This window comes from Candidatus Cloacimonadota bacterium (assembly GCA_019429305.1).
In the GTDB taxonomy this organism is placed as follows: Bacteria; Cloacimonadota; Cloacimonadia; order Cloacimonadales; family JAJBBL01; genus JAHYIR01.
On the sequence record JAHYIR010000011.1, the window covers coordinates 1 to 54,986 of the forward strand.

At 38.6% G+C, this 54,986-nt stretch carries 46 protein-coding genes, 5 tRNA genes and 1 riboswitch; of the genes, 21 read left to right on the forward strand and 30 right to left on the reverse strand.

From position 1 onward, the window contains the following. From atpD to K0B81_05870, 3 genes are all read left to right on the forward strand, one after another. On the forward strand, positions 1–1,213 hold a 1,213-nt coding region (gene atpD, locus K0B81_05860; GenBank protein ID MBW6516127.1), incomplete at its 5' end, for a F0F1 ATP synthase subunit beta. Next, complete coding sequence (atpC, locus tag K0B81_05865; GenBank protein MBW6516128.1) at positions 1,210–1,617, forward strand: ATP synthase F1 subunit epsilon; 408 nt, start codon at positions 1,210–1,212, stop codon at positions 1,615–1,617. The genes atpD and atpC, both read left to right, overlap by 4 nt. Before the next feature lie 127 nt (positions 1,618–1,744). Then, positions 1,745–2,209 carry a tetratricopeptide repeat protein gene (locus K0B81_05870; GenBank protein ID MBW6516129.1) on the forward strand — a complete coding sequence of 155 codons (465 nt, stop codon included), beginning with the start codon at positions 1,745–1,747 and terminating at the stop codon, positions 2,207–2,209. 9 nt (positions 2,210–2,218) lie between these two features. Here the strand turns inward: K0B81_05870 and arcC are convergent, their stop codons facing one another. Both arcC and K0B81_05880 read right to left on the reverse strand, forming a co-directional pair. Next, a complete protein-coding gene (gene arcC, locus K0B81_05875; protein ID MBW6516130.1) occupies positions 2,219–3,163 on the reverse strand; it encodes a carbamate kinase in 945 nt (314 codons plus the stop codon). A gap of 110 nt (positions 3,164–3,273) precedes the next feature. Then, the gene (locus K0B81_05880) at positions 3,274–4,587 is read right to left on the reverse strand and encodes a cyclic 2,3-diphosphoglycerate synthase (protein ID MBW6516131.1); all 1,314 of its coding nucleotides are present in this window, start codon (positions 4,585–4,587) and stop codon (positions 3,274–3,276) included. Positions 4,588–4,953: 366 nt separating this feature from the next. Here K0B81_05880 and aroF point away from each other — a divergent pair, with 366 nt between their 5' ends. Continuing rightward, a complete protein-coding gene (gene aroF / locus K0B81_05885; GenBank protein ID MBW6516132.1) occupies positions 4,954–5,955 on the forward strand; it encodes a 3-deoxy-7-phosphoheptulonate synthase in 1,002 nt (333 codons plus the stop codon). A 330-nt stretch (positions 5,956–6,285) separates the two neighbouring features. Here aroF and K0B81_05890 read toward each other — a convergent pair whose 3' ends face one another. The 4 genes from K0B81_05890 to K0B81_05905 all read right to left on the reverse strand — a co-directional run bounded on the left by K0B81_05890 (position 6,286) and on the right by K0B81_05905 (position 11,552). Continuing rightward, positions 6,286–7,716 (reverse strand): T9SS type A sorting domain-containing protein, encoded by a 1,431-nt coding sequence (locus K0B81_05890; protein ID MBW6516133.1) that lies wholly within the window; start codon positions 7,714–7,716, stop codon positions 6,286–6,288. 295 nt (positions 7,717–8,011) lie between these two features. Continuing rightward, positions 8,012–9,439 carry a T9SS type A sorting domain-containing protein gene (locus tag K0B81_05895; GenBank protein MBW6516134.1) on the reverse strand — a complete coding sequence of 476 codons (1,428 nt, stop codon included), beginning with the start codon at positions 9,437–9,439 and terminating at the stop codon, positions 8,012–8,014. Positions 9,440–9,685: 246 nt separating this feature from the next. Further along, a complete protein-coding gene (locus K0B81_05900; GenBank protein ID MBW6516135.1) occupies positions 9,686–11,128 on the reverse strand; it encodes a T9SS type A sorting domain-containing protein in 1,443 nt (480 codons plus the stop codon). Further along, a complete protein-coding gene (locus tag K0B81_05905) occupies positions 11,055–11,552 on the reverse strand; it encodes a hypothetical protein (GenBank protein ID MBW6516136.1) in 498 nt (165 codons plus the stop codon). Before K0B81_05905 ends, K0B81_05900 begins: the two co-directional genes overlap by 74 nt. 333 nt (positions 11,553–11,885) lie before the next feature. On the opposite strand from K0B81_05905, the gene K0B81_05910 reads away from it, so the two are divergent. From K0B81_05910 to K0B81_05930, 5 genes are all read left to right on the forward strand, one after another. After that, positions 11,886–11,961 (forward strand) — tRNA-Lys (locus K0B81_05910). Positions 11,962–12,176: 215 nt separating this feature from the next. Then, a complete protein-coding gene (locus tag K0B81_05915; GenBank protein ID MBW6516137.1) occupies positions 12,177–12,497 on the forward strand; it encodes a hypothetical protein in 321 nt (106 codons plus the stop codon). Further along, positions 12,494–14,740 (forward strand): glycosyltransferase family 4 protein, encoded by a 2,247-nt coding sequence (locus K0B81_05920; GenBank protein ID MBW6516138.1) that lies wholly within the window; start codon positions 12,494–12,496, stop codon positions 14,738–14,740. The genes K0B81_05915 and K0B81_05920 overlap by 4 nt, the downstream gene beginning before the upstream one ends. Before the next feature lie 2 nt (positions 14,741–14,742). Beyond that, the gene (locus tag K0B81_05925; GenBank protein ID MBW6516139.1) at positions 14,743–15,672 is read left to right on the forward strand and encodes a glycoside hydrolase family 130 protein; all 930 of its coding nucleotides are present in this window, start codon (positions 14,743–14,745) and stop codon (positions 15,670–15,672) included. Between the two features lie 9 nt (positions 15,673–15,681). Beyond that, a complete protein-coding gene (locus K0B81_05930) occupies positions 15,682–16,692 on the forward strand; it encodes a glycosyltransferase family 4 protein (GenBank protein ID MBW6516140.1) in 1,011 nt (336 codons plus the stop codon). A 192-nt stretch (positions 16,693–16,884) separates the two neighbouring features. Here the strand turns inward: K0B81_05930 and K0B81_05935 are convergent, their stop codons facing one another. After that, positions 16,885–18,345, reverse strand: a complete 1,461-nt coding sequence (locus K0B81_05935) for a glycoside hydrolase family 130 protein (GenBank protein MBW6516141.1) — start codon at positions 18,343–18,345, stop codon at positions 16,885–16,887. Between the two features lie 646 nt (positions 18,346–18,991). Between K0B81_05935 and K0B81_05940 the strand changes: the two genes are divergently transcribed. Further along, positions 18,992–20,242 carry an IS256 family transposase gene (locus K0B81_05940; protein MBW6516142.1) on the forward strand — a complete coding sequence of 417 codons (1,251 nt, stop codon included), beginning with the start codon at positions 18,992–18,994 and terminating at the stop codon, positions 20,240–20,242. Between the two features lie 242 nt (positions 20,243–20,484). Here the strand turns inward: K0B81_05940 and K0B81_05945 are convergent, their stop codons facing one another. The 13 genes from K0B81_05945 to K0B81_06005 all read right to left on the reverse strand — a co-directional run bounded on the left by K0B81_05945 (position 20,485) and on the right by K0B81_06005 (position 34,452). After that, positions 20,485–22,641 carry a heavy metal translocating P-type ATPase gene (locus tag K0B81_05945; protein ID MBW6516143.1) on the reverse strand — a complete coding sequence of 719 codons (2,157 nt, stop codon included), beginning with the start codon at positions 22,639–22,641 and terminating at the stop codon, positions 20,485–20,487. Positions 22,642–22,890: 249 nt separating this feature from the next. Further along, positions 22,891–24,237, reverse strand: a complete 1,347-nt coding sequence (radA, locus tag K0B81_05950; protein MBW6516144.1) for a DNA repair protein RadA — start codon at positions 24,235–24,237, stop codon at positions 22,891–22,893. A 12-nt stretch (positions 24,238–24,249) separates the two neighbouring features. Further along, complete coding sequence (locus tag K0B81_05955) at positions 24,250–25,176, reverse strand: hypothetical protein (GenBank protein ID MBW6516145.1); 927 nt, start codon at positions 25,174–25,176, stop codon at positions 24,250–24,252. After that, the gene (locus K0B81_05960; GenBank protein ID MBW6516146.1) at positions 25,173–26,132 is read right to left on the reverse strand and encodes a bifunctional riboflavin kinase/FAD synthetase; all 960 of its coding nucleotides are present in this window, start codon (positions 26,130–26,132) and stop codon (positions 25,173–25,175) included. Before K0B81_05960 ends, K0B81_05955 begins: the two co-directional genes overlap by 4 nt. Beyond that, positions 26,129–27,019, reverse strand: coding sequence for a tRNA pseudouridine(55) synthase TruB (gene truB / locus K0B81_05965; protein MBW6516147.1), 891 nt, complete (start codon positions 27,017–27,019; stop codon positions 26,129–26,131). The genes K0B81_05960 and truB overlap by 4 nt, the downstream gene beginning before the upstream one ends. Positions 27,020–27,140: 121 nt before the next feature. After that, positions 27,141–28,139 carry a DHH family phosphoesterase gene (locus K0B81_05970; GenBank protein MBW6516148.1) on the reverse strand — a complete coding sequence of 333 codons (999 nt, stop codon included), beginning with the start codon at positions 28,137–28,139 and terminating at the stop codon, positions 27,141–27,143. 93 nt (positions 28,140–28,232) lie between these two features. Further along, entirely contained in the window at positions 28,233–28,583 is a 351-nt protein-coding gene (gene rbfA, locus K0B81_05975) for a 30S ribosome-binding factor RbfA (GenBank protein ID MBW6516149.1), read from the reverse strand. Positions 28,584–28,586: 3 nt separating this feature from the next. Beyond that, positions 28,587–31,136 (reverse strand): translation initiation factor IF-2, encoded by a 2,550-nt coding sequence (infB, locus tag K0B81_05980; protein MBW6516150.1) that lies wholly within the window; start codon positions 31,134–31,136, stop codon positions 28,587–28,589. A gap of 17 nt (positions 31,137–31,153) precedes the next feature. Further along, on the reverse strand, positions 31,154–31,507 hold the full coding sequence (locus K0B81_05985; protein MBW6516151.1) for a ribosomal L7Ae/L30e/S12e/Gadd45 family protein: 354 nt from the start codon (positions 31,505–31,507) through the stop codon (positions 31,154–31,156). Then, positions 31,507–31,752 (reverse strand): DUF448 domain-containing protein, encoded by a 246-nt coding sequence (locus tag K0B81_05990; GenBank protein ID MBW6516152.1) that lies wholly within the window; start codon positions 31,750–31,752, stop codon positions 31,507–31,509. The genes K0B81_05985 and K0B81_05990 overlap by 1 nt, the downstream gene beginning before the upstream one ends. Beyond that, positions 31,752–32,984 carry a transcription termination factor NusA gene (nusA, locus tag K0B81_05995; GenBank protein ID MBW6516153.1) on the reverse strand — a complete coding sequence of 411 codons (1,233 nt, stop codon included), beginning with the start codon at positions 32,982–32,984 and terminating at the stop codon, positions 31,752–31,754. The genes K0B81_05990 and nusA overlap by 1 nt, the downstream gene beginning before the upstream one ends. Before the next feature lie 2 nt (positions 32,985–32,986). Further along, positions 32,987–33,469, reverse strand: a complete 483-nt coding sequence (locus K0B81_06000) for a ribosome maturation factor RimP (GenBank protein MBW6516154.1) — start codon at positions 33,467–33,469, stop codon at positions 32,987–32,989. 284 nt (positions 33,470–33,753) lie between these two features. Then, positions 33,754–34,452: a YjjG family noncanonical pyrimidine nucleotidase gene (locus K0B81_06005; protein MBW6516155.1), complete on the reverse strand. Its 699-nt coding sequence runs from the start codon at positions 34,450–34,452 to the stop codon at positions 33,754–33,756. 215 nt (positions 34,453–34,667) lie between these two features. Here K0B81_06005 and K0B81_06010 point away from each other — a divergent pair, with 215 nt between their 5' ends. The 4 genes from K0B81_06010 to K0B81_06025 are packed head-to-tail and all read left to right on the forward strand — an operon-like array spanning position 34,668 to position 37,451. Beyond that, on the forward strand, positions 34,668–35,006 hold the full coding sequence (locus tag K0B81_06010; protein ID MBW6516156.1) for a DUF3795 domain-containing protein: 339 nt from the start codon (positions 34,668–34,670) through the stop codon (positions 35,004–35,006). Next, positions 35,003–35,746, forward strand: a complete 744-nt coding sequence (mobB, locus tag K0B81_06015; GenBank protein ID MBW6516157.1) for a molybdopterin-guanine dinucleotide biosynthesis protein B — start codon at positions 35,003–35,005, stop codon at positions 35,744–35,746. Before K0B81_06010 ends, mobB begins: the two co-directional genes overlap by 4 nt. Continuing rightward, on the forward strand, positions 35,743–36,381 hold the full coding sequence (locus K0B81_06020) for a phosphotransferase (GenBank protein ID MBW6516158.1): 639 nt from the start codon (positions 35,743–35,745) through the stop codon (positions 36,379–36,381). Before mobB ends, K0B81_06020 begins: the two co-directional genes overlap by 4 nt. Positions 36,382–36,401: 20 nt before the next feature. Further along, positions 36,402–37,451, forward strand: a complete 1,050-nt coding sequence (locus K0B81_06025; GenBank protein ID MBW6516159.1) for a class I fructose-bisphosphate aldolase — start codon at positions 36,402–36,404, stop codon at positions 37,449–37,451. A gap of 120 nt (positions 37,452–37,571) precedes the next feature. Here the strand turns inward: K0B81_06025 and K0B81_06030 are convergent, their stop codons facing one another. The 4 genes from K0B81_06030 to K0B81_06045 form a co-directional block, all read right to left on the reverse strand. Then, positions 37,572–39,305: a phosphoenolpyruvate carboxykinase (ATP) gene (locus K0B81_06030; GenBank protein MBW6516160.1), complete on the reverse strand. Its 1,734-nt coding sequence runs from the start codon at positions 39,303–39,305 to the stop codon at positions 37,572–37,574. A 251-nt stretch (positions 39,306–39,556) separates the two neighbouring features. Beyond that, positions 39,557–39,811 (reverse strand): 50S ribosomal protein L27, encoded by a 255-nt coding sequence (gene rpmA, locus K0B81_06035; GenBank protein MBW6516161.1) that lies wholly within the window; start codon positions 39,809–39,811, stop codon positions 39,557–39,559. A gap of 15 nt (positions 39,812–39,826) precedes the next feature. Beyond that, complete coding sequence (gene rplU / locus K0B81_06040) at positions 39,827–40,141, reverse strand: 50S ribosomal protein L21 (protein MBW6516162.1); 315 nt, start codon at positions 40,139–40,141, stop codon at positions 39,827–39,829. Between the two features lie 69 nt (positions 40,142–40,210). After that, positions 40,211–41,713 carry an Rne/Rng family ribonuclease gene (locus tag K0B81_06045; GenBank protein MBW6516163.1) on the reverse strand — a complete coding sequence of 501 codons (1,503 nt, stop codon included), beginning with the start codon at positions 41,711–41,713 and terminating at the stop codon, positions 40,211–40,213. Positions 41,714–41,833: 120 nt separating this feature from the next. On the opposite strand from K0B81_06045, the gene K0B81_06050 reads away from it, so the two are divergent. The 7 genes from K0B81_06050 (at position 41,834) to K0B81_06080 (ending at position 46,132) form a co-directional block, all read left to right on the forward strand. Then, positions 41,834–41,910, forward strand: a tRNA-Met gene (locus tag K0B81_06050). Positions 41,911–41,912: 2 nt separating this feature from the next. Then, positions 41,913–41,989: transfer RNA gene (locus tag K0B81_06055), tRNA-Met, on the forward strand. 30 nt (positions 41,990–42,019) lie between these two features. Beyond that, positions 42,020–42,096: transfer RNA gene (locus K0B81_06060), tRNA-Arg, on the forward strand. Between the two features lie 11 nt (positions 42,097–42,107). After that, positions 42,108–42,184 (forward strand) — tRNA-His (locus K0B81_06065). Between the two features lie 119 nt (positions 42,185–42,303). After that, positions 42,304–42,423: riboswitch (molybdenum cofactor riboswitch) on the forward strand. 44 nt (positions 42,424–42,467) lie between these two features. Further along, positions 42,468–43,247 (forward strand): hypothetical protein, encoded by a 780-nt coding sequence (locus tag K0B81_06070; protein MBW6516164.1) that lies wholly within the window; start codon positions 42,468–42,470, stop codon positions 43,245–43,247. After that, on the forward strand, positions 43,237–45,177 hold the full coding sequence (locus K0B81_06075) for a TonB-dependent receptor (GenBank protein MBW6516165.1): 1,941 nt from the start codon (positions 43,237–43,239) through the stop codon (positions 45,175–45,177). Before K0B81_06070 ends, K0B81_06075 begins: the two co-directional genes overlap by 11 nt. Positions 45,178–45,400: 223 nt before the next feature. Beyond that, positions 45,401–46,132 (forward strand): hypothetical protein, encoded by a 732-nt coding sequence (locus tag K0B81_06080; GenBank protein ID MBW6516166.1) that lies wholly within the window; start codon positions 45,401–45,403, stop codon positions 46,130–46,132. Positions 46,133–46,162: 30 nt separating this feature from the next. Here the strand turns inward: K0B81_06080 and K0B81_06085 are convergent, their stop codons facing one another. The 6 genes from K0B81_06085 to K0B81_06110 all read right to left on the reverse strand — a co-directional run. After that, on the reverse strand, positions 46,163–47,368 hold the full coding sequence (locus K0B81_06085) for a trypsin-like peptidase domain-containing protein (GenBank protein ID MBW6516167.1): 1,206 nt from the start codon (positions 47,366–47,368) through the stop codon (positions 46,163–46,165). Positions 47,369–47,414: 46 nt separating this feature from the next. Further along, positions 47,415–48,443, reverse strand: a complete 1,029-nt coding sequence (gene ruvB, locus K0B81_06090) for a Holliday junction branch migration DNA helicase RuvB (protein MBW6516168.1) — start codon at positions 48,441–48,443, stop codon at positions 47,415–47,417. A gap of 16 nt (positions 48,444–48,459) precedes the next feature. Beyond that, positions 48,460–49,848 (reverse strand): tRNA uridine-5-carboxymethylaminomethyl(34) synthesis GTPase MnmE, encoded by a 1,389-nt coding sequence (gene mnmE / locus K0B81_06095; GenBank protein ID MBW6516169.1) that lies wholly within the window; start codon positions 49,846–49,848, stop codon positions 48,460–48,462. Between the two features lie 43 nt (positions 49,849–49,891). Next, on the reverse strand, positions 49,892–51,763 hold the full coding sequence (dxs, locus tag K0B81_06100) for a 1-deoxy-D-xylulose-5-phosphate synthase (GenBank protein MBW6516170.1): 1,872 nt from the start codon (positions 51,761–51,763) through the stop codon (positions 49,892–49,894). 515 nt (positions 51,764–52,278) lie between these two features. Next, positions 52,279–53,184 carry a GNAT family N-acetyltransferase gene (locus K0B81_06105; protein ID MBW6516171.1) on the reverse strand — a complete coding sequence of 302 codons (906 nt, stop codon included), beginning with the start codon at positions 53,182–53,184 and terminating at the stop codon, positions 52,279–52,281. A gap of 101 nt (positions 53,185–53,285) precedes the next feature. Next, a partial coding sequence (locus K0B81_06110; GenBank protein MBW6516172.1) for an ABC transporter ATP-binding protein/permease occupies positions 53,286–54,986 on the reverse strand: 1,701 nt, incomplete at its 5' end.

The window sequence follows — 54,986 nt, forward strand, 5'->3', positions numbered from 1 at the left end:
TGATGGGTTAGTTCGTGGTACAGCAGTCCAAGATACAGGAGAGCCAATAACTATTCCTGTTGGGGAAGAGGTATTAGGTCGAATTATCAATGTTACCGGTGACCCCATAGATGAACAGGGTCCGATCGAAAGTAAAGAACGTTTTCCAATTCATCGACCAACCCCGCTATTTGAAGATCTATCAACAGAAGAAGAGATTTTAGAAACAGGTATTAAGGTAATAGATCTTATCGAGCCCTATCTGAAAGGTGGTAAGACGGGTCTTTTTGGAGGCGCAGGTGTTGGTAAGACCGTCCTAATTCAAGAGCTTATTCGTAATGTAGCCACTGAACACGGTGGTTTCTCTGTCTTTTCCGGAGTCGGAGAAAGAACTAGAGAAGGAAACGATCTCTGGTTAGAAATGAAGGCATCCGGGGTTTTAAAAAACACTGCTCTCATCTTCGGACAGATGAATGAACCTCCGGGAGCACGTTTACGTGTCGGATTAACCGGTTTGACTGTTGCCGAGTACTTTCGTGACGTTTCCCGAAAAGATGTACTCCTCTTTATCGATAATATTTTCCGTTTCACACAGGCAGGTTCTGAAGTATCTGCACTACTCGGAAGAATGCCTTCTGCCGTTGGTTATCAACCGACTTTGGCTACTGAAATGGGAGCTCTGCAGGAGAGAATTACCTCCACTAATCACGGCTCTATTACCTCAGTTCAGGCAATTTATGTTCCGGCTGACGACTTCACAGACCCAGCTCCCGCCACTACTTTCAGCCACCTTGATGCCTCGACCTTCCTCTCCAGAAGAATTGTTGAGTTAGGTATTTACCCTGCCGTCGATCCCTTACAGTCAACCAGCCGTATCCTTGATCCTAAAGTAGTCGGTGAAGAACATTACCGAGTCACCAGAGAGACCCAAAGAGTGATTCAGAAATATAAGGACTTACAGGATATTATCTCTATTCTCGGTATGGATGAACTCTCTGATGAAGATAAATTAACTGTTAGCAGAGCACGAAAACTTGAACGCTTCTTCTCGCAACCCTTCTTCGTTGCTGAAGAGTTTACTAATGTGCCCGGGCAGTATGTACCTCTAAAGGATACCATAGCCGGGTTTAAAGCAATATTAGACGGTGATTGTGATGACTGGCCTGAACAGGCATTTCTCTATGTCGGAACCATCGAACAAGCAGAAGAAAAGGCGAGGAAGATCAAAAAATGAGTCTCCACTTGAAGATCATCCAACCGACAAGAACGATCATTGATACAGAGTGTGAACACGTCATCATTCCCGGAATTGCCGGTGACTTTGGAGTTTCTCCGGAGCATACACCCTTTATGACCAAAATCCGTCCGGGAACTTTAATAGTATATTATAAAGACAAAAAGATAAATAAAGATGTTTTCGCTATTCATGACGGCTTTGTGACCATTGAAAAGAATACTGTCCGTATAGTTTGTGAGGTGATAGAACTATACCAAGAGATAGATAAAAACAGAGCTGAAAAAGCCAGAAAAAGAGCTGAAGATAGAATGGCTGCTACAGATGCGGAAATTGACTATAGAAGAGCTGAATTGTCTCTCAAGAGAGCACTTGCCCGCATTCAAAGTATTTCCGATCATTAACAAATTTTTTTTCCTGTCTACTTTCTAATTACTACTTTATCTTGACATTTCTGAATTCATTGTGATTGTAATAATGTGAATGTTTAGAGGTTATCCCTAGAAGAGAAGATTAAGTCTAGTAAAGACAATGAGGTCATATATGGTAAGAATAGACAGGAAAATTACACCAATATTTGCAGTTGTACTTAGTATCGCAATCATGATGTTAAACGGCTGTGCTTTATTCAGATCAAAAAGTTCCCAACCTTCTGTATTTGATTATCTGGCTATTGGTGACACATATTTTGATGTAGGGGAATATAATCAGGCAATTGCTAATTATCTTTCTGCCTCAGAGTTAGAACCAGAAAATCCTGTAATCTACTATAAGATCGGTTTGGTTTATGGTGCTATGCATTCACTGGAGAATCCAGATCAGTCAGCAATAAGTGGCAGAGCAGATCGTCATGGTAGAGTCGAATACAGAGAGGGCAGTAATCACAATAATGCTCTCTATTACTTCCGAAAGGCAGCAGATATGGGTCATTTACCCTCGAGGGATATCCTGCGGGCAATGTATGATAATATTCAACACCGAGATGTTCAATATTGATAAATATCTTTAAGCTTTTATAATCGTTCCCGTCTCTCCATGCAGAGCATCTACTACTCTTTCTACTGATGTAATAACAACTTCTTTTCCACCTTTCTTAATGAAGTTGACAGCTGCTCTTATCTTTGGTCCCATACTACCGGGAGGGAACTGACCTTCAGCTAAATACTTTTCCGCTTCTGCCAAAGTTAAAACATCAAGATCTTGTTGATCCGCTTTACCAAAGTTGATAGATACTTTATCAACACCAGTCAAGATCACGAGCAGATCGGCTTCGATCTCTTCAGCGAGGAGTGCTGAAGCAAAATCCTTGTCAATTACTGCATCAATCCCTTCCAGCTTACCATCATCATTAATTATAAAAGGTATTCCGCCACCACCACAAGCAATGACAATAACACCCTCTTCAACAAGTTCTTTGATAGTGCTGGCTAATGGAATATCGATTGGGATGGGAGAAGGAACAACTTGACGGTATCCTCTGCCGGCATCTTCAACTATGTGCCAGCCATATTCGCTCTTTAATTTGTCTGCAGTTTCCTTGTTATAGAAAGGTCCTACAGGTTTCGAGGGATTCTGAAAATTCGGATCATTCTTATCCACCTGAACTCTTGTAACAACCGTTAGCACTTTAACATCCAGATTCTCCTTCGCTAAACCATTCTCCAGACATTCCTCTATCATATAACCCATTGTCCCTTCTGTAGCTGCGTTGAGAAACATCAAAGGAAGAGGGGCTATATTCATATTGATGCCAGCTTGTTGCTGAATGAGCATGTTACCGACTTGGGGACCATTACCATGAGTTATTGCCAGATGATAACCCTCTCTAATCAGCTTTACTATACCTTTCATACTCTCATATGTATTTATTTTCTGCTCTTCTACTGTTCCTTTCTGACCTGCTTTTAAGATCGCATTGCCACCTAAAGCCAAGACCGCCTTTTTTTGCATTGTCTCCTCCTCTGCTAATTTTCCTGCAAGATCTTTCTCAGAAAAACCAAGGAGACTGCATGATTATCAGCCTCCTTGTTGTTTATTATAACTTATTATTTGATATTAAGTTAGAAGTCCTTCAAAACATCCGATAAGTCCGGTTTACCTATCTCTTGTAATTCATACTGGATACGCACTACCGGTTTGTTGATAGTAATTATTCTCGTTAGATCTATTGGAGTAGCTATTATAACGACATCACAATCGGTAGCATTGATGGTATCTTCCAGATCTTTCATCTGTTTCTCGCCATATCCCATTGCCGGTAAGAGAATTCCAATATCCGGATATTTCTCATAAGTATCCTTAATCGTATCAACAGCGAAAGGACGAGGATCAACCAGTTCTCCGGCACCAAATTTCTGAGCTGCTACTACACCGGCACCAAATTCCATCTCACCGTGGGTAAGAGTCGGTCCATCTTCTACTACGAGTACTCTCTTACCTTTGATCATTTCCGGTTTATCAACAGTTAACGGTGATGCACCATCAATTACTATCGCATCAGGATTTACTGCCTGGATATTATCTCTCACTTCCATAATAGCATCAAAATCACTAGTATCGATTTTATTAATGACAATAACATCTGCCAGATGCATATTTGTTTCTCCAGGATAGTAAGCTAACTCATGCCCCGGACGATGCGGATCTACTACTACTATATGGATTTGTTTGTCGGAACAATAAAAAGAGATATCATTATTTCCGCCGTCCCAGATGATGACATCAGCTTCTTGCTCAGCTTCTCTCAAGATCGCTTCATAATCAACACCGGCATAAATAACACTACCCATGGCGATATGAGGTTCGTATTCTTCCATCTCTTCGATCGTACAATTATGTTTCTTTAGATCCTCTAAAGATGCAAAACGCTGAACTTTTTGGGCTAAAAGATCACCATAAGGCATTGGATGGCGGATAGAAACAACTTTTCTCCCTTTTGCCTGTAAAGCTTTAATGACCGCTCTGGTTGTCTGACTTTTTCCACAACCAGTTCTGACTGCACAGATTGAAATCAGAGGTTTGTTGGTCTTAATGGAAGTGTTCTTTGCCCCTAAAAGCATAAAATCGGCTCCTATTGCATTAACCAAAGATGCCTTATGCATAACGTATTCGTGAGGTACATCACTGTAGGCAAAAACTACCAGATCTACATTGTGCTTGATAATCAGGTCTTTTAACTCGTCTTCCGAATAAATGGGAATGCCTTCGGGGTATAATTTACCTGCCAAAGCTGCTGGATATAACTTATCATCGATATCAGGTATTTGAGTCGCTGTGAAAGCGATCACTTCATAATCTTCATTGTCTCTAAAATAGACATTAAAATTATGAAAGTCGCGACCTGCCGCTCCCATTATTAAAACTCTTCTCTTCATTCGTTTCCTCCTATATACTTTAATTTTGATATGCTATGCCAAATCCTTTTTAATAGCCCTAAAAGTCAAGCGTTTTCTTATCCTAAAATAACCCTGACCTATTCCTATCTCTTTAATAGAAGTTCGTCTGTTGCAAGTGAAGTATTACTCAAAAATATTTAATCCCTAAAGGATATCTATAGCTTGTCTAAACTATGGTCAACCTATAGGGAAGTATATAGTCGGATATATCCGACTATATACTTCCCTATAGGTATCTTAATGATAGATATTGGATTACCTGTTTTAATTCATCTGCCATTCTTTCATTGACATTTAAACTTGCTTTACAGATGATATTGCAATCGAAAATCATGAGGAGTATCTATGCTCATAGTAATAAAGAAGGGAACAACGACTGAAGATTTAGAGAAATTAACGCATTATCTGAATGGACTTAAAGCAGAATACACTGTTTGGAATGATCCGGAAAATAGCTATATTGCTCTACAATATTCTCTGGAAAGATCTATTCAAGATCAGCTTAAACAATATCATTTTGTTGAAAGAATTCTTGAAGAGAAACTTCTGCAAAAACAAACGAAACCGACGAAAGAAATCAAAATAAAGAGTCATATTATCAGTAGGAATAATTTTACCATTATTGCCGGTCCTTGCACAATCGATAATAGAGAAGACCTGCGACAAACCGCTCAAAAACTAAGATCACTTGGAGTATATTTTTTGCGGGGTGGTGCCTATAAACTACGTTCTTCACCCTATTCCTATCAGGGTTTGGGTAAAGAAGCTCTCCGTTATATGAAAGAGGTCTGTGATGAACTGGATATGGTCTCAGTTTCTGAGATCACTTCGATTGATGATCTGAAAATGATGAGTGAATACATTGATATATTGATCGTTGGTACGAGAAATATGCAAAATTACCGCCTGCTGACAGCTATAGGTGAAACAGACCAGCTGGTTATCTTAAAGAGAGGAATGGCAAACACGATAAAAGAATGGATTCTCGCTGCCGAATATATTTCAAAAGCAGGTAATGAAAATATCATCCTCTGTGAAAGAGGGATCAGAACCTTCGAAAATTATACTCGTAATACTCTTGATTTATCTGCTGTTCCGATAATACAATCTATGACCCCTTATCCCGTAATAGTCGATCCCTCTCACAGTTCAGGAATCAAAGAACTCGTTAAACCGTTAAGTTGGGCTACTGCTGCTGCCGGTGCTGATGGTCTTTTAGTTGAATGTCACTACTCACCGGAAAAAGCTCTTTGTGATGCTCAACAGACGATAAGCATAGAAAACCTGAAGGAAATTAAGGATAATTTGTCTCCTATTATTAATCTCTGGAACAAAGTGATTAATTGATCCTTACTTCATATTAATCAATAGGTTATATTTATTTTATGTCCACTAATGTCATCCTGAGTGTTCTGCACCAAAATATTAAGAAATTGACATAACTTTCATTTTTAAATTACCTTTCGATACAGCTCTTGGCAAGAAAAGCATGAGTTGTTCCCAAGTGCCACTCAGGTTGACAACAGCAATCTCTTAATGCTGATGAGAGTCAATGCTTGGTCCGCTTCAAAACTCTTGCAGAGTTTTCTTGAGATATTGCAAGCCGTTTTAGTATCAATAAAAAAAGGCAGATCCGAGGATCTGCCTTTTTCGTATATATAGAGATTAAGGCTGGTTCTATTTTAACAAGATCATCTTATCGTACTGTTCATATCCTATCGATGCTGAGAAGCGATAAAAGAAGATACCCGATTGAGAAGGATTGCCATTATCATCTTTGCCGTCCCAATACAGAGTATTATCTCCCGCCTCAAAACTCTCCGATAAAGCTCGGATCTGCTGTCCTAAGATGTTATAAATAATCACGGACACTGAAGCCGCTCTTTCCAACTCAAATCGGATATTCGTCCCCGGATTAAAAGGATTAGGATAGGAACCGATGAGTTTGGTAACATATTCTAACTCTGGCGGATTTCCCTGATCTTCTTCATAAAAAGTCATAATAGAGATCGGTCCATGAATGTTTGTTGTTATATCGAGATCTATTGCTTCTAACCAATAATAATAAAGGGTATTCATTGCTACACCTTCATCGATAAAGGTGTAGATCTGCTGCTGACTACTGTTACCGTTACCATCAATTATAAGAAGATTGACCTTTGTGGCAGTTGCCAGATCATTTTCTCTGCTGCGATGTACATTATAGCCGAGCAGATTTGTTTCTGTCTCCGTTGTCCAGCGTAATTGCACATAATTGTTAGCGATGATCGTCGCTGTGAAAGATGAGAGTTCAACTGGTTGAGATGGTTCATCTGGTTCTTCAAAGTACTTAGTATAAAGTTCACCTTCGATCAATGATCTTTCGCCATCACTTAAAGCTCTGTTATAAACTATTATCTCAGCTATATCACCACCCCAATAAGTATCAGAAGCCGACAGAGAATAAAGTCCTATATCGATAGACTCAGTTACCCTAAAGGTTCCATCCCCTATAGTACCGGATTTTGTTGTAGATACTTGTAATTCACCGTCTAGATGCAAATCCCAGAGAGAGGGATAGAAACGTGCTGTCGTTATGAAAAACTGATCATTATTGATATTTGTCGTTCCCTCTATTCCATGCGGCGTGTTATCCATACCGGTGAAGAGAAAAAATCTGATCGCTGATCCTACTGTCGACTGCATTGACCAATTAGGCCAATACTGGCTATTAGATGACTGCCATGCTCTGGCATTGATCCATCTGGCATCTAAAGATGTATTCGCTTGATTGACTACACTGATGATAGTAATTTCATGATTAGATGTTAATATATCACTGTTTATTCTAAGATAATCATCAAAACCATCGAATCTTAAAAACGCAAAATCATACACTTCGTCCACTAGATAAATGGGCATACTGTCCAGCTCAGTTTGCTCAGCATCATTGTTGTTACCGCTCTGATCAGACCAGTTATTAACAGGATCATTCTCATTATATTCCGTTATTTCAGAAGCATCAAGCCAGAGAACTAATCCATCAGTTATTCCTGCAGGTCCTGCAGATAAAGACAGAGTAAAGAAAAAAGCAGCAACAAGAGTAAGGAACAAAATTCTCCTTTTCATATAAACCTCCTTAAGATTCAATTTAACAGATTATTATAGAGCTTATTTAAAATTTGACATTATTTTACTAATCCTCTTAATACTATATGTTATAAGTAGATATATATGTCAAGCTATATCTGGTTTCTGTTGATAGGAATACAAAATCTAACATAGGGCAGTAGTTTAAAGAAGTTGTCTTTATTGATTGATAAACAAGAAGTTACAGCTACATGATTAAGATAATGTTGAGGATTAAAAAAAGGCAGACCTGATCAGGTCTGCCTTTAAATATTTTAAAAGAGTATCTAAGTTTTTATTTCAAGAGTATCATCTTATCATATTGTTGATAACCAATGGAAGCGATAAAACGGTAAAAAAAGACTCCTGATTGACAAGGATTACCATTATTGTCTTGCCCATCCCAGTATATAGTACTTTCTCCTGCTTCAAAACTTTCTGATATACTTCTTACTAGCTGTCCCAGGATGTTGTAGATCAGGACATTTATTGTTGCCGGTCTATCCAGTTCAAAACGGATATTTGTACCCGGATTGAAAGGATTTGGATAGGCACCGATCAATCTTGTTTGATAATCAGTGTCTGGGGGGGTTTCCGGATCTTCACCGTACCATGTCTGAATGGAGATCGGTCCGTGGAAACTCGTTGTTATATCGAGATCGATCGCTTCCAGCCAATAATAATAGAGGGTACTCATTTCAACATCTTCATCGATAAAGGTATATATCTGCTGTTGACTACTGTTACCGGCACCATCGATCAGAAGCAGATTGATCTTATAAGCAGTTGATAGATCATTTTCTCTGCTGCGATGTACATTATAACCAAGCAGATTAGTTTCGGTCTCCGTTGTCCAGCTTAATTGCACGTAATTGTTAGCAATGACCGTAGCTGTGAAAGCAGAGAGTTCTACAGGTTGTGCTGACTCAAAATACTTCATATATAAATAACCATAAAGTTCATCTCTATCTTGACCATCTAAAGCACTATCATAGATAAGAAACTCAGCAATGTCACCGTTTAGAAATCTTGCTATATTACCTTGAGAACCAATTCTAATTAAAGGTTGACCTGTGTCAGGGGTATTGACAGTGGTAGTGGTCATATCTGGATTATTATCGACGAAGAGTGTTGCTTCCACACCGGTATCAAAAGTTACCATCGCAATAAAGAATTGACTATCGGCCTTTGCTTCCTGAGAATATAAGTTCACTCCATTAGCTTGAGCTCCTCCGGAAGATGTTCTAAACCAAAGTCGATGTGCAGGTGCTCCTGATGTTGCAGGATTACCATTTACTGATAACCACCAATTACGATCATTCCAAGGATTTGCTCCGGTACCTTCTTTTGAAGTAATGACTTGTATGTTACTGCCAACATCATTAACCTTTAATACAGCTATAATTGAAAAAGCAGTCATGTCTAACGCGGAATCAGAATCAATATTCAAAAAATCATTAGTGCCGTCAAATCTGACGACAGGGAAACCTACATCAGTATAAAAAATTGGTCTATTAGCTTCTGTTCCTTGAACTGCATCATTAACATGCTCACCTTTATTATACCAAGTACCAACAGGATCACCATCATTTAGTGTACCTTCTAAATCATTAGCATCAAGCCAGATCTGCAAACCAAGGATTTCATCCGGTGAAAATGCAAACATAGATCCTGCAAACATCAAAGCAACAATTAGTCCGATTAGAAAATTCATCTTTTTCATCTTACCTCCATAAGAGTCTTAAATTATTAACCATTACCAGCCATTTTAAATTTTTACTCATCTTTAAACCTTCTATAATAATGAATCACGTTTATCTTTACTTCATTCCAAACTCTTTTTAATCCTTTAATCACATAGAGTTAGAGTACCTATCTAATGATCGTTGAAGATAAAAAATGTTGATGGTCAGAGTTAAGAATTAGCCCGAAATATCTGTTCTTAGCTCATGTTATTTATATATGATGATCACTTCATCATGATCATCTTGTTATAATCGATGAAATCGGATTCTGTACTAATACTATAGAGATAGATACCTGATAGACATGCCTTACCAGTGGCGTCATGGCCATCCCAATATATGCTATTCTTACCTTCATTAAATGTCTGGGTAATCTCTCTTACTCTCTGTCCCAGAAGATTGTAGATGGTTAATGTAACTGATGTTGGTTGACACAATTCAAAACGGATATTAGTTCCCGGATTAAAGGGATTGGGATAAGCACCGATCAATTTTGTGATCTTCTCCGGTTCAGGAGGGATCTCTGTATCCTCTAAAACTGTAACAACAGAAACTGGACCATGGTAATTAGTAGTAAGGTCTAGATCAATTGCCTCCAACCAATAGTAATAAGTTGTATTGAATTCTACGAAATCATCTATGAAAGTATATATTTGTGATTGGCTACTACCACCAGTACCGTTAATTATGAATAAATTTACTCTGGAAGCATTTTCTAGCTTATTGTCCATACTGCGCAAGACATTATAACCAAGGAAATTCGTCTCTGTCTCTGTAACCCAACGCAATTGAACATAATTTTCAGCCAGAAAAGCTGCTGTAAAGGAGGTCAATTCAACAGGTTGGGCTGGTTCTAATATGAAATATACAGTAGCAGTTATTTCATCGTTCATAATAAGATCTATTTCTTGATCTAAATAATATTCCATTCCATTAACTATCCATCTGGCAAAAATCCAACCATCTTCGGGAATAGCATTTAAGATGATCTGTGTGTTTTCAATAACTAACTCAGAATGAGGGAATTCATCAGGTATTATTCCATTTATACTGACGGTTCCCTGACCCTCTGCTATATCTACTGTTAGTAGGTACTCAGATAAAATCGGTATTTGTACATCATCTATAACAAAAACCTTTCTACCCCCAGTACTGGCACCGGTAGTGAGAAAACCTAAATAATAGTTGCCATTCAATCCGGCAAGAGATTGTGTGAAAGTTTGAGCAACATCTGATAATGGAAATGTTTCAAGATCAACCCACACAATATCATCTTCTGAGTACTGTATTGTTATTGCTTCTACATAGCCGATACTTCCATACATAGCATTGAAGTATAAAAAGGGTGTTAATGTATTACCGGATAAAGTTAACAGAGGTGTTCTGAGTCGACGTTCGTTCTGATCTTGAGATCCGCTGTTTGCTGCTGAGGCAGTTCCACTAATTACCCATGGTCTGCTGGTTGTTCTATCCCAGCTTGTGTGGGTCCTGTCCCATCCAAGTGGAGGAAATTGCGCTCCCTCAAAACCTTCATTGAGAAGGTATCCGCTTATATTGAAAGATATATCTGAACTAGAATAAATTTCTGCCTGATTACCCTGTAAAAAGGTAAGTATTCCTGAAAAAACTATAGTTAGGAATATTATCAGAATTAACTTTCGTCTCATGAGTCCTCTTCTTTTCTTGTAAAAAATAGGTTTTTGTGATTTTTCCTCTGATTGACATGTTCAACAATCTTTGATTGCAAGTTACATTGTAAGCTGGTTCAATCTCATTGAAAAACTCTGTTTTCTTTGAAACTGTGAATAGATAAAAACTTGCTGTAGTCTTGGGAAAATCGACCAAAATATAAAAAGGACTCAAGAAAAAAATCACTAATATACCTAAAAACTCAATAGAGAAACGAAAGTTACTTCCAAATATAAAACCGGCACCACCCAAAAATTCTTTTATCGGTGCAATATGAGAATTGTGTATTAATAAGATGGAAAAGATCAGAGATAGTAGGATGCAAAGAAGACCGATAAACCTTGCGTGTGTATCGAATCCTTTCAATTTACCTCCTAAAATAATCTCTCTTAAACTCTTCATCTTATCTCTAAATATGCTATCTATTTAAGTTAGATAGATATACGATTACTAAATGTTCAATACTAACCTAAATGTCAAGTAATAATTGTCTTTTTGTTTAGATATTTTTTATATTTATTACTAAATGATTGACAATTTTTTATCATAAAGCGTTGTCTTGCAATATATTACGAATCATTACTACGGTGGGGATAATTTGTGGATAAGCTCATTGGGTATCGGCTCTGAGCGATATTCAAAATTCGATTATTTTTATCGAAATTGAGATTTCTTCCTGAAAATCTTTTCAATTGACAGAATTAGGGTCACGAAGATGTTTGTGCACAATCAGGTGCATCCGTAGCTCAGTTGGTAGAGCAGCTGACTCTTAATCAGCGGGTCTAGGGTTCGAGTCCCTACGGGTGTACCATTTTTGTATGCAGGCTTTCAAGCTCTAAGATTGCTTTGTGAACTGTTTTTAAGTTATTGGAGAAACGTTATCGGATCTCTCTTTGGTTCTTAGCAAAGAATGACCTCCTTTGATTTGTTCTTGCTGTGATTTAACTAACCGATCCAAAGAAAAACTTCTTCATTGACATTACTAACATTCTCTGAAGAATTGAAAAAACAGATGCGAGTATAGATATGAAATATTCCTCCTTTAACAGAAAAGAAAAAGGAATCTCCTTTATGGAAGATAAGGAGAAATATCACGGTGCTGCAATCTTTGAAGAGCAGTTAACAGAAGCCGTACAGGAACCCGGCTATGAAAATGATCTAAACTATTATCGAGATTTACATCATGCTTTTCAGTCTTCTCCTTTATGTTCTTTAAGAGATACAGAAAAGTATGATCTTCAAGAGGGTAAACCAGTTGATAATCATTCTGACTGGGGCAAAGCTGTTGCAGATTTAGTAAAATTTAATAAAAGAAAGGCAAATACGCCAAGCAGAGTAGAATTATGAGAAAGATTGCATATATTGGGACTTATCCGCCGCGGCAATGTGGGATCGGAACCTTCACTAACAATTTGCTGATGGCAATCGGCAAGAATATTGACAGTGATAACCCAACCGATCATTCTTTAGTAGTCGCTATAAATGACTATGATAATGTTTATGATTACCCTCCCGAGGTTAAATATTCTGTGAGACAGGGTCATCAACGCGATTATGTCGAAGCAGCAGAGTTCATTAATTATAACAAAACCGAATTGTGTATACTACAACACGAATTTGGAATCTTCGGTGGTGAAATGGGTGTTTACATCTTGCCATTGATACGTAGACTGGAAGTACCGCTGATGGTGACTTTTCATACTATTCTTAAAGATCCCAGTACCACACAAAAATCAATTGTTCAGCAGATATCCGAAAAAGCATCAAAGGTTATTGTTATGAGCAATAAAGCCATAGAATTGTTGCAATCCGTATATGGCATAAAAGAAGAGAAATTGCTCTTAATACCACATGGCGTCCCGGTTTATGTAATACCGCCCACTGATATTATCAGAAAGAAATTAAAGTTTAAAGGTCGTAAAGTTCTCTTCACTTTCGGATTAATCAGCCGTAACAAAGGTATTGAAACAGTAATAAAAGCACTTCCTAAAGTAGTGGAAAAACATCCTGAACTACTATATTTAGTAGTCGGTAATACGCATCCTAATGTCTTAAAGGATCAGGGTGAAGAGTATCGCAATTATCTGATCCAATTGATCAGGGAACATGATCTCGGGAATAATGTCTCCCTACAGAGGCAATTTCTGGATGAGCAGACTCTCTTTGAATATCTTACTGCTGCAGATGCCTATGTAACACCTTATCATAATGAAGAACAAATTACCAGCGGTACTCTTTCTTATGCTGTCGGAGCCGGGACAGCTATTGTTTCCACTCCCTATTGGCATGCTCAGGAACTTTTAGCAGAAGGAAGGGGTATTCTGTTCGATTTCAAAAAATCAGATCAATTGGCGGATATCCTAATAGACCTTTTCAATAGTCCCGAACAACTTCAAAAACTGAGACAAAAAACTTATAATTACGGCAGAAAGTTAAGTTGGTCGCTTGTAGGTAATCAATATCTCAAATTAGTGAAAAAAATCCAACGTTCTTTTATAAAGAAAGAGATAGAAAAGTTTATCATAGAGCCCAACTTGCTACCCGAGTTCAGTTTACAACATATCAAACGTATGACAGACGATACTGGAATACTTCAACATTCTCTGTATGGTGTGCCAAATTTAAGAGAAGGTTATTGTCTTGATGATAATGCCCGTGCTTTGATTTTAGCGGTTATGGTACATCAAGTGAAGCTTAATCCTATCACACAGGAATTAATATTGATATATCTTAGTTTTATCCATTATATGCAAAACGATGATGGTACTTTCAGGAACTTCCTGTCTTTTAATCGTCAATATCTGGATGATAAAGGTTCCGAAGATTCATTCGGACGTGCTATGTGGGCTTTAGGTTATCTGATAGACTGTTCACCAAACAATTCCTACAGGCATTTCGCCCAGGATATTTTCAGGAAAGCCAAACCAAATTTTATCACTCTGAAATATCAGCGGGGAATAGCCAATACAATGATCGGAGTTTGTTACTATCTGAATCAATATCCGGATGATCAGGAAATGCTCAATATATTGGATCAATTAACCACGAAACTGTTGGAGTTTTATGAAAAAAAATCTACAGAAGATTGGAAATGGTTTGAGGATGTTATAACCTATGATAACGGAATTCTCCCACTTGCTTTATTCCATTCTGCCAGGATAACCGCTGACGAAAAAACGCTTAAGGTTGCTCAGGAATCTATGAAGTTTTTGGAATCTTACACCCTGCAACATGGTTATCTGACACCTGTCGGAAATGATGGCTGGTTCAGAAGAGGAGGTAAATATCCACTTTATGGTCAGCAATCAATAGATGTCATGGCTTTTGTTCTCCTTTATCATCAAGTATATCTCTCCACAAAAGATAAAGAGTATCTGGAAAAAATGTTTTTTGCTCACTTGTGGTATTTAGGAGAAAATTCTCTACGCTTGCCCATTTATGATTACGAAACAAATAGTTGTTTTGACGGACTTGAGTCTCACGGCTTGAATTTAAACCAAGGTGCCGAAAGCACAATTGCTTATCTTGTTTCGCATCTGACTGTCTTAAAAGCTATTGAATTTGAACATAGGCCCAAGGCAAACGAGTGATCATGAACATTATCAAGCGAAATAATGGAAACCCCATTCTTACAAAGAATGATATCCCTTATCCTGTGGCTACTGTTCATAATGCTGCCGTTGTCAAATACAACAATCAATATATCATGCTATTTAGAGCCCATAGACATAACGGACGCTCCGTTCTTGGTATAGCCCGCAGTGATGACGGCTTTAAGTTCAGAGCAGACCCTGAACATTTCATGGTACCTGCTTCTCAAGGGTATTTTGCCGAATACGAAGAATACGGTGTAGAAGATCCTCGTATTACATTCATAGATGATGAGTATCTCATTACCTATAGTGCCTATTCCCGCTATGGAGTGCGTATTGGTTTGGCTCAAACAAGTGATTTTGTTAAGATAAAACGTTTAGCATTGATTACCCAAGCTGATTGCCGCAATGTCGTAATATTTCCTGAGAAATTTAACGGTTTATATGCCCGATTGGACCGTCCGCATTCCGGTATATGCCCCTGGTCAATCTGGATATCTTATTCCCCCGATTTGATACATTGGGGAGAGAGCAGGCTGATTATGAAGCCTCTACCTTACCATTGGGACGAGATGAAAATTGGACCGGGAGCACCGCCTTTCAAGACTGAAAAAGGTTGGTTACATATTTATCATGGAGTTTTCTCTACTATGGACGGAGGAGTCTATCGGTTAGGGGTTGCTCTGCACAGTTTGGAAGATCCGGCAAAGGTAATTGGTGTGGCTGATGAATGGATCTTACAACCAGAAGAGATCTATGAGGTCACAGGATATGTCCATAATGTCGTCTTTTGCTGTGGTGCTGTTCCGGAAGAGGACGACTCGGTTAAGATATACTGGGGTGGTGCAGACAAAGTCATGTGTGTGGGAGAAGCTAAAATATCAGATCTGGTTGATCTCTGTTTAACCCGTTCCCGTCCTGCTTTGTAAATCAATATAATGAAGCTTGCCGTATTAGCACCGATTGCCTGGCGTACACCCCCCGTTCATTACGGTCCATGGGAACAGATTGCTTATAATATCGCCGAGGGCGCTTACTCTCTGGGGATTGATGTCACCCTCTTTGCTACTGCAGATTCTTTTTGCTCAGGTAAGCTGCAACATATCTGCCCTAAAGGTTATGAAGAAGATAGAAACATTGACCCCAAAGTTGCTGAGTGTATGCATATCAGTTTTCTGATGGAGCAGGCAGATAAATTTGACCTTATCCACAATAACTTCGATTTCCTACCCTTAACCTATAGCAGACTGATTAAAACTCCGATTTTGACGACTATTCACGGCTTCTCCTCACCTAAGATTATCCCTGTATATAAACGATATAACGGCATCGTCAAATATGCCTCTATCAGCAATGCAGACCGTTCCGGGGAGCTGGACTATATTGCTACTGTTTATAATGGTATAGATAAAAAACAATTCACTTACCATGATAAACCTGAAGATTATCTACTATTCTTTGGTCGTATTCATCACGATAAGGGAACTTACGAAGCGATTGAGATAGCAAAACAAGCCCAAAGGAAGCTGATCATTGCCGGAATAATTCAGGATAAAGAATACTTTAAGCAGAAGGTAGAACCCTATATAGATCAGGAGCAAATAGTCTTTGTCGGTAGTGCTGAGCCCGAAAAGCGGAATACTTTGTTGAGAAATGCCTATGCTCTTTTACATCCCATAAATTTCCAGGAACCTTTCGGCTTAAGTGTGGCAGAATCAATGTTCTGCGGTACTCCGGTAATAGCGTTCAATAAGGGTTCAATGCCGGAATTGATCATAGACGGTGTTAATGGATTTCTAGTAAGTAACATCTCTGAAGCAGTAGAAAAAATCAGAGATATTCCCCATATAGACAGAAGACAATGCCGTGCTTTCGCAGAAGAGAGATTTAGCCTGGAAAAGATGTCAGCCGATTATTATCAAGTCTATAAGCAAATCCTGAATAAATAACTAAAACTAATCAGCTCAACTTTCCAGGATCCCGGCTGTTGATAAGACTTGCGTCTATCCGGAAAAGTCCCCCTAAGTAGTTGCAAAGCCACGTAGCGAAGTGTTCAACGCTTTAGCTAGATCTTTATAATGCCGGAAAACCGTAAGTATGAAACCTCATTTCATTTGGTGGGTGGCAGGAAGAAAATGATTTTACTTCAATCTCTTTAGCAGCTCATTCAAATCCACATATGCCAGCGATGAATAGGTATCCGACATACCATAAGGTATGACAAGAGTATCACCATTAACAAAACTTCCACAAGAATATACCACATTGGGGACCAAACCTTCCCGTTCATTTTCATTTGAAATCAACAACGGTTCGGATAGACGACCGATCTCCTTTGTAGGATCTTCTAAATCAAGCAAGCTGGCACCTAAATCGTATTGCCGCATTGGGCCCACTCCATGAGTAATAATCAGCCATCCTTCCGGTGTTTCAATTGGCGAGCCGCAATTCCCTAATTGAATATATTCCCAATAGTATTCAGGGGATTGTATTTGAATAGGGTCATCCCATATATTTATTTTTGCTGAGAATCCAATGTAGCTGTTTATTCCGTCAATTCTCGACAACATAGCATACTTGCCTTTGATCTTACGGGGGAATATAGCCATATTCTTGTTCTGTGCTCCTCTACCATGCAACGGTCTGATCGTAAAATGATAAAAATCTTTGGTCTCGATCAATTTCGGTAGTATCGTATGACCGTCATAGGCAGTATATGTCGCATAATAGATCGTAGAACCATCTTCCTCCCTGAATTTAACAAACCTGGCATCTTCTATTCCTTTCCTTTCCGTGAAAGATATGGGAAATATTACTCGTTCGGATATATCTGTATCTTTGGAAAAGATAATCTCATAATGAGAATCAGCCAGCCAGACAATCTCGTTTATAGCCCGTTTCTTACTTGAGCTGAAACTGTTGTTTTTTTCGAAGATCTCGGCAACAGCACCTAAAAGCTCCCCGTAAATGAAACGATCATTTAATCTATCCATCACTAATGATATATACTCTTTTGATACCTTCATCTCTTCCAATTTCTCGATGAATTGCGTTTTGTTGTATTCATGACGCTTGATTATCTCCGCTTCATCAATATATCTATTGGCTATCAAGAAATGGAGATCACCGTTTTTATCTATTACTCCCGAACGAAAAACAATTGATGAAAGATGACCTTCTCCCATTGCCCGAAAACTCATAATTACTCTTTTACTGCCTTCTTCCAGACCGGTTTGATCAGGAGATTCCACTATAGACGGGTTAAAAAAAGCTGTTGATTCAATTGAATATTCCTTGGAAAAAAAAGAGCCGATTAAAAGCTTCTTGGCCAAAGATAGTTCATCTAAAGAAATATCCGCTCTTTCCGCAATTTTACTGGCTTTTTCAAAGTTAGTCATAAATTGTTTGGTTAAGTTCCGGTGTCTTCTTGCATATTCGCGCAGGGTGGCTTCATTAGCCTGTTTTGCTTCTTGCTCGCTCATTGAGATGATTTTCTTTATCAAGGCGATAGAACGATCAAATCCATTATCATAATAAAGAATTATTACTCTGCGAAAGTCGGGTTCAAACCTGACAGGTTTTCTGATGACAGGAATAAGCATTATCCTTCCTCCTTCAGTTCTATTCTATAACTGAAAAAAAGTTTATGCCCGTATCTCTCTCTATAAGTCAAGTTTTTTGTTATTCTCCACCCTTCCATGTTTATATAAACAATAATATTTAACTTCCTTCACTTAGGTCCATGATGCATCTTTTCGAAATGTCCATTTGTCTGTAATTCATCTCTTGATCTAAACTATCGAGTATAGGGTTCGAGTCCCTGTGGATGTACCATTTTTATTTACAGCGATTCGAATTCCTTATTTGAGTTAAAAAGAATTGTCTTATATAAAAAAAGTGAGTTATAATCAATAGTTTACTATAAAATTGAGTTTAAATACCAGGTATTTAAACGAAGAGCTTTCTTAGTTTCAATTACTCTTTCTTTGGTTTCAAAACCAGCCTACTCAATTATAGTAATTTTTCTGCCTTCATCAAGCGGCATGTTAAAGTAGATCAATAATTTTGATTAGTTTAATCCAAAAGATGTTGTATATTATATTTATACTTAACAAAAAGAACCTACTCCAAAAGAGGTAGTGTCTCAAAGGTTGGTGTAAATTAGGGAGACTTAGATGGAAAAAAAGATTGAGCCCGAACTAACTCATTGTTTTGATAGTTTTGAACAACATCAAAAAGGAGTAGATCATGGCTCAATCAAAAAAGAGAAGAACAGGGATTGAAGAAACCGTCAAGTTAATTCAACAGACGGATTCCGGAGAGTTATTGAGAGTATTGGAATTTGGTATTAAAGAGATAATCGAGGCTGAATTGAGTGCACTATTAGGGGCAGGACCTTATGAACGATCAGAGAATCGGGTTACTCATCGTGATGGAGTGCGTAGTAGGCGTAATGTCCTTTCCACCGGATTAGGACCTGTAGAGATCGGCATACCTAAATTACGCCGGGGAAGTTTTTATCCTTCCATATTAGATCAATACAAGCGTATTGATCGAGCACTTATCAGTATCATTACAGAAGCCTATATCAATGGGGTATCAACCCGTAAGATGAACAAGATATTTTCAGAATTGGGACTTAGCGGTATTGATCGTAGTTTGGTTAGTCGTTGTGCTTCCAGAATGGATAGTGAAATAGAAGCCTGGAAAAATAGGGTTCTGGAGAAGCATTATGCCTATATCTGGCTTGATGCAATTTACACTAAGATCAGACTTGAGAACAGAGTAGTCTCGACAGCAGTACTAATAGCACTCGGGGTTAGATCTGACGGTTATCGAGATGTGCTGGGTTTACATCTGGGAAATCGAGAGAGCAGGACAAACTGGAAAGAGTTTTTGCAGTCATTGAAGAGTCGGGGTCTGGAGCGTTGTGAACTATGGATCGGTGATGAGCACGACGGTCTGGTGAAATCAATAGAAGAGTGTTTCCCTGGCCAGCTTAGACAGAGATGTATGGTTCACTGGATGCGTAATGCCGGGAATAAGGTAGCAAAAAGCGATTTGGTTTGGCTTTTACCCTTATTGAAAGATGTAGTAGGCTCCAAGACCAGGGGAGCTTTTGATATAGCGTGGCAAAATCTGATAGGGAGTGTTGAGAGTAAGGAGAAAGAGAGATTACTTGATTGGCTGGATAGTACATTTCATGAGATCACAGCTTATCTTTCTTTTCCACCAGAACATTGGAGCAGAATCAAGAGTACTAATATCCTTGAAAGGTTGAATGGAGAGATCAGGCGCAGGGAACGTTGTATCCGGATCTTTCCCGATGAGAATAGTTGTATAAGATTGTTGGGAGCAATATTAGAGGATTATTCGGAAGAGTGGACGAGTAACAGAGTCTATTTCACCAGGCCACTGGATAAGATAGAAGAGCATAGATTAGAGATGATAACGGTCAAACCAGAGACCGGGGTAATGTTAAAGACCTGCTCTGCTTAGCTCCGCAGGTCTTCAAGTGAGAGATAGAACAATGAGTTGGAATTTACACCAACATTTAGGACTTGACTAGATTATATACACTCATTTCATACCTCTTTGTTAATATCTCATAAAATAGCCATAGCACAAGAGGTCAAGTGAATACTGCTTACCAAGAGAGAAACAATTATATTGAATACATTATCTAAAGGATAGGAATAATCAAGAATCTGACTAATTAAAACAATCGTTTAATTTGACTATTACGATCTATAGTTCCTTCTATATTTTAAGAGCCGCAGTGAGTTCATAACGGCGAGGATTGTAACACCAACATCAGCGAAAACGGCACCCCAGATAGTTATCAAGCCCAAGCTGCCGAGTAAGAGAAAGATCCCTTTGATGCCTAAAGCAATAACAATATTTTGCCGGGCATTGTTAAGCGTTTTATGGGCAATTTCTAAAATATTAGGCAATCGCTCAATTTCATCTGTTTGTAAAACAACATCAGAAGACTCTATGGCAACAGATGAACCGATACCCCCCATAGCAATGCCCGTATCAGCTAAAGCCATAGCTGGAGCGTCATTTATTCCGTCTCCAATAAAGAGCACTTTCCCCTTTTCTTCATTTTTGAGCGTATCCATAAATCTTAACTTATCTTCCGGCAATAAGTTAGCATAATACTCCCTGATGCCTAAACTGGTTGCTAATGCAGTTGCAATATCTTCTCTGTCACCAGTCAGCATAATTATTCTCTTAATACCCCATCTTTTAAGTTTATCGATCATTTCCGGGATCTTGTTCCTAAGAGAATCAGCAAAATGAATAGTGCCAAGAAACATATTGTTTTTTGCAACACCTATCATAGTCTTGTTATCATCATTGTCAGTAATTTCATTTGGTATAAGAATCCCTTCACTTTTCAGAAATCCCAATCTTCCCACCAGAATAGAAAGATCATTGCTACTGACCTTCACCCCTAGACCAGGTACTTCTGAAAAGTTATAATCGTTTACCTGGTTAATATCAACTTGATCATGGTTGGAAAATAAGCGATGAAATTCAGCAAAAACAGCCAAGGCAATTGGATGGTTGGAATGAGATTCTGCCAGATATGCATTGTAAAGAAGCTCTCTTTGTTCTGTGCCGGGTACAGGATTAATTTTTGTTACAGCAATCTTTCCTAAGGTCAATGTTCCTGTTTTATCGAGAACGATGGTTTTCGTTTTAGCCAGATTCTCTATGTAAATTCCCCCTTTAACAAGCACACCATTTTTAACCAGCACAGCCAAACCGCCAAAAAAACTTAAAGGTACAGAAATCACCAGAGCACAGGGGCAAGATATAACTAAGAAAATTAAGGCACGATAGAACCAGTCTGTAAAGGATCCGCTTGATAGAACAAAGGGAGGGATCAGAGCAATCAACATAGCCAAAGCAAGGACTACCGGAGTATAGACCTGCGCAAAGCGTGAAATAAACCTTTCTGTTTTGGCTTTTCTGCTTTTTGCAGAACGGATGAGGTCAACAATGTGAGATATCGTAGAAGAGTCATATTTACTGGTTACCTTAATGGTTAAAGAGCTATCCAGATTAATGGCTCCGGCTTTGATCATAGTACCTTTTTTTACAGTCTCAGGAAATGATTCTCCTGTTAAAAGAGCATTGTTGATATTGGAAAACCCTTCCATAATAATACCATCAAGGGGAACTCTTTCACCCGGTTTGACAATGATCAATTCATTCACTTCCACCTGTTCGGGAAGAACTCTAACAGTCTGATTATCCTTAATGAGATTGGCATATTCTGGCTTTAGCTTCTGCAGTTGTTCTATTGAATGTTGGGAATATTCCACAATCTTACTCTCGAAATACCTGCCTATCTGATAAAAGAGCATGACAGCTACTGCTTCCATATATTCGCCGATAAAAATAGCACCTAATGTAGCAATAGTCATCAAGAGATGTTCATTAAAGAGATAGCGACTCCAGAGTTTTCTTATGGCACCTTTGATAACTTCCCGACCGATGATCAGATAACTAACTAAATAACCGGTGATCTTCAATGCCGGTATCTGAACAAGAATTGCACTGACAAAGATCAACAAACCAAGGAGACTAAATAGTATTTCACCAGTTTTTAATGAGGCAATCAGACTATCACGAAAACGATACTCTTTCTCTTTATGAGAAATAATAACTGTCTCTACTTCCGGTTCTATTTTTTTGATGATTTGATCAATTAAGGTCAATAATTCTTGTTCTTCGAACTTGCGATTTACAAAAAGAGTTAATTCTCTGCCTAAAAAATCAAGAGTAAGACCTGTTACCCAGTCCTTTGATCGTAACGCTCGTTCTATTTCTGAAGCACAACCGGCGCATGTAAGATTATTCATCAAAAAGATGTATTTCTGCATCTAATCCTCAACTTCTTTATCATTTAATACCATAGAGACATTATAATTCTAATCTTAGGTTTAAGTATTTATTTTTTCATCTTTCCTAAGATAGAGCATCTTTATAGGTTAATATGCCGCATAGTTTCTTTCCACGGTCCATTCCGTAAGAAACATGGCGACCACCAGTCGCCCTTACACCTATATATTAACAATTTGTCTGCTTTCTGGTTTTCTTCTATGCTCATCTAAGGGTTTTAATTTAGTATCTTATGGAAACAGGATAGGAAAGATTTCTTCCAGAAAGGAGATCTTAGTAATCTTTTTCTTTTTACTCTCTATTTTGCTTTTGCCAGGCACAACAATACTTTCATAGCCGAGTTTTATGGCTTCCTTGATCCGTTTATCAATTTGGGAGACAGTTCTTACTTCTCCATTAAGACCAACCTCCCCGATAAAAATTGTTTGTGCAGGTAGCTGTTTATTTTCATAACTCGATATGATAGCAGCAATAAAGGGAAGATCCAGAGCAGGATCGTTAACTTTCAATCCACCAACGAGATTAACAAAAATATCTCTTTCCCGAACTTTGAGAGCGATTTTTTTTTCGATAATAGCCAACAATAGAGCTAGTTTCCGATGATCAATTCCCATTGCGATTCTTTGAGCATTTCCATAGATCGCAGGGGTTACCAATGCCTGTACTTCTATCAGAAATGATCTTGTTCCTTCCAGAACACATCCAATTGCTGAACCTGCAGAGAGATGATCCTCCTGTATGAAGAGGCGTGATGGATTGACAATCTCTATCAGTCCATTTTCCCGCATCTCAAAAACACCTATTTCATTTGTAGAACCAAAACGGTTTTTGGTTGCTTTAAGAATTTTCAGTTGGTTATTACTATCTCCTTCGAAATAGAGAACCGTATCGACAATGTGTTCGATCATTTTTGGTCCTGCAACCAAACCCTCTTTAGTAATATGTCCGATGATAAAGATAGGAATATTGTTCTTTTTGGCGAATTGGGTTAAGAGCATTGTCACTTCTTTAACCTGAGCTAGGCTACCCGGAATTCCCGATTGCTCATAACTGCCGATAGACTGTATGGAATCAATAATAGCTATTTGAGGTTTTTCTCGTTGCAGTACTTCCAGAATATGTTCAGCAGTATTTGAACAATAGAGTTGCAACATATCGTTATCTATCCCAAGCCGATCGGCTCGATATTTTATCTGTTGTTTACTCTCCTCACCAGTGACATAAAGGGCTTTTTGACCTAAATGCCCTATCCTGTCAGCAATTTGCAGCATCAAAGTAGATTTTCCAATACCCGGTTCGCCACCAATTAAACAGACCATCCCATTGATAACTCCACCACCAAGTACACAATCAAACTCAGAAATTCCTGTCAAAACCCTCTCTTCCTGACTTAAGATAATGTCTTTCAGTAATTCGCTCTGATTATTGTTGGTATCAAGAGGTTTTTTCTTTTTACTACTTGTGCCTGTTACACTTTCAGATTCTTTGAAGCTATCCCAAGTATCGCAAATCGGGCATTTACCGCTCCATTTAGTGGTCTCATAACCACATTCCCGGCAGAAATAAGTTATCATCACATTAATCCTGTCTTAGTGTTTAAACGTTCTAAACAAAATGAATCTTTGAAATAGGTATAGAGGAACGATGATCGGTGTATAGACAATGAGTGTAGAAAAGAGAACCAAGGATAAAATTCTCAGATTTATGAGAAGGTTCGATAATACTAAATTTCTGGATGAGAGTAATAAGATACTCCAAGCATATCTGGACTCCAGCATGACAAAGAAAGGCAGTAGAAGATGACGAAGTACGAGCTGGAACACATATATCGAAAAGAAAATCAGGATGATTTTCATGAGGTAGAATAATATGATCTTAACCGACTGCTGATTAAGAAGGCGCAGTCCTCTGATCAGTGAAGATTTGAATGAATATCCCAATGCCATTCTGGGAAGAACAAAGTCTGCCAGCCATATATTTACAATGATAGAAAGATATAGTGCCAGATTCAGGGTTTGAAAGACCAGTTGTTCCAGATTAGCTACTTCAGTCATTCTAAAGCCGGAGAGTGCTATTTGCAAAAAAATGATCAGCATCAATATTGCTATGTTAAAGAAGAAGATAGAGATAACAATGATCAGATTAGGCACAAAGAAGTTTACTCCCGTGGCATAGATCTTTTTCAGGTTCATTTGTTTTTTATGGATATTGAGAGTAAATCCTATCTCAAAGAAACAATGAATTAGCCAGTGGATAGTAACAAAGGTTATAAGAATGAACAGGTAGATGGGGACAGAGCGAAGATGATATTCAATGGTATTGTAAACCAGATAAGTAACAGACCGGGTATTAACAAACGAAAGGATCAAATTTATAGAAAACAGTATTTGAATCCCGTTCCAGCCCAGAAAGATAAATGCGAGATAGAAGGGGAGCCAGAGGACAATTTTAAGGTTATTGAGATAGTTATTCGTATCAGAGAGTGCTTGTTTCATAACCGGCAATAGATATTTCATCTGACCTCAATATCTAAATCGGACTCACTTCTGAGCTCTCTGATCAATGATTCTGCAGTTTGTTGGTCTCGACGGATTGCCTTTACCAATGAATCTTTATCGGGAAATTTTACTTCGTCCCGCAAACGAGTAATAAAACTCACATTTATCCTCTCGATTTTCGTTTGTACATCAAAATCGAGTAAGAAAGTTTCCACCGTTTTCTCGTCAAGCTCTTTCAGAGTCGGACAATAACCTATGTTAGTAAGACAAAAAAACTTTTTTCCATTAACAAGAGCTCTCCCTAAATATACTCCGTTGGCAGGTAATAGCTTATAGGGATCTGTTGGAAGTAGATTCAGAGTAGGATAACCGATTTTTCTACCTATGCCGGAGCCGGTTGTAACGGTTGCCTTAAGATCATAGAATCTTCCGAGATATTTTTTTGCTTCCCCAACTTCACCGACTCTGATAAGATTTCTTATTAAACTGCTGCTGACTATTTTTCCCTTGATCTTTACAGGTTTGATTAGAAAAGCTCGATATCCGTATTTTTTCTCATTATTTTTCAGAAAATGATAATCACCCTCTCTTTTATAGCCAAAATGACAATCATAGCCAAACACGATCTCCTTCATCTTTATCTTTTCTAACAAAATTTTCCTGAGAAACTCTTCAGCTTTCATTTGAGCCATTTCTTGATCAAAATTCAGATAAACTACATGATCTATGCCTAAATCCTTAAGAATACTGGTCTTTCTCTCTTTTTCAGTTAACAGATAGGTGCTCAAAGAATCGGTTAAAATCTCCTTCGGGTGGTGATAATATGTGATTACAACCGACTCACCCTTCATTCTTTTTGCTTGAGAAATCACCTTTTTTAGTAGTCGCTGATGCCCAAGATGTACTCCGTCAAAAGTGCCCATCGTTACAATCGGATATTGAAGATTAATGTGAGAATCTAAAAGTGAAATCATACCAGAACCTTTTGAGGATGTAACACACAATCTTTTATAATGCCTATCCCGAGACAATTTTCAAGATCATTCTCTGATAAACCGTAGACCAATACTTCGCCTGTCATACCAGACTCTTGAAGGGTAATTGTTTGCCCGTGTAAAAAGTGAATAATTTGCTTACTATCCAACCTTATCGACTGATAGGATGGTAAAACCTGAGGTACAGATTTCAAATAGTCCTGCCAATTGGTTTCACTTATATTTAGCGGAGATATTGCATCTTCTACCGTTAGATGTCCGATCTTTGTTCGTTGCAGCGATCTTGTATAGGCAATTGTACCGAGCATTTCAGCAAAGGTCTCTGTTAAAGCTCTTATATATGTTCCTTTACTGACTTTAGTCTTATAGGTTATGATTCCTTCTTTAACTGAACAGATCTCAAAAGTATGGATCTGAATAGTTTTTTCTGTCAGGGTAAAATCCTTACCCTCTCTCGCCAGCTTATAAGCTCGTTTACCATTAACTTTAACAGCTGAATAATTTGGTGGTATTTGAGAAGTTGTCTCTAAGATAAGTTTAGATATCTCTCTGATTTTTTGCTCAGTCAGATCAGGTATCTCTCCGGTCTCTATTGTATTACCTGTAATATCTCCCGTATCCTTTCTTAACCCGAGCTCTATCTCAACCAGATAATCTTTGTCGAGACCAAGAAGTAATGAACTAAGACGGGTTATCTTACCGATAGTTAGGATGACAAGCCCGGTAGCAAAAGGATCTAATGTACCCGTATGCCCGATTTTTTTGATTCCGCTCTTTTTTCGTAAATCCCTTATCAGATCGAAAGTTGTCCATTCCTCCGGTTTATCGAGTAACATAAATCCAGATAAAGTTTTCATTCCGTTCATTTACCCACTAATTATCATAGACCACATAACAACAAGTCATTATTATCATTAGTGTAAAAACATAGTAGTTTTTGTTGATTGATGATAGTCAGCACTTACAATAATATCTCTTATTGATTTGCTAATCAAATACTAACTGATTTTCAATATCATGAAGAATCGTAGCTTTAATGTCTTCTAAATTATTAGTTATTTCACAACCAGCTGCATTCATATGTCCACCACCATTATACTTGTGAGCAATGAGGTTAACATCGATAGTTTCGGATCTTAAGCTAAGACGGTATTTGTTTTCTCCGATCTCCCTGAAATAAACAACAACTTCTACCCCGATCGGTTTTTTAACCCAATTAGTTACCTTGCTTGTTGCATCAGAGTGTAGTCCGTTGTCATCTAACATCTTTAGTGTCGAATGAAAAAATAGTACTTTCCCTGCAATATGTGTCTCTATTGTTGATAATGCCTGACCAATAAAGCGATAATAATTAGCCGGTTTGGACAGCATGAATATCCTGGTGATCTCATAAGGTTTTATCCCAAGTCGGGTCAACTCAGCAGCTAATTCAAAAACCTTAGCATTCGTATTGCTATTAGTGAAGTTATTAGTATCGTTGAGTATTGTCACATAGATAGCTTGTGCAGACTCTTCTCTTATGTTATTGGACAGGGCTATGATCTCTTCCTTTAATGCCTGATAGATTATAGCTCCTGCAGAAACAATGTATGGGTTATTATAGAGATAGTCAACATCGTTAGCTCCATTATCTTCATGATGGTCAATAGCAATAATCATCTCCGCCTTATCAAGCAAAGGAGCACAGATCCCCAGACGACGACGACTATGGCAATCAACTATTATAACTAGTGGATACGCTAATTGTTCATTATAGATGATAGTTTTCTCTTTAGCTTTGAGAAAATCTAAGCTGTCAAGTGCCTCTTCTTCCAGTATTATCTTGACCTGTTTATCCATGTCTTTGAGTATTTCTTGCAGTACAAGACAGGTACTTAACCCGTCTCCGTCAGGATTTTTATGGGTTAGGAGTCCGATAGAATCATATTTATTGAAAACAGATAGAAGAACCGATCTCAACTCCTCTACATTACTGATAATCTTCATCATATTCTCCAAAAAAGAAATCCACAGATAAACAGAGAAAAAATCTTGTTAGTAAAATTGTTCTTTGTTTATCTGTGGATTTCTTTATTCAAGCTATTTCTTATCTTCATCTGAAAGTTTATCTAATAGAGATTCAATTTTTCTGGCTCTGTTTCCTGTATCGTCATAGAAGAACCTAATTTCCGGTATTCGTCTTAGTATATGAGCAGCAGCAATCTCTTTTTTGAGAAATCCTGATGCTTTAGTCAAGATTGGCAAATATTCAGTGTCATCCTTTTCGTCATTGAGCTTAGAGAAATAGATCTTGGCAAGTTGCAGATCTGGGGTAAGTTCAACTTCCGTTATTGTCACCCATTGCAACCTTTGATCATTGATCTTGTTTACTAATGCGTTATTGAGTATTCTTAAAATCTCTTTTTCCAGACGAGCCATTCGGTAACTCATAAGCTATTTTACCTTTGATTTTTTCTCAGCAGCAGTTCCCTTTTTTACTTCTTCACTTTGATATGCTTCGATTACATCGCCCTCTTTAATATCATTGTAATTCTGGATACCAATACCACACTCACTGCCGGCACGAACTTCTTCTACATCATTAGCAAAATGTTTAAGAGAACTAATTTTCCCTTCATGGATCAAGCCATTGTTTCTATACAATCTAATAATACTATCATTCTTTATATATCCTTTATCAACGGCACAGCCAGCAATACTGCCAACCCCTTTTATTCTGAAGACCTCTTTAACAATAGCAGAACCAATAAATTTCTCTTCAAACTCCGGTTCAGTTAATCCTTCAAGAGCTAATTGAATATCGTTAATGCCATCATAGATGATCTGATAGGTTCTGATCTCAATTCCCATATCTTCTGACATCTTTTTAGCTTTTGTCTCAGTACGAACCTGAAAACCGAGAATAATTGCATTTGAGGCAGCAGCAAGATTGATATCGGCTTCTACTATACTACCGACTCCTTTGTGTATAATATTAACCAAAACCTCTTCATTAGAGAGTTTTTGCAAGGAATCACAAAAAGCTTCTAATGAACCATCGGTATCTGCCTTAACGATAATTTTTAGATCGTTCATCTCTTTCAGTTTGATCTTCTCATATAGATTATCAAGATTGGTTCTTCCGATATATCTCTCGCGTTCATGTCGGATTTGCTTTCTCTCCAAACTGATCTGTCTGGCAATTTTCTCGCTGGCTACTTTATTGATAATATCGCCGGCTTTGGGTACATTGCTCAATCCATAGATCAATGCTACGTCAGAGGGTCCGATCTCTTTCATCTCCTGACCCCTCTCATTCTCCATTTTCCTGATCTTACCATATGTAGCACCGCAGACTACAGCATCACCCTTTCTTATTTTCCCTTCCTTCAAGAGAATCGTTACGAGCGAACCGATTCGACTATCTTTTTCAGCTTCGATAACAATACCACTTCCGGGAATATCGTATTTGGCTTTTAATTCTTTCATCTCAGCTGCGAGCAAAATAGCTTCCAAGAGGTTATCTATTCCTTCTCCGGTTAAAGCAGAACAGGTAGTCCAGAGAGTATTCCCTCCATAACCCTCTAAAAACACATTCTGTTTAGATAGTCCCGTTATGGTTTTATCTACATTGGCAGTTTTCAGATCTACTTTATTGATTGCTACAACTATATCAACTCCGGATGCCTTGGCATGATCGATAGCTTCTACTGTCTGGGGTTTAACTCCGTCATTTGCCGCAACGACTATCACAGCGATATCAGTCAAATGAGCTCCGCGAGCACGCATTGCTGTAAATGCCTCATGACCCGGTGTATCAATGAAGGTGATCTTATGATCTTTATAATCAACCTGATAAGCTCCAATGTGTTGGGTTATACCACCCGCTTCACCGGCAATAACATTAGTAGAACGGATATAGTCTAGTATTGAAGTCTTACCATGATCTACATGCCCCATTATAGTAACTATTGGTGGTCGTGGATTCTCTTTGGCATCTTTATGTTTTACCGTCGCCTCTTCAATGATATCTGTTCCATATTCTTCAGCAAAGGTAACATTGAAATCAAATTCATCACATATCATCTCCAAAGATTCTTTATCGAGCCGTTGATTAATAGTTACTATCTTCCCCATATTAAAGAAGTTAGCTATTATTTCTGTCGGCGCTATATCCATCATCTTAGCCAGCTCATTCACTGATGTGTATTCATTGACCACGAGATTCTGATTATTGGATAGCTCTTCTTCTGTCCCTTTCTTATCATCTTTCTTATATTTTTTCTTCTTTTGCTTAGCTAAAGTCTGTTTTATAGAGCGACTGATTTCTGCTTCTTCGATCTCTGTTGGTTCAAGTTTAGCTTTTCCTTTTCCTTTTTTACTATATTTAATCTTTGCTTGCAGATGTTTAGCTTTCTCTTCCAGCTCTTTCTTTTCTGTCTTTTTGGCTTTAGCTAATTTTTTGGCTTCTACATCATCTAAAGGAGTCGGAATATCCGGTAGCTTTTTCTCTCCGACTTGTGGTTTTCCCTTGGTAATGGGCTTTCTTGTTGTTGGTTTAACCCCTGGTTTCTCTTTGTCTGAGCTTCTTTCTCTTGGAGTTTTTTCTCTTGGGGTTCTTGCTTTCGTTCTTTTATCATCTTTGACTGGAGTTTCTTCGCCTTCTTTCTGTTTGCTAATCGGCATTTCAACAAAAACAGGGGTTTTTTTCTTGCTTTCTTCGAGTTTTCTTACAGCTTCTAACTCTTCTTTCCTTTTCTCTTCTGCTTCTTGTTCTTGTTGTCTCTGCTTCTTTTTAAGATCATGAATACGGCGCTTCTCTTCTTCCATGCGCTTCATATTGTCATGTTCTGTTTTGAAAATACCTCTGATTTTTTCTACTACATCATCTTCCAATTGTGTAAAGGGCGACTTAGCATCAATATTAAGATGTTTAAGATGTGTCTTTAGCGCTGATGTTGAAATTTTCAACTCTTTCGCTAATTCATGAACTCTGATACCCAATTTTCCTCCAATCTGCTTTAGGCAAAAATCTTTTCAATACCGGATGCAAAATCTGGATCTTCTACAGAGATCAAACCGATATCGCTTCTATTAAATAATAACCCAAACTGTTCTTTAGTGCCGTAAGTTATAGTCTTTATTCTGTTCTGATCGATGATCGACTTCAGTTTTCTTATTGTGTGATCGCTGAGATCATGGGTAATTAGAACTAATTTGGCTTTTTTCTTTACACATGACTGATAACAAGCAGAGAAGCCAAATTTTAACTTTCCGGCTTTATTGGCAAATCCAAGCAAAGTTGCTATTGATGACCAATAATTATTTCCAGCATTTTGGTCTTTATTTCTTGATTTTCGTTCTTTTATCAGCATTATTTACCTTCACCTAAACGAGTATTTTTCCGCAAAAACTTTCTAAACCATTTATCTAATAGGATGATACAATCATTCACGTCACAGACATAAAAGCCCCTCATCTCAAGCCGTTGTCGACAATCGAAAATAAGATCATTTTCTAAATTAGCAAATCGTATCATCTCTTTTTTCTCTTTCTTTTTACGGCAGACAACACAAGTCCTGTAAGGTATATGACCTGCTCTGGATGCTCTGTTTGGCATTAGAAATATTCTGCAGATTCTTTGATCTTCTGAGCTGTTTTCTCACCGATGTTTTCCATACTACATAACTCCTCAATCGATGCTTTAAAGATATCTTGTACTGAAGTGTAACCATGTTTCTTGAGAATATCGGCTATTTTAGGAGTTACCCCGTCCAGTTCGGAAATATGACTGGTAATACGTCTCTCTTCTGCAATTTTCTCCTCAAACTCCTCCTCTGTATATATATCTAAACTATATTCAGTCAATTTAGCGGCAAGGCGAACATTCTTCCCCTGCTTTCCAATTGCCAGATTCTTGTTTTTCTCGGAAACTACTATTCTCCCGAATCTGCCTCTATCAGAAAGATAAACCTTATCAACGAGGTCGTTGCCGATAGCATTGGCAATGAGTTGCTCTGGTGATTCATCCCACGAGATCACATCAATGATCTCGCCATGTAACTCCCTGCGTATCATATCAATACGGGTACTGTTTTTCCCAAAGCAGGCACCTACAGGATCAATAGCCTTCTTCTGTGCTGAAACAGCTACCTTTGTTCTTATTCCGGGTTCGCGAACTATCTTCTTAATTATTACATCGCCCTCATGGATTTCCGGTATTTCCAATTCAAATAATCTCTGCACAAATTCCGGTCTGTTTCGCGACAAGATAACCATTACTTCATTTCTTCTCTTGCGGATATTGACGACATATGATCTTATGATATCATTAACCTTGTAATATTCACTTTCTACCTGTTCTTCAACAGGCAGAAGAGCATCTGTATATCCAATATCAATTTTATAACCATTATAATCTACTGACCTAATTTTACCAGAGACGATCTGTCCCTTCTGCTTCTCATAATCGAAAATTATCCGATCTTCTTCAATCTTGCGAATCCTTTCCTGTATTGTCTTTCTGGCAATATTGATAATCTTTGGTTCGAAATCTACAATGGGAACTTCGACTTCGATATAATCACCCAGCTTCGCTTTTTTATTGATTTTCAAGGCATCCTGGAGAGAGATATCTCCAAGTTTCATATCCTCTTCAACTACCAATTTCTTAATCCGCGCGGCTAATTTGTCATTCTCAAAGTCAGCGATAATTTCCAATTCGTTCTCCGGAAGCAACTTTTTCGAAATTGCTGTATAAAGACTAATCTTGATCTCCTCTTCTATCTTGGATTTATCGATCTGCTTTGTTGTTGCCAATTCCATTATCACTGATGTAATATTAGCTGCCATATCTATTCTCCTTTTTTATTTTTAAATTCATAGACGGTCCGTGCCTTTTTGATCTTTTCAAAAGGAATGTTAACTATTTGCGTTTCTTCTTTCTTGGTCTGTTTCTGTTCAAGAACTATACCTGTAGAAGAGACCTTCGTCAGCAAACCGGTGACCACAATATTCTTATCATCCTGCCGATAAGTTATCTTAACCTGTTCGTTAACCGCCTGTTCAAATTGTTTTGGGGTTTTCAAAGAACGTTCCAGTCCGGGTGAGGATACTTCAAGAAAGTAATGGTTAGCAATTAGATCTACTATATCAAGCTCGTTACCCATTAACCGGCTAACTCTGGAACAATCAGAGAGAGTTATCCCTCCTTGACGAGTAATAAAGACTCGTAATACTTTCCCTTTATTGGTGTTCTTCATCTCCAGGTCATAGAGATCAACACCACACTCTTGGGTTATTTTTTCTACTAACTCTCTGATCTTCTCTAATATCATCTTTCGTCCCAAATTATTAAACCACTGAAATCAGTGGTTTAACAAGTATGTTATTACCTTTGCAGTATAACTGTAATTTGTCAGCTAATCTGCAAGTTACTCATTAATATTATGCAGGTTTTTTTTGTCAAGATGATAATAATTTATGATAGAACTGTCTAAAATATTATGCTTTATGATACAAAGACAATTAGAGGGGCAATTATAGGTCGTCCCTACTACTAAATTTATACCCTTAGTCACGCTACGAGTCAGCTTAGGCCGGCTCGTATACTTCTCATAGGTTAATCATAAGAAAAGAGGGTTACAAGTTCTGTGAGCTTTTTGATCTCATAAGTTGGGATATACTGGGTGTCATTTTTCTTGCTTTCGGGATTAAACCAGCAAGTATCAATACCGGATAGATTCCCCCCTGCAATATCACTGGTTAAACTGTCCCCGATAATCAATAGATTCTCTTTAGGGAGATTATCTAATTTCTGCAGAGCAATCTTGAAGAACATAGGATCAGGTTTCGGAAAACCAATCTCTTCTGATATCACAACCACAGGAAAGAATTTTATAAGTCCTGAAGCTTTTAGTCGACGATGCTGCACTTCAGCGATGCCATTGGTGATCAAAGCCAGATCAAAGCTGGCAGAAAGTTTTTCTACTATTTCCCATGCATCCGGTAATAATTTCTTACCTTCTCCAAGATATTGCACATATATTTCTCCAAATTCATGAGGATCAAATTGCAGTTCCAGCGAATCAAAGAGTCTGGAGAATCTTTCAGTTCGCAATGCGGGTAGTGATATTATTCCTGATTCGAATTTCTTCCAGAGCTCATGATTGATCAGACGGTAACCGGTGATGACATCTTCTTCATCCCGAATAATAGAGAAATGTTCAAAGGTTTTTAATAATGCCTGTCGTTCTGAATCTTCATAATTAAAAAGTGTACCATCGGCATCAAATAATAGGGTCGAATAATTTTGTTTCATACGACAAATTTCTCGATTAGGGGCTAATCGTCAATAATTTATCATTCTGCAATACTCCGATGCAAATCATCGTGATTTCTTATCTTGAAGATAATATAGTGTTTGGAGAGAATTAGCGATAAATAGTTTAAGAGCTCACTTGACAAAAATTCGGATCATATTTAGTAATTCAGAGGAAAATTTTTACTACTTTTTTTTAAGTTAAGGAGTTTATTATGAAGAAATTTACCTCTGCTTGTGGCTTAGATTGCCATTCTTGTGAATGTTATGAAGCAACTCAATCGAGAGATTTAGAAAAAAAGAGAATTGTTGCCAGAAAATGGTCGAAAGAGTATGAAGCTGCTTTGACGACTGATGATATTAACTGTGGTGGTTGCATGTCAAATGGAAGTCATTTCAGTTGGTGTAATAAATGTCCGATCCGTAACTGTGTAATCAAAAAGAAATATCAAAGCTGTGCCGAATGCAATGATTTCCCTTGTCAGACGACAGAATTTCTTTATCAGGCAGTTCCTGAAGCACAGAAAAACATCGAAAGATTGAGGTCTCTATGAAAGCTTTTTCCGTTGCCGGTTTTAGTAAGAGCGGAAAAACAACTACTGTTGCTGCCTTGATAGATATTTTGAAAACTCGAGGTTACAGTGTTGCAGCAATAAAGGATATTCACTTCGAAGATTTTACAATGGAAAGAGAAGGATCGGATAGCTGGATATTTCAACAAGCTGGTGCGAAAGCAGTTTTTGCCCGTGGTTTGAAAGAAACATACCTTATTCAACCTCTAAGAACTCCATTGCCAGATATGCTGGAGATGCTCGATGCTGATTGGACGATCGTGGAGGGGATGAAGCGAGATCCTTTACCCAAGATCATCTGTGCCGAGTCAGAAGAACAACTTTCCGAATTAGTCGATGATAATGTTTTCGCTATTAGCGGAAAGATCAGTGACAATTTGCATGAATACAGAGGTCTTCCTGTTATCAACAGTAAAGATAATCCGCGAGCATTAGCAGATCTTGTTGAACAAAAAGTATTCGAAGTTTTACCACTGGCAAAAGATGAGTGTTGTCAAAAATGTGGTCTGACCTGCTACCAGATGGTGGGAGAAATCCTTTGTGGAAGAAGAAAAAGAGAAGATTGTCAGACCGATCATAATCAGATGATCCATTTAAGGATCGGAGAAAAAACAATCGAAATGGTGCCCTTTGTGCAAAATATATTTCGGGATCTGATCTTGGCATTCGTCAAAAATCTGCGGGGTTATAAGAAAGGAAAGATCGAGGTGACTTTAGAGTGAAGTCTCAGATTACATATTCTTCTGATGGTAAATCATTAATTAAGATCTGCCGATCGGAAACAGAATGTGCTAATGAATTGCACGTTTATAACTTAGGACTGGATTTTACCCCCAAATTACTCAATAAGATAGATGAGAAAACTATCGAGATAAGTTATATCAAGGGGAATTCTCTGAAAGACGAGATAGACTTTGATTTCTCAAAGCCAGCTGAGCAACTGGCAAAGCTGCATAAATCAACGATAAAAGAGGGTATAGTACTCTGTCATCTCGATAATAATCCACGCAATTACTTAATAGAAAAAGAAACAGGTAAGTTCTATCTGATTGATTTTTCGGAGAGCGGATATAGCTTGCCGGAAAATGATCTGGTCAACTTTTTACTCTTCTGGGCTGCAATTTTACCACCTAATCGTTTTCAGAATGCTATGCAGAGGTTTTTAGAGGGGTACAAGTCACCAGAACTTCTTGATAACAAGCGACAGAGATCACATTTTTCTCAGTGGATAAACGTTTTCGATGTGAGACGAAGAAAATATTGTAAAAATCCGGGTACAAAATTCGCTTGGCAGATAGATAATCGTAAATATCTTCTAACTAATTTTTACACTTTAGTAAGGTCAGACAAGAAATAATAAGTTCTTAAGGAGGCATTATGATTACCAAGATCAGAGAATTATTGGGGCAAGAAGCCGAATATTTATTAGAACACAAGTGTAAAACCGTAAATAAAGAAAATCTCTATCTGCCGGGACCTTGTTTTATTGATGAAGTTTTGAGATTATCGGATCGTCCGGTAAATGTACTGCGCAATATGCAACTACTTTTTAATACAGGAAGATTAGCCGGGTCTGGTTATCTCTCCTTTTTACCTGTAGATCAGGGTATCGAGCACACTGCCGGAGCTTCTTTTGCTCCTAATCCAATATATTTTGATCCCGACAATATAGTGAAACTCGCTATTGAAGGAGGCTGCAACGGAGTAGCTTCTTCTGTTGGAATTTTAGGAGCAGTAGCCCGCAAATATGCTCATAAGATACCTTTCATCGTTAAATTGAATCATAATGAGCTGCTGACCTATCCCAATAAATACGATCAGATTCTTTTTGCTGATGTGGATCAGGCATTCGATATGGGTGCTGTAGCCGTAGGTGCAACCATTTATTTCGGATCGGAAGAGAGCAACCGACAGATTCAGGAGATATCAGAAGCTTTCTCTTATGCGCATTCTTTAGGGTTAGTCACTATTCTATGGGCTTATCTTCGTAATAACGAGTTTAAGAAAGATCAGGATTATCATTTGGCAGCAGATCTGACGGGTCAGGCAAATTACCTCTCTGCTACTATTCAGGCAGATATAGTCAAACAGAAGCTGCCGGAAAACAACGGGGGATTCAGGGCAATTAAATTTGCTAAAACCCATAAGAAAGTATATGAAGAGCTGACCTCAGATCATCCTATAGATCTAACAAGATATCAGGTTGTGAACTGCTTTATGGGTAGAGCCGGATTGATTAACTCTGGTGGTGCTTCTGGTGAAAATGATCTGGCACAGGCAGTAAGAACAGCCGTTATTAACAAACGTGCCGGTGGAATGGGTTTGATATCCGGCAGGAAAGCTTTTCAACGTCCTATGCAACAAGGTATTGAGCTGTTAAATGCTATTCAGGATATCTATCTTTGTCAGGAAATTACAATAGCATAATAATAATCATATTTCTCTTAAAAAGCAAGGGCGACTTAAAGTCGCCCTAATATTCTAAAGTTTCTTTTTCTTTTAAATGCCTGTCTTGAACCTTTTCAGTATCAAATCATCAACAAGAGATCAAGCCAATTCCGGTTCTAATGCAGAAATTAGCTTCTCCAACAACTCCGGTTTTTGTTTGATATCGGAATTCATAATAAATTCTTTTCTTTGGTTCATTCTATCTTTGATGATGGTCTGATAATCGTGCATATTCTCACGAGTTGCAGGATTATAGAGATCGTAGTACCCTGGAATGATCTTATCTATAGATTCTTTCGTCGGGATCATAGCCCCGGGTAAGATCTCCCAATCTTCCCATTTTAACTGACTCATCAGAATTGCAGTCTGCAAAGTTAAGGATGTTTGCAACTTTATAGGTATTGAATCCGTATCGCTCGATTTCCAGTAACCGGCGGAATTGAAAGTATAGCAGGTTGCACCAAGCTCCAGGACATTGTAAAATGCGGTTACATCTCTATACAATTCATACACCCTGAAAGGGTTAGCAAAAGGTTCAAAGACGAGTTTTTTCAACTCATCTTCGGTGACATTTTCTGCCCTGTTTCTTCTGGTCATCAAAGTAGCACCCATAGCCACAGCAAGATCGTTATTACTATATCTTATTATTGGGGGCAGAGAATTATCTTTCATCAACCAAGCGATAGCTTTAGGAAAGCTACATTTATTAACCCAAGCTCCAAGCAGATCACGGTCAAAGATTGCTCTTCCGTTATCTTGTCTGATATCCATTCCCAATGGTAGCACTTGTCCATTATAATTTATTAATGCGTGGTTCATGACTGTAATACAGTACTTCCAATCGGGATGATTGATATTTCTATTATCAGTTTTATCGAATAATGATGGTTCCCAGACCCGGCAAACTTTTTCTTCCAGATCAATCTGGAAAGCATCATCGTGCAGTACGACTTTCTTAAATCCCCTAGGTAGTGTTCCCCCATTATCGGCAGAATTGGTATGTGAAGACTTCCCTGTGCCGGACAGTCCGTAGAAAGCTATAGAGCGTTTCCCAAGCTTGTGATTATTTTCGTCTTCACAAGTAGTAAAATCTATCTCTTTTATGCCGCCATGACAAGCCGCCATTCCAAGCCGCATTCCAGAAGTCCAGGCAAGCGTGAGTGTGCCTTTCTTCCTCTCACCGAAATAACGCATTCCCATATTGAATATAACATTATGTTTCTCATCAACGAGTGCTAACTGTGGTCCTCCAACACTATGATAAAAAGGATCATTGCATGTCCATTCATTGAAGCCAACAATAATAATATCCTGTATGTCAATCAGTTTGCTCTGAGAATAATCTTCAGCCATAACTTCAAAAGGGGTGAAATTGCAGAGCCAACTAAAGACATTAGAGGCATCAGAAATAGTAGTGATAAAAGTTGCTTTGATCATCAAGTCGGGATCAAGTCCAAGCACTGCTTCTGCTTTTATAAGATCATGCTGCTCTAACTGAAATACCGCTTCTCGTAAATCTCCTTCTACTTTTCTTTGCTCGTCAACAGAGATCCGGTTATAGAATATTCGTGCTTTAGCAGTTCTACCAACAATTTTGCCATGACAGTCATTAAGTACTTTCGCATTTTTAGGAAGTTTGTATTTTTCTACTAATGGTGGATAGATATCCAGACTTGTTTGGGAAACTCCTGGTTGTGTCATAGCTAATTCATAAGCTTCTGCAACTGAAACTTTACGTACCTTGGGATTGAGCATGAGTGTCTCTGCTATTGCCCTGATCTTCGACATATCCTTTAACTGAGGATAGAAATTATAGCTGTTCATACTTGCCATTCTATATGACCTCCGCCTTAATTAATTGACCTTTTCTCAGTAATTCTATTATCCTTTTTACTACTATTTATTGGTAGATTCAATTCTTTTATTACTCAACTAAACCGTAAATTAATATAAAAATCCTGATCTTCTGCTTTCCAATATCACAGAAGAAGTCTATCAATATAACTTTCCTATTTTAAAAATGAAAAATAAAAAGCAGCCTGTATAGAGCTGCTCAATATATAACTTAGAATCATTATTATATTCTACTCGGAAACAACACTAACGAATTTTCTACCTGATCGTTTAGTTTCAAATTTAACATAACCTTCAGATAGACTGAAAATCGTAAAGTCCTTGCCTAAACCGACGTTCTTGCCGGGATGAAACTTCGTTCCTCTTTGACGAATTATTATATTACCAGGAACTACATATTGTCCGCCAAATATCTTAACTCCGAGATATTGCGGATTGCTATCTCTTCCGTTTCGACTGCTACCTACACCTTTTTTATGTGCCATAATAACTATCCTTGTTTATTTTACGATATCTTTGATCATTATTTCGGTAAAATCCTGACGATGACCGTTCTTCTTGGCGTATCCCTTTCGACGCTTTTTCTTGAAAACGATTATCTTTTTATCACGTTTATGGGCAACTACCTCAGCAATAACTTTAACATTATCTACCAGAGGAGTTCCTACCTGTATATCCTCATCGTTTCGCAGCATAAAAATCTCATTTATCTCCAGTTCACTACCAATCTCTTTATCAGATAGATAGGGAACCCTGAGAATTTTATCTTTCTCGGCTTTGTATTGATTGCCTTTAAAATTAACTATGGCGTACATCAATTTCTCCTTTTATTCAATCTGCTTTCTGCAGAAGTGAGAATCAATTTTTTCTTTAGGTTTTTTTTGTCAAGCACTATATACAATTGTCAGCTCTTTTTTCTTATCATCGTAAAAGATACGATAAGTTTCAGCACTGATCTTTTCATCCTCCTCCACAATAACTCTGGGTTTTATTCCCTTGAAGAACTGGGGATAACCTTCCAGATATTTCTTGATAACCGGATGTATAACCAGTGTTATGGGTTTATTGTGCACATAATACTCTGCCCGTTCCAAGCTGCGGTGAATCTTCATCGCAACTGCTTCCCTTGACAGTACCCTACCAGTACCATTACAGCACTGACAATGCTCTGAATAAGTGTTTAACAAGCCAGGTCCTGTTCGTTTTCTCGTTAGCTCAACCAATCCCAAAGGTCCGAAATAAAAGGCCTTAGTTTTTGCCCGATCTTTTTTGAGGTTCTTTTTTAAAATGTCAAAAACTTCCGCTTTGTGAGCATCTGAACCCATATCAATAAAATCTACTATCACCATGCCACTCAGATCACGCAATCTGAGTTGTCTGGCAAGCTCTATAGCTGCTTCGATGTTGGTCTTTCTTATAGTTGTATTATAGTCTTTACTGCCGGTATAACTCCCTGTATTGACATCGACTGCAACGAACGCTTCGGTCTGCTCGATGGCAATATTCCCTCCACTCGGTAGGGGAATATGAGAGTGAAATATCTTCTGAATCTCTCGTTCAATGCCAAAGGCATCAAATATTGGCGAGTCTTCTTCATATAATTCTATCCTGCTCACTAAATCCGGAGCCACATCTTTTAATTCACTTATCAAGTCCTTCATAAAGACTTTGTCATCAACGACCAATCTATCAACTTCAGAGCTAAAATAATCTCGAATAAGTTTACTCGCCATGTCATTTTCATCATAAATACAAGAAGGTGTTGGTGCGATATTTATCTTCTGTTCAACTAGTTTCCAGGACTTATATAATCCTTGATATTCAATCAGAAAATCCTCTTCTGAAATTCCTTCTGCTTCAGTTCTAACTATCAAACCTACATTTTTATCCTTTATCTGATTTAAAATACCTTTGATCCTTTGTTTCTCAGCTGAGGAACTAATCTTTCTGGATAGAGCAATCTTTGCCTTATTAGGAAAGAGCACCAAATACTTACCCGGAATGGAAATCTGACCATTGAGCCGTGCTCCCTTACGGTTTATCGGACCTTTCTGAACCTGTACGATTATCTCCTGACCCTTTGTTAACAGTTCATTGATCTTTGATGATTCCTGAGCAGATACCTCTTTAACTTTTGTTTCGGTTTCAGTTAAATCAAAAAAGTCAGTCACAATATCAGAATAGTGAAGAAAAGCGGTTCTATCCAGCCCTATATCTATAAAAGCTGCTCCCATACCGGGAAGAATATCTTTAACAGTACCTTTATAGATATTGCCTACTATGTTCTCTTTGTCCTGCGTTTCGACAAATAACTCCATCAAACGACTATCTTCCAGAATAGCTAATCGCTTCTCCAAGGGATGTATATTGAGTATAATTTCATTCATTTTTTATGTTTTCTCCCAAAAAAGCAAAACATCTCAGTAGTTAATTACGTCAAGATTTTTCGTTTTTACTTGACATCAAGTACTCGTTAGAAACTTTGACAAAAGCTAAAAATTAATTGTTGCGAGGTGGAGCAGTCTGGTAGCTCGTCGGGCTCATAACCCGAAGGTCAAAGGTTCAAATCCTTTCCTCGCTACCAATGGCGGCGTAGCTCAGTCGGTTAGAGCATCGGAATCATAATCCGAGTGTCCGGGGTTCGAGTCCCTGCGCCGCTACCATTTTTCTTGAAAATCAAGTGTTGTTTCAGAGCGCCAGTAGCTCAGTTGGACAGAGCAACGGCCTTCTAAGCCGTGGGTCAGAGGTTCGAATCCTCTCTGGCGTGCCATTTCTATCATGGTGGCTGTAGTTCAACCGGTTAGAGCACTGGATTGTGGTTCCAGATGTTGTGGGTTCAAGTCCCATCAGCCACCCCATTTCTTTCCTTTATTCATTCCTGTAGAAGCTAATGCTGGCTCTATCCCTGTGAACCTTAATCCTTACTAAACAATAAAAGATTCTTTTGAGATTGACAAAAAAACCGTTCAGAATAGAAGGGTATAAAAATCGCCGAGTAAACTGCTCTAAACCTTTCGGGGCATGACAGTTTACCGTATGGTATATCCGGAAACAGATATGCCACCCGTATTTGGAAAGGCGAAAGATAAGAACTAGTATCATCAACTCCCTTTCCTCTAAATTAAGAAATTGGAGGTTATAATGCGATTATCACTATTTAGCTTATTATTACTGCTTGGTTTTCTGATAATTTCCTGCTCAAGCAGTAGTCCTACAGAAAACGAGTTTGAAGAGCCACAACCACCAGAATTTGCATCTATTCCCGATTTTGTTTTTACTTTCCCGGGTGAATATCCTGAAGATATCTATACTTCAGAAGAAGTTGAATATCAGGAAGAGATGGTTATAGGTTACTCCCTTGATCAATTTGTTCCTATCGATGTAGGTGATGAGGAAAATATTGACCTGCGTCCTCTTTATGCCTATGAAATAGTCGGTGAGGATGATTTCACCCCTAGAATGCGCTTGGATCAAGATCTCCATTGGTCTCTCTTTTCCAATGGCTACTTATTGCCTGAAAAAGAGCACCGCACATTCATTAGCAGCTCATCTGAACTCAGACCATATAATGTTAAGTTTGCTGAGACCATTAACTTATACCGTAAGATCGATGTCATTAAGAGCGATAATGATCCGGTAATGTTTGAAGTCAGGGGTATGGTTACTATTGAACTGGATAATGATGTAGTTATCCCATTATCTTCATTTATTACGGACTATATAACAGGCAATCCGGAAAACTTCGATTACAAACTGATCGATATCAATAACGGTGAATATGATTTTAGCTGGTCAGAATTATCTAATGGTTTTTGGCATATCAATAATGAGACTGCAGTGATACTTTTAATGGATGATGAAACAGAGCCGGACTATCAGATTATTAACTTTTTGATGTCTATAGAGTTACATGAAATATAAAGTACTGGGCATTGTAATAATTTTTGTTGCGGGATTATCTATTCTGTGGACGGCAGAACCCGATACTCTCCTTGTAACCGAAACCCAACATCGTAAAGTATATGATATCGAGGGAGTAACGATCACAGCCCTGGCAACAACCAGCACTCTCGGTTATTCACAGATCAAAGAGATCGGGACAGAAAATCTAGGTAGTGCAGTTAATGTTAAGGATTTACTGACTGATCTGCCCGGACTGCGTATTACAACCGGAGGCAAAGGAGAAACTGATTTGCGGATCCGTAATTTTCTCAGAAAACAGGTCAAGATCATGCATAATGGGGTACCTATAAGTGGTGGATATTTTGGCAACGTTGACCTTAATGCTTTACCCGTTACAGACATTGAGCAGATCAACATAATTAAGGGTCCGGTCTCTGCTCTCTATGGAAGCAATACTCTTGGTGGTATCATAAACATTGTTACTAATGAAGTGCCGCCTGGTTGGTCTCATATAACTCGCTTTTCATTAGACCGTAGCAAAACTTGTAGTCTTAGTTATACCGGCAGCAGAGGAAGTAGAAATAATAGTTTTAATTATCGTCTCGAACGAAGTTTTTCATCCGGCTACTACCTCTCTGAATCATTTGAACCTACTTACCATGAAGATGGCGGTATAAGAGAAAATACGGGTTTTTCCCGATACAGTGTCGGTATAGGTTGGAATGGTTACCTTGCTTCGATACACAATCTGAATTTTCAAGCAGGTTACAACTACTTAGATAACAAGGATATACCTTCTTCTGTTTATGAAGCATCATTCCGCAGATTCACTTCTTGGCATAGCTATAACACCTCACTACGTTATTCTCTTCCTCTTAGATATAATCTGCTAACAGAAACAAAGATCTATACCGACTTTTTTGATAATGTATATGAAGAATATCTTGATTCAGAATTGACCAATCCAGATCTGATATCGGATATACGAAATACTACTATTGGATTTAGTACAACCTCCCAATGGACTCTATCCGATAGACTATTAACCAAGCAAGGCTACAAGTATGAATATAGCCACTACAAAAGGAAGGATAATGCTTATTACAGTGATTGGTACAGTGGGGCTACTATTCTGCAAGAAATATATTTTCAACCGGAATATGATCTGTCAGATCTATTTACCTTAACTATTGGGGGCAACTTATCTTCATTCGATCAAGACAAGCCAACCTATAATTTTGCAGGATCTTCCGGAATTTTTCTCACCTTCCCGAGTAATATGCGTTTTTCTTTAGCTTATTCCAGCAATATTCGCTATCCGATCATGAGAGAACTTTTCAGTTCTAGTGTTGGAAATACTGATTTACTCCCGGAAAAGGCAAATAAATTCGAAATCACTGGCGGTTCTCCTTTCCGGTTAGGTAGTTCATACGGATACGCTCATCTTGCTCTCTTTCATAACTCAGTTTTTGATCTGATCGAAATAAGAATGTTAAGTGATGGTTACTCCCGCCGCTTTGAAAATATAGGTAACACTTACAATTACGGAACCGATCTTGAAATGTACTTTATCCCTTACCCTTTTTGGCAGAGCAATATCTCTTACTCCTTCATTGTAACTGACAGCAGATCAGATTATGACTTGCTCAGAATACCACGGAACAATGTAATTTTTTCCAACAGATTTAAGCTATCAGATAACCTGACTATTAGACAATCTTCCGAATATTGTGATGTTAGGGACGATCTTGATAATTTTAACTACCCACAGAAAATCCCCTCATATACCATTCATAATGTTAATATTCTCTATCGTTATAGCATTGCCAATATTAAGATCGGTGTTGATAACATCTTTGATACCCTTTATTATGAAAAGTACGGCTTCCCAAGTAAAGGACGCAACTATTATATCTCGCTTGAGCTCAAGACGAATAAATCCCGATGAAATGAATTCTCTTTGAGAACACTCTACTGGAAAAGAGATCTCTCCATTTCGAAAGACTCACCTTCGTGTCTCTTTCTCCTCCAGTCGAGATGACAAAAGAAGGGTGTTCGGTTGAAAAGACAATTATATAATTCTGATAGGGATTGCGACCTCACCAATTGCTAAAAAAGAAGTTGACACATCTTTTGATACTTTCTTTGTAATAAAGGATAAGGAGTTAACGATGTCAAAATTATTGCTAATAGTTCTCTCTCTACTACTAGTTTTTAGCTGCAGTAACGATTCAATCAAGGATCCTGGGATCCAGTTTTATAACACGATAATGCCCCTGGCATTAGACAATTATTGGCTTTTCAATGACATAACTTATCAACCACCATATACTTGGGAAGAAGAATCTAAGATAGAAATCACCGGCTTCAGGAAAGTGACTTATAATGGCAATGAGGTAATTGTCTTCTTCTGGAATTGGTATGATATAGAGACAGATACTCCTCAGAATCGTAAAACTTTGGTCAGGAATGAAGAAGAAGGATTGTATTACTATGGACAACAGATCGGATCAACAGTATCAGACATCAGACGACTTCTATTTATTAAATATCCCGTATCGTTAGGTGATGAATGGGAATATATCGATGGTGTCTCTATTAAATGTATCTCGGTTTCTACTACGATCGAAACACCTCTTGGTGAAATTGATTGTTATGCCTACGAAATTATACCGGATACCAAAGAAGATTATCGAGCTCTTTCATCAATGTTGGGGATCAATAGGGAAAGTTCTATAAGAAACGAGGAAATAACATATCTATATTATAAGCCTGAAGTCGGTTATGTAGGTATGGATATATACGAAGGTGAAGAGTTAGTATTTAAGCGCCGTTTAGCCGAATTCAATGTTCGTGTCCCCGAAGAGAGGTTAATTCTTCGAGAAAGACTTGTTAATCCTTGATCTGATGTTTATTATCTAAAAATTTCAACCTTAAGAGCTTCTATCTAGCTCAACTGCATCAAATGATATCATAAAAGTTCTGTTTCCTCGCAGTACTTCCAACTCTATCTTATCACCAACAGCTATTTCAGAGATAGCTATTTCAGTATCGTTCATATTACGAATATTGAAATTATCTATCCTCCTGATAATATCACCCCGTTGTAAACCTGCTGCTGCAGCCGGGCTATTGTTATCCAGAATACTGACAATAACACCATTCAAGTCTGAAAGACCCAGATAAGAAGCAATCATTGGATTGAGATCCTGAACACCGAAACCAAACCAAATCTCCCTTCTTCTTCCATACTTGATGATCTCATTAGTAATTCTCTTGACCCTATCAATAGGGATTGCAAACCCAAGCCCGATATTGCCCCCCGATTCCGAAAAGATAAAAGTATTGATCCCGATAATCTCACCCAAAATATTTATTAACGGTCCGCCACTGTTACCGGGATTAATAGCGGCATCCGTTTGGATCATTCCTTGATAGATCTTGCCGCCCGTATCTTGTGAAAAGTTGCGGTTAGTTGCCGAGATAACCCCCACAGAAACACTCGGTTTGCTATCTTTAATAAGAAAAGCATAAGGATTGCCAATAGCAATTGCTGTCTCTCCCAATAATAGATCTGAGGAACTACCAAACCGGGCAGAGGTCAAACCTTCTGCTTCAATTTTCAAGATCGCAATGTCTAAAACACTGTCCATTCCAACTATTTGGGCTTCATATTGTCTTTGATCCTGAAGAATAACTTTGATCTGTGTTGCCCCTTCAACTACATGTGAGTTCGTCACAATGTATCCCTCAGGGTTAAAGATAATACCGGAGCCGATACTCTGCACTTCCCTCCTATAGGGTCGGTAATCAAAGAAACCGAAGAAAGGATTATCAAATGGATTAGTATAACGACGAACTATCTGAGTTTTAATGACATTAACACTGACAACTGTCGGTTCGGTCATCTTCACAGCTTTAGTCACTGCATTGGTTCTGGTTAGTTGATACTCATCACTATCCCTCAGTCGTTCTTGTTGCACCGGATAGGTTGTGATCATCTCCTCACGGTTATTAGTATAAAAGTCCGCCGGAACATTATTAAGGGATTTATCGGTACGATCTGAGAATACTTGATAAAAAATCAGATTTATTATGATCACGATTAATACTGTCATGATTATGTTTGTTGTTTTCACTTTGATTCTCCTCACTAATAAACTTTAAATCAGTAATCTAAGATGATTACTCCTCAATATAATCCATAATTGTCTGTTGATTATTTAACGGCTTAATCCCGAAATGTTTATATGTTTTAAAGGATGTCTTTCTTCCCTGGGGGGTCCTTTCCAGAAATCCTTGCTGTACAAGATACGGCTCATAGATCTCCTCAATCGTCCCCGGATCTTCTCCAACAGCTACAGCCAAAGTCTTTAAGCCAACTGGTCCACCATGATAGTTTTCAATAATCGTCATCAGGATACGTTTATCCATATCATCTAAACCGGCATGATCTACATTAAGCATCTTCAAAGCTTTGATGGCTATATCTTGAGTGATAATCCCGTCCCCCTTTATCTGGGCATAATCTCTGACCCGGCGTAAAAGACGATTAGCGACTCGCGGTGTACCTCTGCTTCTGCGAGCCAGTTCTATCGTCCCTTCTTCTTCGATCGGGATCTTGAGTAGTTTGGCTGAACGGTTGATGATCTTTTCTATACTCGCCTGATCATAATAATCTAATCTTAAGGTAATGCCGAATCTTGCTCTCAGTGGTGAGGTCAGCAGACCGGCTCTTGTTGTAGCTCCGATCAGAGTAAAGGGTTCCAGATCTATCCGAAAAGAGCGGGCATTAGGTCCGCTATCTATAATTATCTCTATTCTAAAATCTTCTATTGCTGGATAGAGATACTCTTCAACCACATGATTCAAACGGTGGATCTCATCGATAAAGAATGTATCATTCCTCTGTAGGTTGGTCAAAACTCCGGTCAGGTCAGAAGGTTTTTCCAAAACAGGACCTGACGATACTTTGATCTCGACATCAAGTTCATTAGCAATGATATGTGCCAGTGTGGTCTTGCCTAAACCTGGAGGACCGTAAAAGAGAATATGATCTAAGGGCTCTCCCCGTCTTTTAGTTGCCTCAATCGAAATGGATAAAATTTCTTTCAACTGTTCCTGTCCGACAAAGTCTTTTAGTGTCTTGGGACGCAGAGTCCTGTCAAATTCGATCTCTTCCATCAACTCATTCGGTGTTGTTATTCTTTCCATCTTTCTTTCCTTATGACTACTTACCGATGCAAAAGTCTGCAAATATTCTGTTCAGCATATCATCGGTCGTGATCTTACCTATAATTTCTTCTAAAGCAGCACTTGCCTCTTTCAGGTCAAATGCTGTGAATTCGTGTCCGAGATTATAGTCAAGAGACTTTATGGCATGTTCTATGCCTCTAATGCTCTTCTCTACTGCCTCGATCTGCCTCAGGTTTGAGAGAATTCCTGAATCTATCATGTCATCGGTTATACTCATACCACCGATCATTCTCTCTTTTATTACATCTATTCCCTGACCTGTTTTTACCGAGCAAATAATAAAACCTTGTTCCTTATATTCGTCAATCTTTTCTTTGTCTATAATATCTGCCTTGTTTAGTACTTTTATCACTCTCGGGTCTTCTTTGTTGAACCCTTGTAGCTCAAATTCATTGGATGATTGTGAACCATCTTCAATATATACAACCTGCTCAGCTTGTTTGATAAGTTCCTGGGTTCTTGCTATACCTAATATTTCAACCTCTTCTGTTGCAGCCCTTAACCCGGCAGTATCGTATAATTTGACCAAATAGCCGTCTATAGAGAGTGATTCTTCCAAATAATCCCTTGTAGTACCTGGTATAGAGGTAACTATAGCGCGTTCTGTTGTTAATAAATAGTTAAACAGACTCGATTTGCCGACATTAGGGGCTCCTGTCAGACAGACCTTTAACCCCTCTCTGATTATCATCCCCTCTTTTCCGGTAGCTAACAGCTTTTCCAGATCCTTTTGCAGAAGAAGAAGATTTAATCTCAGCTTGTCGGTATTGATCTCAGGCAGATCCTGCTCACTGAAATCGATCTCCAGTTCCAGCTCGATCCGATAAGAGGTAAGTTCGTCGAGCAACTTGGCAATTTTTTTATAGAGACTACCTTCGAGTTGACTCAATGCTGCATGATGTGCGAATTCTGTCCGGGCATTGAGCAGATCACCAACTGCCTCAGCTCTGGTAAGATCAATTCTATTATTGAAAAAAGCCCTTCGGGTAAATTCCCCCGGTTTAGCTATCCTTGCTTTTTTTAGGATGAGTTGTATGATCTCCCTAACAATAAAAGGGTTACAATGACAGGAAATCTCAATAACATCTTCGCCAGTGTAACTGTGAGGTGCTTCATAGAAAGATAAGATAACTTCATCTATTTTCTTCTCATTATCGGTTATGATGCCAAAGAGACGTTTTTTTATCTTGAGATATTCTCTCGATAAGCTGCTCTGATCTTTCATACTCCGAAAAAGAGGAATAACGGCATCAATTGCCTGCTCCCCACTTACTCTTATAACAGCTAATGCTCCCTTTCCCATGGGTGTTGACAGGGCGACAATGGTATCAAAGAGAGAGTTGTGTAAATCGGTAGTGCTCATAAATTGATCTATTAAAAATTATATTTCACTGAAACTGTTGAGTTTATAAATGTAATTTAGCAAGCTTGCTCTGTAGATCACTAAATATCTTCTCCGGAGTCAGATTTATCATCTCTTTTAATTCGTTCGTCTTACCGTGGGGGATGAACATATCGGGCAATCCATAAGAAAAGACCGGGATCCGTTCTGATGAAAAATAGCTGCAGATTGAACTGCCAAATCCTCCGATAAGTGCATTTTCTTCTATAGTTACCACAACATCAACATCCTTTTTCAGTTTCCCTAAAACTTCTAAATCAAGAGGCTTAAGAAATCTGGCATTTATCAACCACGGGTCGAGTTTATTCTCTTTGCACTTTTTATGAAGCTCCTCAGCCATTAAATAACCTGTACCGATGCCCAGAAGAGCTATCTTTTCCCCTTTTTCCATTATTTCGAACTTACCGGGGATTATCTCCGTTCTCAATTCTCCTTTATAGAGTGCCTTCCCTCTCGGATAACGGATCGCTACCGGTCCATCCTTATATTCATAGGCAAACTGCAACATCGCTTCCAGCTCTTCGGCAGAAGAGGGAGCCATTACTATCAAATTGGGTATAAAATTAAGATAGGAGAGATCAAAAGCACCCTGATGAGTAGCTCCGTCTTCTCCTACTATTCCTGCCCTGTCCAGACAGAAGACCACCGGCAACTTCTGTAAGGCAGTATCATGAATGATCTGATCAAGGGCTCTTTGCATAAAGGTTGAATATACGGCAACAAAGGGTTTGAAACCTTGTACTGCCAGACCGCCGGCAAAAGTTACCGAATGCTGCTCTGCTATTCCGACATCAAAGAACCTATCGGGAAATTTCGTCTCGAATCCTGAAAGCCCCGTCCCTTCACTCATCGCTGCTGTAATAGCTATCACATCTTCATTTTTTTCTGCTAACTTACACAAGTAATTACCAAATACTTCCGAATAACTTATATCGCTTTTGCCGACAGACTCTCCTGTTTTTTCATGATATGGTCCGACACCATGAAATTTAGTCGAATTATCTTCAGCGAAACAGCAACCTTTCCCCTTCTGAGTCACTACGTGGATCAGGACAGGACCGATCATGTTGTTCTTTACATCATTTAAAATTTTAACCATCCTGCCGATATTATGCCCGTCAATAGGTCCTACATACTTAAAACCGAGGTCTTCAAAAATGATATTTGGCACGAGTATGTTGATCAAACTCTCTTCCAACTTCTTTGCTCCGTATAGGAAAGGATTTTTGATCTTTTTAGGGAGATGGTTCTGGGCAAGCTCCCAGACCTGCTTCTTGAGTAAATTATACGATTTGCTGACCATCATGTTGGAGAGATAATCCTGTAATGCACCGACATTCTTGGAGATGGACATGGTATTATCGTTCAGAATCACTATCAATTCCTTTTGTAGATGTCCGGCATGATTTAGAGCTTCAAAAGACATACCTCCGGTTAAAGCACCATCACCAATAACAGCGATCATTTTCTGCTTGTTATTCTTCAATTCCTCAGCAACGGAAATTCCCAAAGCTGCTGATATGGAAGTGCTGCTATGTCCAACACTAAAAGCATCATAAGGACTTTCGAATATATTATTAAAGCCACTGATTCCGCCTAATTGTCGTAAAGTGTCGAACTGCTCATTCCTGCCAGTCAGGATCTTATAGGCATAAGACTGATGTCCGACATCCCAGACAACACGATTCTTCATCGGATCAAAGACCTTTAACAGAGAAACAGCAATATCGGTTGCTCCTAAACTCGGTGCTAAATGACCTCCGGTCTTAGCAGTAACTGCTATTATTCTCTGTCGAACTTCATCTGCCAATTGTTCTAACTGACTAAAATTTAATCTTCGGATATCATCCGGACTCTTGATTGTTTCTAATATCATAGCTTTCCTGTTAATTTACGGTTCTTTAGTACTTATTACTGAGCAATATCTCCTGATAAATTGTCAACTAATTAATCTTGTTTGAACATACCATCCACCTGTTTCCTTTGTTAAGGATAAAATGTCGATCTGATATTTCATATATGATTAGTCAGGTAGTTAAACCCATTATATCTTTTTGTCACCCTGAGTGATTTCAGAAAAGCTTCTTGCTATATTGCCTGAAATTGTGTCGAAGGGTCACCAAAACAAGATCATGTGATCCTTTTCTTTCTTATCCCTCGATACATTCTACTCCAATTAGATAAACCTCTTTCAGTGGAGAGATTCAATTCGATGCAGAACAATCGGAATGACAGAAAAGCTTTAAGTGATTTATATAGACAATTATTCAACTTTTCCCATTGCGATAACAGCTTAGAATCCATCAAGCGAGTGGGATCTATTTCTATCTTTTAAGCACCGGAGATGATATCGAATACCGGAAAATGTTTCACCTCAAGTAGAATGTTCTATCAGTCACCCTGCTGCAGCTCATAGATCAAGAAATCATCTTCTTGTTCCCAACTCTTCATTTCCAGCTTTTGAGCTATCTCCATAAAAAAGGGTGTTGTTGGAAACTTGGTCTCTATTTGTTCATGTCCCAGCCGGGCAGATTCTAACTTTACATACTCAAACAGCTCTTTCGCTATCTCCAGATCTTTGGTTTCCAAGAGAGAGATAGTCGTATATGATCTATTAGAGATATTCGTGTCATAGAGAACCGCTCCGACTATCTTTCCGGCTCTCTTGATGACAAAATGCTGCCCTGTATCATAGAAAAATTCTCTGATCATCTCTCTGGAATATGGATAGGCAGTCCAGCTGAGACAGAGAAAGTTTTTAGAGAGCTTTAAATACTTCGACTTTTCGATATAGTCACACAATTCAGTGAAGGAGACCTCTGCTCTGTCGATCTTATCTTTGACTATTTTCCTAAGCAATCTATTCTGCTCTCTTTTTTTGATCTCATAGTACTTGTTGGACATCGTATGGATCACTCTGAAACCAGCATTTTCCGATAGTTTGCGCGACTGCACATTACCAAAATAGGTCGCAAAGCGGATCGATCTGATGTTCTTTCTCCGCTTCAGCTTTTTTAAATAATAGGCATTTATAGCTTTACCAACACCATGCAATTTTGCTTGCGGATCAGCTCGCAACCCTTCCAGCCAGACATCTGTATCAGTTAGATAGGTTAACTTCCCCATACCAACGATCTTACCCTCATATAACAGAGCGGTGAACTCACCCTTCTTATCATTTACCCAGATATCAAATATCGACGGTATATAATCATCACCTTCCCATATCCGACTGCAGATATCGGTAATTATCTCTTTATCTTCAGGTCTCACCCTTCTGATCTCAAACTTATTCATCCCCATTTATTTCTACCTTGTTAATGATTTCTACATCGGTTGCTTCTTTTATTAGTCTGCATCTCTGTTTCAATCAGTGTTAATTCGTGGATGGTCCTTTTTCATGCTTCCTGTGAGAGGATCCTGTCACCTTCCTCGGTCAGGAATTGATTCATATAGAGCTGGAAATATTTCCCCTTCTGCTTCATCAACTCTTTATGCGTACCCATCTCCACGATCTCGCCTTTATGCATGAGCACTATCCTGTCAGCTGATCTGATCGTCGAGAGCCGGTGTGCAACTATGATACTTGTTCTCCCTACTAATACTCTATGCAGTGCCTGCTGCACCAGCTGCTCGGTTTCGGTATCTATGGAGGCAGTCGCTTCATCCAGAATAAGGAGTGCCGGATCTGCCAGAACGACTCTGGCAAAAGAGATCAGCTGCCTCTGTCCTGTGGAGAGTAAACTACCTGACTCTCCAACCTTATAATCATAACCCTTCGGCAGATTGATAATAAAATCGTGTGCTGAGACAAGCTTCGCTGCCTCTTCTATCTCCTCGTCCGTAGCATCCAGCTTTCCATAACGGATATTATCTCTTACTGTTCCCTGAAACAGGTGCGGTACCTGCTGTACATAACCCAGTTGGGAATGGATCCACTCCTGTGGCATTTGGTTCAATTCAACACCATCAATCTTTATCTTACCTTTCTGAGGTTCGTAGAATCTGCAGATCAGATTGACCAGTGTCGTCTTTCCTGTTCCCGTCTCCCCTACCAGTGCGATCGTCTCTCCCTCTTTGATATGCAGCGAAAAGTCCTGAAATACCGGCTTACCCTCTTTATAGGCAAAATAGATGTTTTCGATCTCGATCTCACACTTCATCCTCTTCTGTGACCACTCTTCACTGTATGGTATGGAGTCCTCGATCTTCGGTTTGAGTTCCAAAAGAGAAAATACTCTTTCGGCAGCTGCCTGAGCATTCTGCATCTCAGCAAAGATCTGTGCCAGATGAGACACCGGATCAAAGAACTGCAACGTGTAGCTGATAAAAGCTACAAAAGTTCCATACCCTATTACCTCAGCTAAAACCTGTCTCCCACCAAACCAGATGACCAATCCTGTTGCAATAGTAGATATGACGAGCACGATCGGCATGAAGAGTGCCGACCTAACAGCTGCTTTCACTGAATAACGGTACATTGATCTGTTGAGTTCTTGGAATTCTCCCAGGTTTGCCTCTTCCCTGACCAGCGTCTTTGTCGTCTTCGCTCCGTGAATACCCTCACCGAAGCTGTTCGTTATCTGCGAATTATATCTTCTGACCTGACGATAATTTCTCAGAATAGTGATCTGAAATTTTCCAGCTATGTAAATGAGCAAGGGAACTAATGCCAACGCCAGTAAAGCCAGCTTCCAGTTGAGAATGAACATGAAGGTTGCCATCAGGATCATCAATGCCCCACCCCAAACGAAATCTACTATCCCCCAGGCAATAACATCACCCAGCCGGGATATATCAGAAGTGAGCCGGGCTACGATCCAGCCGGTCGGGGTTCGGTCAAAATAGGCAAATTCCATCTCCTGCAACCGTTTATAGCACTTGCGTCTGAGATTGAAGTTCAGACCGGTCTCTATCTTACCGGCAACTGCTATCAGCAACAAGACACCAAACGATTGGAACAGCACCAGCACAATATAAAAAAGACCAAACCAGAATAACCCCTGATATTCCTGAGGAACGATAAAATTATCAATTGCATATCGGGTAAGAAGCGGTGTGATAGCATCAGCTCCTGCCAGAAAGAGCATTACCAGTCC

What these genes read in the sequence shown, in the direction of transcription:
- K0B81_06005 (MBW6516155.1), bottom strand. Translation starts at nt 34,452, where the DNA reads ATGAAACAAAATTATTCGACCCTATTATTTGATGCCGATGGTACACTT.
- K0B81_06045 (MBW6516163.1), bottom strand. Translation starts at nt 41,713, where the DNA reads ATGAATGAAATTATACTCAATATACATCCCTTGGAGAAGCGATTAGCT.
- K0B81_05920 (MBW6516138.1), top strand. Translation starts at nt 12,494, where the DNA reads ATGAGAAAGATTGCATATATTGGGACTTATCCGCCGCGGCAATGTGGG.
- K0B81_05880 (MBW6516131.1), bottom strand. Translation starts at nt 4,587, where the DNA reads ATGAAGAGAAGAGTTTTAATAATGGGAGCGGCAGGTCGCGACTTTCAT.
- rbfA (MBW6516149.1), bottom strand. Translation starts at nt 28,583, where the DNA reads ATGAGTTACCGAATGGCTCGTCTGGAAAAAGAGATTTTAAGAATACTC.
- rplU (MBW6516162.1), bottom strand. Translation starts at nt 40,141, where the DNA reads ATGTACGCCATAGTTAATTTTAAAGGCAATCAATACAAAGCCGAGAAA.
- K0B81_05960 (MBW6516146.1), bottom strand. Translation starts at nt 26,132, where the DNA reads ATGATTTCACTTTTAGATTCTCACATTAATCTTCAATATCCGATTGTA.
- K0B81_05905 (MBW6516136.1), bottom strand. Translation starts at nt 11,552, where the DNA reads ATGAAGAGTTTAAGAGAGATTATTTTAGGAGGTAAATTGAAAGGATTC.
- K0B81_06000 (MBW6516154.1), bottom strand. Translation starts at nt 33,469, where the DNA reads ATGATATTAGAGAAGATCAGAGAGTTAGTAGAAAAAATAACCCAAGAG.
- K0B81_06080 (MBW6516166.1), top strand. Translation starts at nt 45,401, where the DNA reads ATGTCAAAATTATTGCTAATAGTTCTCTCTCTACTACTAGTTTTTAGC.
- K0B81_05955 (MBW6516145.1), bottom strand. Translation starts at nt 25,176, where the DNA reads ATGAAATATCTATTGCCGGTTATGAAACAAGCACTCTCTGATACGAAT.
- K0B81_06075 (MBW6516165.1), top strand. Translation starts at nt 43,237, where the DNA reads ATGAAATATAAAGTACTGGGCATTGTAATAATTTTTGTTGCGGGATTA.
- mnmE (MBW6516169.1), bottom strand. Translation starts at nt 49,848, where the DNA reads ATGAGCACTACCGATTTACACAACTCTCTCTTTGATACCATTGTCGCC.
- rpmA (MBW6516161.1), bottom strand. Translation starts at nt 39,811, where the DNA reads ATGGCACATAAAAAAGGTGTAGGTAGCAGTCGAAACGGAAGAGATAGC.
- K0B81_05985 (MBW6516151.1), bottom strand. Translation starts at nt 31,507, where the DNA reads ATGCTGATAAAAGAACGAAAATCAAGAAATAAAGACCAAAATGCTGGA.
- K0B81_06030 (MBW6516160.1), bottom strand. Translation starts at nt 39,305, where the DNA reads ATGGCAAGTATGAACAGCTATAATTTCTATCCTCAGTTAAAGGATATG.
- K0B81_06105 (MBW6516171.1), bottom strand. Translation starts at nt 53,184, where the DNA reads ATGAATAAGTTTGAGATCAGAAGGGTGAGACCTGAAGATAAAGAGATA.
- truB (MBW6516147.1), bottom strand. Translation starts at nt 27,019, where the DNA reads ATGAACGGAATGAAAACTTTATCTGGATTTATGTTACTCGATAAACCG.
- aroF (MBW6516132.1), top strand. Translation starts at nt 4,954, where the DNA reads ATGCTCATAGTAATAAAGAAGGGAACAACGACTGAAGATTTAGAGAAA.
- atpC (MBW6516128.1), top strand. Translation starts at nt 1,210, where the DNA reads ATGAGTCTCCACTTGAAGATCATCCAACCGACAAGAACGATCATTGAT.
- arcC (MBW6516130.1), bottom strand. Translation starts at nt 3,163, where the DNA reads ATGCAAAAAAAGGCGGTCTTGGCTTTAGGTGGCAATGCGATCTTAAAA.
- mobB (MBW6516157.1), top strand. Translation starts at nt 35,003, where the DNA reads ATGAAAGCTTTTTCCGTTGCCGGTTTTAGTAAGAGCGGAAAAACAACT.
- K0B81_05930 (MBW6516140.1), top strand. Translation starts at nt 15,682, where the DNA reads ATGAAGCTTGCCGTATTAGCACCGATTGCCTGGCGTACACCCCCCGTT.
- K0B81_05915 (MBW6516137.1), top strand. Translation starts at nt 12,177, where the DNA reads ATGAAATATTCCTCCTTTAACAGAAAAGAAAAAGGAATCTCCTTTATG.
- K0B81_05970 (MBW6516148.1), bottom strand. Translation starts at nt 28,139, where the DNA reads ATGAAGATTATCAGTAATGTAGAGGAGTTGAGATCGGTTCTTCTATCT.
- K0B81_05900 (MBW6516135.1), bottom strand. Translation starts at nt 11,128, where the DNA reads ATGAGACGAAAGTTAATTCTGATAATATTCCTAACTATAGTTTTTTCA.
- K0B81_05945 (MBW6516143.1), bottom strand. Translation starts at nt 22,641, where the DNA reads ATGCAGAAATACATCTTTTTGATGAATAATCTTACATGCGCCGGTTGT.
- K0B81_05895 (MBW6516134.1), bottom strand. Translation starts at nt 9,439, where the DNA reads ATGAAAAAGATGAATTTTCTAATCGGACTAATTGTTGCTTTGATGTTT.
- K0B81_06025 (MBW6516159.1), top strand. Translation starts at nt 36,402, where the DNA reads ATGATTACCAAGATCAGAGAATTATTGGGGCAAGAAGCCGAATATTTA.
- K0B81_06010 (MBW6516156.1), top strand. Translation starts at nt 34,668, where the DNA reads ATGAAGAAATTTACCTCTGCTTGTGGCTTAGATTGCCATTCTTGTGAA.
- K0B81_05890 (MBW6516133.1), bottom strand. Translation starts at nt 7,716, where the DNA reads ATGAAAAGGAGAATTTTGTTCCTTACTCTTGTTGCTGCTTTTTTCTTT.
- K0B81_05925 (MBW6516139.1), top strand. Translation starts at nt 14,743, where the DNA reads ATGAACATTATCAAGCGAAATAATGGAAACCCCATTCTTACAAAGAAT.
- K0B81_05990 (MBW6516152.1), bottom strand. Translation starts at nt 31,752, where the DNA reads ATGCCAAACAGAGCATCCAGAGCAGGTCATATACCTTACAGGACTTGT.
- K0B81_05940 (MBW6516142.1), top strand. Translation starts at nt 18,992, where the DNA reads ATGGCTCAATCAAAAAAGAGAAGAACAGGGATTGAAGAAACCGTCAAG.
- ruvB (MBW6516168.1), bottom strand. Translation starts at nt 48,443, where the DNA reads ATGGAAAGAATAACAACACCGAATGAGTTGATGGAAGAGATCGAATTT.
- dxs (MBW6516170.1), bottom strand. Translation starts at nt 51,763, where the DNA reads ATGATATTAGAAACAATCAAGAGTCCGGATGATATCCGAAGATTAAAT.
- K0B81_05935 (MBW6516141.1), bottom strand. Translation starts at nt 18,345, where the DNA reads ATGCTTATTCCTGTCATCAGAAAACCTGTCAGGTTTGAACCCGACTTT.
- K0B81_05870 (MBW6516129.1), top strand. Translation starts at nt 1,745, where the DNA reads ATGAGGTCATATATGGTAAGAATAGACAGGAAAATTACACCAATATTT.
- K0B81_06070 (MBW6516164.1), top strand. Translation starts at nt 42,468, where the DNA reads ATGCGATTATCACTATTTAGCTTATTATTACTGCTTGGTTTTCTGATA.
- nusA (MBW6516153.1), bottom strand. Translation starts at nt 32,984, where the DNA reads ATGGCAGCTAATATTACATCAGTGATAATGGAATTGGCAACAACAAAG.